At 63.1% G+C, this 56,384-nt stretch carries 53 protein-coding genes, 1 pseudogene and 1 riboswitch (2 of these 55 only partly in view); of the genes and pseudogenes, 37 read left to right on the top strand and 17 right to left on the bottom strand.

All coding sequences use genetic code 11. From position 1 onward, the window contains the following. The 14 genes from HS968_RS26210 to HS968_RS26145 form a co-directional block, all read left to right on the top strand. Positions 1-285, top strand: partial view of a F0F1 ATP synthase subunit I gene (locus HS968_RS26210; protein WP_119692609.1) — the 3' portion only. The gene continues 120 nt to the left of window position 1, outside the view; only the last 285 of its 405 coding nucleotides appear in the window; the start codon falls outside the window, past its left edge; it ends in the stop codon at positions 283-285. A 17-nt stretch (positions 286-302) separates the two neighbouring features. Continuing rightward, positions 303-1,169, top strand: a complete 867-nt coding sequence (gene atpB, locus HS968_RS26205; protein ID WP_182369509.1) for a F0F1 ATP synthase subunit A — start codon at positions 303-305, stop codon at positions 1,167-1,169. A 134-nt stretch (positions 1,170-1,303) separates the two neighbouring features. After that, positions 1,304-1,561 (top strand): F0F1 ATP synthase subunit C, encoded by a 258-nt coding sequence (gene atpE, locus HS968_RS26200; RefSeq protein WP_003097235.1) that lies wholly within the window; start codon positions 1,304-1,306, stop codon positions 1,559-1,561. Positions 1,562-1,617: 56 nt separating this feature from the next. After that, a complete protein-coding gene (locus HS968_RS26195; RefSeq protein WP_106737960.1) occupies positions 1,618-2,088 on the top strand; it encodes a F0F1 ATP synthase subunit B in 471 nt (156 codons plus the stop codon). A 14-nt stretch (positions 2,089-2,102) separates the two neighbouring features. Next, the gene (locus tag HS968_RS26190; RefSeq protein ID WP_119692611.1) at positions 2,103-2,639 is read left to right on the top strand and encodes a F0F1 ATP synthase subunit delta; all 537 of its coding nucleotides are present in this window, start codon (positions 2,103-2,105) and stop codon (positions 2,637-2,639) included. A 21-nt stretch (positions 2,640-2,660) separates the two neighbouring features. Next, positions 2,661-4,205, top strand: a complete 1,545-nt coding sequence (atpA, locus tag HS968_RS26185) for a F0F1 ATP synthase subunit alpha (protein WP_119692612.1) — start codon at positions 2,661-2,663, stop codon at positions 4,203-4,205. Positions 4,206-4,255: 50 nt separating this feature from the next. Then, positions 4,256-5,116 carry a F0F1 ATP synthase subunit gamma gene (atpG, locus tag HS968_RS26180; RefSeq protein WP_119692613.1) on the top strand — a complete coding sequence of 287 codons (861 nt, stop codon included), beginning with the start codon at positions 4,256-4,258 and terminating at the stop codon, positions 5,114-5,116. Between the two features lie 30 nt (positions 5,117-5,146). Then, entirely contained in the window at positions 5,147-6,523 is a 1,377-nt protein-coding gene (gene atpD / locus HS968_RS26175; RefSeq protein ID WP_119692614.1) for a F0F1 ATP synthase subunit beta, read from the top strand. A 78-nt stretch (positions 6,524-6,601) separates the two neighbouring features. After that, positions 6,602-7,027, top strand: coding sequence for a F0F1 ATP synthase subunit epsilon (locus tag HS968_RS26170; protein WP_182369506.1), 426 nt, complete (start codon positions 6,602-6,604; stop codon positions 7,025-7,027). Positions 7,028-7,140: 113 nt separating this feature from the next. After that, positions 7,141-8,499 carry a bifunctional UDP-N-acetylglucosamine diphosphorylase/glucosamine-1-phosphate N-acetyltransferase GlmU gene (gene glmU, locus HS968_RS26165; protein ID WP_182369504.1) on the top strand — a complete coding sequence of 453 codons (1,359 nt, stop codon included), beginning with the start codon at positions 7,141-7,143 and terminating at the stop codon, positions 8,497-8,499. A gap of 72 nt (positions 8,500-8,571) precedes the next feature. Beyond that, complete coding sequence (locus HS968_RS26160; RefSeq protein ID WP_182369502.1) at positions 8,572-9,183, top strand: LysE family transporter; 612 nt, start codon at positions 8,572-8,574, stop codon at positions 9,181-9,183. Between the two features lie 73 nt (positions 9,184-9,256). Continuing rightward, positions 9,257-10,027, top strand: coding sequence for a DeoR/GlpR family DNA-binding transcription regulator (locus HS968_RS26155; RefSeq protein WP_182369500.1), 771 nt, complete (start codon positions 9,257-9,259; stop codon positions 10,025-10,027). 11 nt (positions 10,028-10,038) lie between these two features. Further along, the gene (gene glmS, locus HS968_RS26150; protein ID WP_182369498.1) at positions 10,039-11,889 is read left to right on the top strand and encodes a glutamine--fructose-6-phosphate transaminase (isomerizing); all 1,851 of its coding nucleotides are present in this window, start codon (positions 10,039-10,041) and stop codon (positions 11,887-11,889) included. A 66-nt stretch (positions 11,890-11,955) separates the two neighbouring features. Then, complete coding sequence (locus HS968_RS26145; protein WP_182369496.1) at positions 11,956-12,423, top strand: hypothetical protein; 468 nt, start codon at positions 11,956-11,958, stop codon at positions 12,421-12,423. Positions 12,424-12,486: 63 nt separating this feature from the next. Here the strand turns inward: HS968_RS26145 and map are convergent, their stop codons facing one another. Both map and HS968_RS26135 read right to left on the bottom strand, forming a co-directional pair. After that, positions 12,487-13,248, bottom strand: coding sequence for a type I methionyl aminopeptidase (gene map, locus HS968_RS26140; protein ID WP_182369495.1), 762 nt, complete (start codon positions 13,246-13,248; stop codon positions 12,487-12,489). Beyond that, on the bottom strand, positions 13,248-13,457 hold the full coding sequence (locus HS968_RS26135) for a ParD-like family protein (RefSeq protein WP_182369493.1): 210 nt from the start codon (positions 13,455-13,457) through the stop codon (positions 13,248-13,250). Before HS968_RS26135 ends, map begins: the two co-directional genes overlap by 1 nt. Positions 13,458-13,649: 192 nt before the next feature. On the opposite strand from HS968_RS26135, the gene HS968_RS26130 reads away from it, so the two are divergent. Next, entirely contained in the window at positions 13,650-13,880 is a 231-nt protein-coding gene (locus tag HS968_RS26130; protein WP_182369491.1) for a hypothetical protein, read from the top strand. A 222-nt stretch (positions 13,881-14,102) separates the two neighbouring features. Here the strand turns inward: HS968_RS26130 and cobM are convergent, their stop codons facing one another. Together cobM and HS968_RS26120 are read right to left on the bottom strand one after the other, a co-directional pair. Then, a complete protein-coding gene (gene cobM / locus HS968_RS26125; RefSeq protein WP_182369489.1) occupies positions 14,103-14,858 on the bottom strand; it encodes a precorrin-4 C(11)-methyltransferase in 756 nt (251 codons plus the stop codon). Then, a complete protein-coding gene (locus HS968_RS26120; RefSeq protein ID WP_182369487.1) occupies positions 14,855-15,292 on the bottom strand; it encodes a cobalamin biosynthesis protein in 438 nt (145 codons plus the stop codon). The genes cobM and HS968_RS26120 overlap by 4 nt, the downstream gene beginning before the upstream one ends. An 86-nt stretch (positions 15,293-15,378) precedes the next feature. Next, a riboswitch (cobalamin riboswitch) is annotated at positions 15,379-15,573 on the top strand. A gap of 95 nt (positions 15,574-15,668) precedes the next feature. Here HS968_RS26120 and cobW point away from each other — a divergent pair. From cobW to HS968_RS26100, 4 genes are all read left to right on the top strand, one after another. Next, positions 15,669-16,718, top strand: coding sequence for a cobalamin biosynthesis protein CobW (gene cobW / locus HS968_RS26115; protein ID WP_182369485.1), 1,050 nt, complete (start codon positions 15,669-15,671; stop codon positions 16,716-16,718). Positions 16,719-16,854: 136 nt separating this feature from the next. Next, positions 16,855-20,604, top strand: a complete 3,750-nt coding sequence (gene cobN / locus HS968_RS26110; RefSeq protein WP_182369484.1) for a cobaltochelatase subunit CobN — start codon at positions 16,855-16,857, stop codon at positions 20,602-20,604. Beyond that, positions 20,601-20,870 carry a hypothetical protein gene (locus HS968_RS26105; protein ID WP_182369482.1) on the top strand — a complete coding sequence of 90 codons (270 nt, stop codon included), beginning with the start codon at positions 20,601-20,603 and terminating at the stop codon, positions 20,868-20,870. Before cobN ends, HS968_RS26105 begins: the two co-directional genes overlap by 4 nt. A 370-nt stretch (positions 20,871-21,240) precedes the next feature. Continuing rightward, complete coding sequence (locus HS968_RS26100; protein ID WP_182369480.1) at positions 21,241-22,854, top strand: ATP-binding cassette domain-containing protein; 1,614 nt, start codon at positions 21,241-21,243, stop codon at positions 22,852-22,854. An 8-nt stretch (positions 22,855-22,862) separates the two neighbouring features. Here HS968_RS26100 and HS968_RS26095 read toward each other — a convergent pair whose 3' ends face one another. After that, the gene (locus HS968_RS26095) at positions 22,863-23,774 is read right to left on the bottom strand and encodes a LysR family transcriptional regulator (RefSeq protein ID WP_182371694.1); all 912 of its coding nucleotides are present in this window, start codon (positions 23,772-23,774) and stop codon (positions 22,863-22,865) included. A gap of 115 nt (positions 23,775-23,889) precedes the next feature. Between HS968_RS26095 and HS968_RS26090 the strand changes: the two genes are divergently transcribed. The 4 genes from HS968_RS26090 (at position 23,890) to cobF (ending at position 27,976) form a co-directional block, all read left to right on the top strand. Continuing rightward, a complete protein-coding gene (locus HS968_RS26090) occupies positions 23,890-25,431 on the top strand; it encodes an MFS transporter (RefSeq protein WP_182369478.1) in 1,542 nt (513 codons plus the stop codon). A gap of 87 nt (positions 25,432-25,518) precedes the next feature. After that, on the top strand, positions 25,519-26,520 hold the full coding sequence (locus tag HS968_RS26085; RefSeq protein WP_182369476.1) for an ATP-binding protein: 1,002 nt from the start codon (positions 25,519-25,521) through the stop codon (positions 26,518-26,520). Then, the gene (locus HS968_RS26080) at positions 26,502-27,212 is read left to right on the top strand and encodes a vWA domain-containing protein (protein WP_238338892.1); all 711 of its coding nucleotides are present in this window, start codon (positions 26,502-26,504) and stop codon (positions 27,210-27,212) included. Before HS968_RS26085 ends, HS968_RS26080 begins: the two co-directional genes overlap by 19 nt. After that, positions 27,209-27,976, top strand: coding sequence for a precorrin-6A synthase (deacetylating) (cobF, locus tag HS968_RS26075; RefSeq protein WP_182369472.1), 768 nt, complete (start codon positions 27,209-27,211; stop codon positions 27,974-27,976). The genes HS968_RS26080 and cobF overlap by 4 nt, the downstream gene beginning before the upstream one ends. 20 nt (positions 27,977-27,996) lie before the next feature. Here cobF and HS968_RS26070 read toward each other — a convergent pair whose 3' ends face one another. From HS968_RS26070 to HS968_RS26055, 4 genes are all read right to left on the bottom strand, one after another. Beyond that, on the bottom strand, positions 27,997-29,814 hold the full coding sequence (locus HS968_RS26070) for an AAA family ATPase (RefSeq protein WP_182369470.1): 1,818 nt from the start codon (positions 29,812-29,814) through the stop codon (positions 27,997-27,999). A gap of 305 nt (positions 29,815-30,119) precedes the next feature. After that, positions 30,120-32,261 (bottom strand): TonB-dependent receptor family protein, encoded by a 2,142-nt coding sequence (locus HS968_RS26065; RefSeq protein ID WP_182369468.1) that lies wholly within the window; start codon positions 32,259-32,261, stop codon positions 30,120-30,122. A gap of 178 nt (positions 32,262-32,439) precedes the next feature. Then, entirely contained in the window at positions 32,440-32,928 is a 489-nt protein-coding gene (locus HS968_RS26060; protein ID WP_202884198.1) for a carboxymuconolactone decarboxylase family protein, read from the bottom strand. A gap of 118 nt (positions 32,929-33,046) precedes the next feature. Continuing rightward, positions 33,047-34,000 (bottom strand): helix-turn-helix transcriptional regulator, encoded by a 954-nt coding sequence (locus HS968_RS26055; protein WP_182369464.1) that lies wholly within the window; start codon positions 33,998-34,000, stop codon positions 33,047-33,049. Between the two features lie 147 nt (positions 34,001-34,147). On the opposite strand from HS968_RS26055, the gene HS968_RS26050 reads away from it, so the two are divergent. Genes HS968_RS26050 through HS968_RS26040 form a run of 3 tightly spaced genes read left to right on the top strand, consistent with a single transcriptional unit; the run spans position 34,148 to position 38,031 of the window. Further along, positions 34,148-34,537, top strand: coding sequence for a hypothetical protein (locus HS968_RS26050; RefSeq protein ID WP_182369463.1), 390 nt, complete (start codon positions 34,148-34,150; stop codon positions 34,535-34,537). Beyond that, on the top strand, positions 34,521-35,750 hold the full coding sequence (locus HS968_RS26045) for an MFS transporter (protein ID WP_182369462.1): 1,230 nt from the start codon (positions 34,521-34,523) through the stop codon (positions 35,748-35,750). Before HS968_RS26050 ends, HS968_RS26045 begins: the two co-directional genes overlap by 17 nt. Before the next feature lie 22 nt (positions 35,751-35,772). Continuing rightward, positions 35,773-38,031 carry a TonB-dependent receptor gene (locus HS968_RS26040; protein ID WP_182369461.1) on the top strand — a complete coding sequence of 753 codons (2,259 nt, stop codon included), beginning with the start codon at positions 35,773-35,775 and terminating at the stop codon, positions 38,029-38,031. A gap of 4 nt (positions 38,032-38,035) precedes the next feature. Here HS968_RS26040 and HS968_RS26035 read toward each other — a convergent pair whose 3' ends face one another. Continuing rightward, positions 38,036-39,340 (bottom strand): MFS transporter, encoded by a 1,305-nt coding sequence (locus HS968_RS26035; RefSeq protein ID WP_182369460.1) that lies wholly within the window; start codon positions 39,338-39,340, stop codon positions 38,036-38,038. Between the two features lie 111 nt (positions 39,341-39,451). After that, positions 39,452-40,363, bottom strand: coding sequence for a LysR family transcriptional regulator (locus HS968_RS26030; RefSeq protein WP_182369459.1), 912 nt, complete (start codon positions 40,361-40,363; stop codon positions 39,452-39,454). Between the two features lie 141 nt (positions 40,364-40,504). Here HS968_RS26030 and HS968_RS26025 point away from each other — a divergent pair, with 141 nt between their 5' ends. Beyond that, positions 40,505-41,248 (top strand): SDR family oxidoreductase, encoded by a 744-nt coding sequence (locus tag HS968_RS26025; protein WP_182369458.1) that lies wholly within the window; start codon positions 40,505-40,507, stop codon positions 41,246-41,248. Between the two features lie 83 nt (positions 41,249-41,331). Further along, positions 41,332-41,901: a flavin reductase family protein gene (locus HS968_RS26020; protein WP_182369457.1), complete on the top strand. Its 570-nt coding sequence runs from the start codon at positions 41,332-41,334 to the stop codon at positions 41,899-41,901. Positions 41,902-41,952: 51 nt separating this feature from the next. Here HS968_RS26020 and HS968_RS26015 read toward each other — a convergent pair whose 3' ends face one another. From HS968_RS26015 to HS968_RS25990, 6 genes are all read right to left on the bottom strand, one after another. Next, positions 41,953-43,191 (bottom strand): OprD family outer membrane porin, encoded by a 1,239-nt coding sequence (locus tag HS968_RS26015; protein WP_106737990.1) that lies wholly within the window; start codon positions 43,189-43,191, stop codon positions 41,953-41,955. A gap of 59 nt (positions 43,192-43,250) precedes the next feature. Continuing rightward, entirely contained in the window at positions 43,251-44,387 is a 1,137-nt protein-coding gene (locus tag HS968_RS26010) for an ABC transporter substrate-binding protein (RefSeq protein ID WP_182369456.1), read from the bottom strand. 57 nt (positions 44,388-44,444) lie between these two features. Further along, the gene (locus HS968_RS26005; RefSeq protein ID WP_182369455.1) at positions 44,445-45,212 is read right to left on the bottom strand and encodes an ABC transporter ATP-binding protein; all 768 of its coding nucleotides are present in this window, start codon (positions 45,210-45,212) and stop codon (positions 44,445-44,447) included. After that, positions 45,209-46,984: a branched-chain amino acid ABC transporter ATP-binding protein/permease gene (locus tag HS968_RS26000; protein ID WP_182369454.1), complete on the bottom strand. Its 1,776-nt coding sequence runs from the start codon at positions 46,982-46,984 to the stop codon at positions 45,209-45,211. Before HS968_RS26000 ends, HS968_RS26005 begins: the two co-directional genes overlap by 4 nt. Then, the gene (locus HS968_RS25995) at positions 46,984-48,021 is read right to left on the bottom strand and encodes a branched-chain amino acid ABC transporter permease (protein ID WP_182369453.1); all 1,038 of its coding nucleotides are present in this window, start codon (positions 48,019-48,021) and stop codon (positions 46,984-46,986) included. Before HS968_RS25995 ends, HS968_RS26000 begins: the two co-directional genes overlap by 1 nt. A 396-nt stretch (positions 48,022-48,417) precedes the next feature. Further along, positions 48,418-48,993 carry a TetR/AcrR family transcriptional regulator gene (locus HS968_RS25990; RefSeq protein WP_182369452.1) on the bottom strand — a complete coding sequence of 192 codons (576 nt, stop codon included), beginning with the start codon at positions 48,991-48,993 and terminating at the stop codon, positions 48,418-48,420. Positions 48,994-49,443: 450 nt separating this feature from the next. Here HS968_RS25990 and HS968_RS25985 point away from each other — a divergent pair, with 450 nt between their 5' ends. The 9 genes and pseudogenes from HS968_RS25985 to HS968_RS25945 all read left to right on the top strand — a co-directional run. Then, positions 49,444-50,259 carry an alpha/beta fold hydrolase gene (locus HS968_RS25985; protein WP_182369451.1) on the top strand — a complete coding sequence of 272 codons (816 nt, stop codon included), beginning with the start codon at positions 49,444-49,446 and terminating at the stop codon, positions 50,257-50,259. 6 nt (positions 50,260-50,265) lie between these two features. Then, a pseudogene (locus tag HS968_RS26880) lies at positions 50,266-50,394 on the top strand (extradiol ring-cleavage dioxygenase); the annotation flags it as partial. 172 nt (positions 50,395-50,566) lie between these two features. Further along, the gene (locus tag HS968_RS25975; RefSeq protein WP_182369449.1) at positions 50,567-51,421 is read left to right on the top strand and encodes a DODA-type extradiol aromatic ring-opening family dioxygenase; all 855 of its coding nucleotides are present in this window, start codon (positions 50,567-50,569) and stop codon (positions 51,419-51,421) included. After that, on the top strand, positions 51,418-51,771 hold the full coding sequence (locus HS968_RS25970) for a non-heme iron oxygenase ferredoxin subunit (protein WP_182369448.1): 354 nt from the start codon (positions 51,418-51,420) through the stop codon (positions 51,769-51,771). The genes HS968_RS25975 and HS968_RS25970 overlap by 4 nt, the downstream gene beginning before the upstream one ends. A 35-nt stretch (positions 51,772-51,806) precedes the next feature. Beyond that, positions 51,807-53,150: an aromatic ring-hydroxylating oxygenase subunit alpha gene (locus HS968_RS25965; RefSeq protein WP_182369445.1), complete on the top strand. Its 1,344-nt coding sequence runs from the start codon at positions 51,807-51,809 to the stop codon at positions 53,148-53,150. A gap of 10 nt (positions 53,151-53,160) precedes the next feature. Continuing rightward, positions 53,161-53,691 (top strand): 3-phenylpropionate/cinnamic acid dioxygenase subunit beta, encoded by a 531-nt coding sequence (locus HS968_RS25960; RefSeq protein ID WP_182369443.1) that lies wholly within the window; start codon positions 53,161-53,163, stop codon positions 53,689-53,691. 11 nt (positions 53,692-53,702) lie between these two features. Continuing rightward, positions 53,703-54,500, top strand: coding sequence for a 3-(cis-5,6-dihydroxycyclohexa-1,3-dien-1-yl)propanoate dehydrogenase (hcaB, locus tag HS968_RS25955; RefSeq protein ID WP_182369441.1), 798 nt, complete (start codon positions 53,703-53,705; stop codon positions 54,498-54,500). A gap of 128 nt (positions 54,501-54,628) precedes the next feature. Next, on the top strand, positions 54,629-55,609 hold the full coding sequence (locus HS968_RS25950; RefSeq protein WP_182369439.1) for an NAD(P)H-dependent flavin oxidoreductase: 981 nt from the start codon (positions 54,629-54,631) through the stop codon (positions 55,607-55,609). Positions 55,610-55,626: 17 nt separating this feature from the next. After that, positions 55,627-56,384, top strand: the 5' portion of a protein-coding gene (locus HS968_RS25945) for a 2-keto-4-pentenoate hydratase (protein ID WP_182369437.1). The gene runs 25 nt beyond the window's last position; 758 of the gene's 783 nt are visible here — the first part of the coding sequence; its start codon is at positions 55,627-55,629; the stop codon falls past the right edge of the window.

Here is a 56,384-nt window from a genome sequence, read left to right as displayed (position 1 = left end):
GTAGCGGGTTACTCAGCGCTGATTGGCGGACTGATCGCCTGGTTGCCCAACCTGTATTTCGCCCACAAAGCGTTCCGATTTAGCGGAGCGCGGGCAGCGCGGGAAATCGTCCGTTCTTTTTATGCGGGCGAAGCAGGAAAACTGATTTTGACGTTCGTGCTCTTTGCACTGGCGTTTGCGGGCGTGAAACCCATGGAGGCACCGATGCTGTTCGGCGCCTACCTGCTGACCCTGATGGTCAGCTGGTTTTCCCCGCTGCTGATAACGAAATTTTCAAGACCTTAAAGCGTTCGGGGCAAATAATGGCAGCAGATACCGCTTCGGGTTACATCCAGCACCACCTGACGAACCTGACCTACGGTCAGCATCCGGTGAATGGCTGGAGTTTCGCCCACACAGCACAAGAAGCCAAAGAAATGGGCTTCTGGGCCTTCCACGTAGACACCCTGGCGGTGTCGGTGGTTCTCGGCCTGATCTTCATCCTTCTGTTCCGCCTGGCGGCACGCAAGGCGACTTCCGATCAGCCTGGCGGCCTGCAGAACTTCGTCGAAGTGCTGGTCGAGTTCGTCGATGGCAGCGTGAAGGACACCTTCCACGGCCGTAATGCACTGATCGCTCCGCTGGCCCTGACCATCTTCGTCTGGGTCTTCCTGATGAACTTCATGGATCTGATCCCGGTCGACTGGCTGCCGATGCTGGCTGCCACCATTGCGGGCGATCCGCACTTGTACTTCCGCGTGGTTCCGACCACCGACCCGAACGCCACCCTGGGCCTGGCTCTGTCGGTGTTCGCTCTGATCCTGTTCTACAGCGTCAAGGTCAAGGGCATCGGCGGCTTCCTTGGCGAGCTGACCATGCACCCGTTCAGCTCGAACAACATCGCCCTGAAGATCCTGCTGATCCCGGTGAACTTCCTGCTCGAATTCGTCACCCTGATCGCCAAGCCGGTATCCCTGGCCCTGCGACTGTTCGGCAACCTGTATGCCGGTGAACTGATCTTCATCCTGATCGCCATCATGTACAGCGGCGGCCTGCTGCTGGGCGGTCTGGGCGGTGTGCTGCAGCTGGCCTGGGCCATCTTCCACATCCTGATCATCGTGCTGCAGGCGTTCATCTTCATGATGCTGACCATCGTCTATCTGTCGATGGCGCATGAAGATAACCACTAAGGTGCATGACGTTCCGCGGTGTCACCCGTGACGCCGCCGGGACAATCCCTGTAACGGGGACGCAGTAAAAAACGATTTCGCTTTACCGCTTCATCAAAAACCTTAACCAATACGACTGTAAGTCGGGAGGAAAAATGGAAACTGTAGTTGGTTTGACCGCTATCGCCGTTGCACTGCTGATCGGCCTGGGTGCCCTGGGTACCGCCATCGGTTTCGGTCTGCTGGGTGGTAAGTTCCTGGAAGGCGCTGCGCGTCAGCCGGAAATGGTTCCGATGCTGCAAGTTAAAATGTTCATCGTCGCCGGTCTGCTGGACGCCGTGACCATGATCGGTGTTGGTATCGCACTGTTCTTCACCTTCGCGAACCCCTTCGTTGGTCAAATCGCAGGCTAATTCACTCGCTTTCGAGTGAATTGGTGTGACGGACAACGAACGAGCGAGGTGTTGGCGTGAACATTAATGCAACCCTGATTGGCCAGTCCGTTGCCTTCTTCATCTTCGTGCTGTTCTGCATGAAGTTCGTATGGCCTCCGGTCATTACGGCTTTGCAGGAACGTCAGAAGAAGATCGCAGACGGCTTGGACGCTGCCAACCGCGCGGCTCGTGATCTGGAGCTGGCCCACGAAAAAGTGGCCCAGCAACTTCGCGAAGCCAAAGGTCAGGCCGCCGAAATCATTGAGCAAGCCAAAAAACGCGCGACTCAGATCGTCGACGAAGCCCGTGATCAGGCTCGTGGCGAAGCGGATCGTGTGAAGGCTCAGGCTCAGGCCGAGATCGAACAGGAAATCAACGGCATCAAAGACGCCCTGCGCGCCCAAGTGGGCAGCCTGGCAGTCAGCGGCGCCGAGAAGATCCTGGGCGCATCCATCGACCAAAACGCGCATGCGGAGCTGGTTAACAAACTGGCAGCCGAAATTTAAGCGAGGGCGCGATCATGGCAGAACTGACCACGCTGGCCCGACCTTACGCTAAGGCTGCTTTCGAGCACGCACAGGCTCACCAGCAGCTGGCCAATTGGTCAGCCATGCTCGGCCTGGCTGCGGCGGTGTCGCTCGACGACACCATGCAGCGCGTGCTCAAGGCCCCGCGTCTGACGAGTACAGAAAAGGCCACCGCCTTCATTGAGGTGTGTGGTGACAAGTTCGATGCCAAGGTGCAGAACTTCATCCATGTCGTCGCCGAGAACGACCGTCTGGCCCTGTTGCCGGACATCTTCGCCCTGTTCGAGCTGTACAAGGCCGAGCAGGAGAAGTCGATCGACGTGGATGTAACAAGCGCCTTCGCATTGAGCGACGAACAGCAAGACAAACTCGCCAAGGTTCTCAGTGCACGGCTCGGCCGAGAAGTGCGTCTGCACGCCGCGGAAGATGCCACCTTGATTGGTGGTGTACTGATTCGCGCCGGCGACCTGGTTATCGATGGCTCAGTTCGCGGCAAACTCGCGAAGCTGGCCGAAGCATTGAAATCTTGAGTTTGAAGGGGCAGCAGAGCTATGCAGCAACTCAATCCTTCCGAAATTAGTGAAATCATCAAGGGGCGCATCGAGAAACTCGACGTCGCCTCCCAAGCCCGTAACGAAGGCACTATCGTCTCCGTTTCCGACGGCATCGTGCGCATTCATGGTCTGGCCGACGTTATGTACGGCGAGATGATCGAATTCCCGGACGGCGTCTACGGTATGGCACTGAACCTGGAGCAAGACTCCGTTGGTGCCGTAGTACTGGGTGCTTACACCAGCCTTGCAGAAGGCATGAGCGCCAAGTGCACCGGCCGCATCCTGGAAGTCCCGGTTGGTCCGGAACTGCTGGGTCGCGTCGTCGACGCACTGGGTAACCCGATCGATGGCAAAGGCCCGATCAACGCTCAGGCTACCGACGCTGTCGAGAAAGTGGCACCGGGCGTGATCTGGCGTAAGTCGGTCGACCAACCGGTACAGACCGGTTACAAGTCGGTCGATGCCATGATCCCGGTAGGCCGTGGCCAGCGCGAGCTGATCATCGGTGACCGTCAGATCGGTAAGACTGCCCTGGCAGTCGACGCCATCATCAACCAGAAGAACAGCGGCATCCGCTGCGTCTACGTTGCCATCGGTCAGAAGCAATCGACCATCGCCAACGTCGTGCGCAAGCTGGAAGAAGCCGGCGCCCTGGCCAACACCATCGTTGTTGCCGCCTCGGCTTCGGAATCCGCCGCACTGCAATTCCTGGCTCCGTACGCCGGTTGCACCATGGGCGAATACTTCCGCGACCGCGGTGAAGACGCCCTGATCGTGTACGACGACCTGTCCAAGCAGGCCGTGGCTTACCGTCAGATCTCCCTGCTGCTGCGCCGTCCGCCAGGCCGTGAAGCCTACCCGGGCGACGTGTTCTATCTCCACAGCCGTCTGCTGGAGCGCGCTTCGCGCGTTTCCGAAGAGTATGTCGAGAAGTTCACCAATGGCGCCGTGACTGGCAAGACCGGTTCCCTGACCGCTCTGCCGATCATCGAAACCCAGGCTGGCGACGTTTCCGCGTTCGTTCCGACCAACGTGATTTCCATCACCGACGGTCAGATCTTCCTGGAGTCTGCCATGTTCAACTCGGGTATCCGTCCGGCCGTCAACGCCGGTATCTCGGTATCCCGTGTGGGTGGTGCAGCTCAGACCAAGATCATCAAGAAGCTCTCCGGTGGTATCCGTACCGCTCTGGCTCAGTACCGTGAACTGGCAGCATTCGCCCAGTTCGCTTCTGACCTGGACGAAGCCACCCGCAAGCAGCTCGAGCACGGTCAACGTGTTACCGAACTGATGAAGCAGAAGCAGTACGCGCCCATGTCGATCGCCGACATGTCCGTGTCTCTGTACGCTGCCGAGCGCGGCTTCCTGACCGACGTGGAAGTGAACAAAGTTGGCGCCTTCGAAGCGGCTCTGCTGAGCTACTTCAACCGTGATCTGGCCGATCTGATGGCCAAGATCAATGTGAAAGGTGACTTCAACGACGAAATCGACGCTGGCATCAAAGCCGGTATCGAGAAGTTCAAAGCCACCCAAACCTGGTAAGCCGCAGCGGGCGTCGCAAGACGCCCGCCTGCTAACCCGATAGGTGTGAAATGGCAGGCGCAAAAGAGATTCGCAGCAAGATTGCGAGCATCAAAAGCACGCAGAAGATCACCAGCGCCATGGAAAAAGTGGCGGTCAGCAAAATGCGCAAGGCTCAACAGCGCATGGCTGCTAGCCGTCCCTATGCGGAGCGTATCCGCCAGGTGATTGGTCATCTGGCCAACGCCAACCCGGAATACCGCCATCCCTTCATGATCGAGCGCGAAGTAAAGCGTGCCGGTTATGTGGTGGTGAGCAGTGACCGTGGTCTGTGCGGTGGTCTGAATACCAACCTGTTCAAGGCCCTGGTCAGGGACATGGCGAAAGATCGCGAGCAAGGCGTGGAGATCGATCTCTGCGTGATTGGCTCCAAGGGCGCGGCATTCTTCCGCAACTTTGGTGGCAATGTTGTCGCTGCGATCAGCAACCTCGGTGAAGAGCCATCGATCAACGACCTGATCGGTAGTGTCAAGGTCATGCTCGACGCTTACCTCGAAGGTCGCATCGACCGTCTGTCCGTGGTCTCGAACAAGTTCATCAATACCATGACGCAGAAGCCTACAGTGGAGCAGTTGGTTCCGCTGGTGGCCGATCCGGATCAACAGCTCAAGCATCACTGGGACTATCTGTACGAGCCCGATGCCAAGGAGCTGCTCGACGGCCTGATGGTTCGCTACGTCGAATCGCAGGTGTACCAGGCGGTGGTCGAGAACAACGCGGCTGAACAGGCTGCGCGGATGATTGCGATGAAGAACGCCACCGACAACGCCGGTGAACTGATCAGCGATTTGCAGCTGATCTACAACAAGGCGCGTCAGGCAGCGATCACCCAAGAGATTTCGGAAATCGTCGGCGGCGCTGCCGCGGTTTAAGAACGGTTCAAATATTCAGAGGAACCAAAGATGAGTAGCGGACGTATCGTTCAAATCATCGGCGCCGTTATCGACGTGGAATTTCCGCGTGATCAGGTGCCAGCCGTATACGAGGCGCTGAAAGTAGTCGGCGCTGAAACCACTCTGGAAGTTCAGCAGCAGCTGGGCGACGGCGTGGTACGTACCATTGCGATGGGTTCGACCGAAGGCCTCAAGCGTGGCCTGGACATCACCCGTACCCACAAGGCCATCTCCGTACCGGTCGGTAAAGCGACCCTGGGCCGGATCATGGACGTGCTGGGCAACCCCATCGACGAAGCCGGTCCGATCGGTGAAGAAGAGCAGTGGGAAATCCACCGCGCTGCGCCGAGCTATGCCGAACAAGCAGGCGGTAACGACCTGCTGGAAACCGGCATCAAGGTTATCGACCTGGTCTGCCCGTTCGCCAAGGGCGGTAAAGTCGGTCTGTTCGGTGGTGCCGGTGTCGGCAAGACCGTAAACATGATGGAACTGATCCGTAACATCGCCATCGAGCACAGCGGTTATTCCGTGTTCGCCGGTGTGGGTGAGCGTACTCGTGAGGGTAACGACTTCTACCACGAGATGAAGGACTCCAACGTTCTCGACAAGGTAGCCCTGGTCTACGGTCAGATGAACGAGCCACCAGGCAACCGTCTGCGCGTTGCGCTGACTGGCCTGACCATGGCTGAGAAGTTCCGTGACGAAGGCCGTGACGTACTGTTGTTCGTCGACAACATCTACCGTTACACCCTCGCCGGTACCGAAGTATCCGCACTGCTCGGCCGTATGCCTTCTGCAGTAGGTTACCAGCCGACCCTGGCCGAAGAGATGGGCGTTCTGCAAGAGCGCATCACCTCCACCAAGAAAGGCTCGATCACCTCGATCCAGGCCGTATACGTACCTGCGGACGACCTGACCGACCCGAGCCCGGCGACCACCTTCGCCCACTTGGACGCCACCGTCGTACTGTCCCGTGACATCGCTTCCCTGGGTATCTACCCGGCCGTTGACCCGCTGGACTCCACCAGCCGTCAGCTGGATCCGAACGTCATCGGCACCGAACACTACGAGACCGCTCGTGGCGTTCAGTACGTGCTGCAGCGTTACAAGGAACTGAAGGACATCATCGCGATCCTGGGTATGGACGAACTGTCCGAATCCGACAAGCAGCTGGTATCCCGTGCTCGTAAGATTCAGCGCTTCCTGTCCCAGCCGTTCTTCGTGGCCGAAGTCTTCACCGGTTCGCCAGGTAAGTACGTGTCCCTGAAAGACACTATCGCTGGCTTCAGCGGCATCCTCAAAGGCGACTATGACCACCTGCCGGAACAAGCGTTCTACATGGTTGGCGGTATCGAAGAAGCCATCGAGAAAGCGAAGAAACTGTAATCACCCATGCGCCCGGCAACGGGCGCATCAGATTGTGGATAACAGCGTTGTCCACAGCCTGTAATGCGAGGCAAGCGTATGGCTATGACAGTCCATTGCGATATCGTCAGCGCAGAATCGGAGATCTTCTCCGGCCTGGTCGAGATGGTGATTGCGCACGGCAACCTGGGTGATCTGGGTATCGCTCCGGGCCACGCGCCGCTGATCACCGACCTGAAGCCGGGTCCGATCCGCCTGATCAAGCAGGGTGGCGAAGCCGAGGTGTTCTACATCTCCGGTGGTTTCCTCGAAGTTCAGCCGAACATGGTCAAGGTTCTCGCCGACACCGTGCAACGCGCTTCCGACATCGACGAAGCTGCTGCTCAGGAGGCCCTCAAGGCCGCCGAGAAAGCGCTGAGCGAGCAGGGTTCTGAGTTCAACTACAGTTCCGCCGCCGCTCACCTGGCCGAGGTTGCAGCCCAGCTGCGCACCGTCCAGCAACTGCGCAAGAAGTTCGGCGGCTAACGCCACCAGCTTCAACCGTTGTTCGAGAAAGGGTAGCCTAGGCTACCCTTTTTCATTTCTGCCGTTTCATACTCCGGCGCCCTATGCCGGAGGCTGCCAAGGAATTGCCGTTCATGTCGCTCGATATCGTCATTCTCGCTGCCGGCCAGGGCACGCGCATGCGTTCCGCCTTGCCCAAGGTTCTTCATCCGGTTGCCGACAAACCCATGCTTGGTCACGTCGTCGACACGGCGCGCAGCCTGCAGCCGCAGAGCATCCAGGTGGTGATCGGCCATGGTGCGGAGAAAGTGCGCGAGCGACTGGCGGCCGATGATCTGAATTTCGTGATCCAGACCGAGCAGCTTGGTACCGGCCATGCCGTGGCTCAGGCGTTGCCACACCTTGCCGCTGACACCGTGCTGATTCTGTATGGCGACGTGCCGCTGATCGAGACCGCGACCTTGCAGCGTCTACTGGGCCTGGTTCGCGACGACCAGCTTGGTTTGCTCACCGTCGAACTGGCCGACCCGACCGGTTACGGTCGTATCGTCCGTGACGGTAATGGCGTGGTACAGGCCATCGTCGAGCACAAGGATGCCAGTGAAGCGCAGCGTCAGATCCGTGAAGGCAACACCGGCATTCTCGCGGTACCGGGCAAGCGTCTGGCCGACTGGCTGGGGCGCTTGTCCAACAGCAACGCCCAGGGTGAGTACTACCTGACCGACGTGATCGCCATGGCGGTCGCCGATGGCCTGACCGTGGCCACCGAGCGCGCTGCCGACGAGATGGAAGTGCTGGGGGCCAACGACCGCATCCAGCTTTCGCAGCTCGAATGTCATTACCAGCAGCGCATGGCGCGCCGCTTGATGGCTCAGGGCGTGACCTTGCGCGATCCACATCGTTTCGATGTGCGTGGTGAAGTAACCGTCGGCCGCGACGTGACCATCGATATCAACGTGATTCTCGAAGGCAAGGTAGTGATCGAGGATGATGTGCAGATCGGCCCGAACTGCGTGATCAAGGACTCCATCCTGCGCAAGGGTGCCATCGTCAAAGCCAGCAGCCATCTGGAAGGTGCTGAGGTGGGTGAGGGCGCGGATTGCGGCCCGTTCGCCCGTCTGCGTCCCGGCACCAAGCTGGGCGCCAAGGCCCATGTGGGTAACTTCGTCGAGCTGAAGAATGCCGTGCTGGGTGAAGGCGCCAAGGCTGGTCATCTGAGCTACCTGGGCGATGCCGAGATCGGTGCGCGCAGCAATATTGGCGCCGGCACCATTACCTGCAACTACGACGGTGCCAACAAGTCCCGAACCGTCATGGGCGAAGACGTGTTCATCGGCTCCAACAGCGCGCTGGTTGCGCCGGTGAAGTTGGGCGACCGCGCCACCACGGGCGCCGGTTCGGTGGTAACTAGCGACGTTCCAGCCGATACGTTGGCTGTGGGGCGTGCCAAGCAGCGCAATATCGAAGGCTGGAAGCGGCCGACCAAGAAGTGATTGCGCAGGTGCCTGAGTTGAGCAAGCAATACTCAGGGCTGTTGATAACTTCTCTGTGGGAGGGATTGTTGGATGTTCGGTGTGACGGATTACGCCGCCTTCGTGGTGGCCTTCATCATTCTTCTGGCCATTCCCGGGCCGGGTAACCTGGCCTTGATTCTCTCCACGGGCAAGGGTGGCATCCGCGGTGGTCTGGCCTCGACTTTCGGCATCATCTTCGGTGATCAGGTGTTGCTGTGGTTGGCGGTAGCCGGCGTTGCCGCGTTGCTCAAGGCCTATCCGGCGGCTTTCCATGTCGTGCAGTGGCTTGGCGCGGGCTACCTCGTCTATCTCGGCCTGCGCATGATCCTGGCCAAGCCAGGGGCCGCGCCGACGTTGGAGATCAAACCGCGGCAGTACCTGTGGCAGACCCTGGTAATCACCGTCTTCAATCCCAAGGCCATCATCTTCTACATGGCCTTCTTCCCGCTGTTCATCGACCCGCAGCGGCATCAGGGGTTGGTTACTTTCGGTTTCATGGCCGTGACCATCATGGTGTTGACCTTCCTCTACGGCTTGCTCGTGGTACTGCTGACGCATTTTCTCGCGGAGCGCATGCGCGCCAACCCGCGTATCTCGCGCGGTCTGGAGAAACTGGCAGGGCTGTGCCTGGTGGGTTTCGGGGTCAAGTTGACGTTGAACTGATCGACGGCGGCTTGCAGAGTAATAAACCTTATGTTTTGATTCGCGCCATTATCTTTCGAATCGAAACTTAAGTATGTCGAAGCGCAACACGCCGCAACGTCGCCACACCATCCTCGCCTTGCTCAACGAGCAGGGCGAGGTGAGCGTGGATGCCCTGGCGCAGCACTTCGCAACGAGCGAAGTGACGATCCGCAAGGATCTGGCCGCCCTGGAAAAGAACGGCCTGTTGCTGCGCCGCTATGGCGGTGCGGTACCGGTACCCCAGGAGCTGATCGGCGAGCCGACGCAGCCTATTTCCCCCTACAAACAGGCGATTGCCCGCGTGGGTGTAGCGCGCATTCGCGAGCATGCGCGGATCATCATCGACAGCGGCACCACCACGGCAGCGATGATCCCGCTGCTTGGGCACAGGCCAGGCCTGGTGGTGATGACCAATTCGCTGAACGTGGCCAACGCCCTGCGTGAGCTGGAGCACGAACCGGTTCTGCTGATGACCGGTGGTACCTGGGATCCGCATTCGGAGTCCTTCCAGGGTCAGGTCGCCGAGCAGGTGCTGCGTTCCTACGACTTCGACCAGCTGTTCATCGGGGCCGACGGCATCGATCTGGAGCGTGGCACCACCACCTTCAATGAGCTGCTCGGTCTGTCACGGGTGATGGCGGAAGTTGCCCGTGAAGTCATCGTCATGGTCGAGAGCGACAAGATCGGCCGCCGCATTCCCAACCTGGAACTGCCCTGGAGCAGTGTCCATACCTTGATTACCGACGAGCGCCTGGATGTCCGGGCTGCCGAACAGATACGCGCGCGTGGCATCCAGTTGATCCTCGCGCCGCTGGAAAAATAAGGAGAGTACCCATGTGTGGAATCGTAGGCGCCATCGCCGAGCGCAACATCACCCCTGTTCTGGTTGAAGGCCTCAAGCGTCTGGAATACCGCGGCTACGACAGTGCCGGTGTGGCGCTGCTGACCGAGGCGGGTGTGCTCGATCGTCGCCGTCGGGTCGGCAAGGTCAGCGAACTGCAGGCTGCTCTGCAGGCCGAGCCGCTGGCTGGTCGTCTAGGGATCGCTCACACACGCTGGGCCACTCATGGCGCGCCCACCGAGAACAACGCCCACCCACACTTCTCCGGCCATGAACTGGCGGTGGTGCATAACGGCATCATCGAGAATCATGAGGAACTGCGTGAGCGCCTCAAGGGCCTGGGCTACGTTTTCAGCTCCGATACCGATACCGAAACCATCGTCCACTTGCTCGACCACAAACTGCAGCAGTTCGGTGATCTCAGCGCTGCGCTCAAGGCCACGATTCCCGAGCTGCATGGTGCCTATGGTCTGGCGGTGATCAGCGCCAAACAGCCGGATCGCTTGCTCGCCGCACGCAGTGGCAGCCCACTGGTGATCGGTCTGGGCCTTGGTGAGAACTTCCTCGCCTCCGATCAGTTGGCCCTGCGTCAGGTCACCGACCGCTTCATGTACCTAGAAGAAGGCGATATCGCCGAGATCCGCCGTGACGGCGTGCAGATCTGGGACGCCGCCGGCCAGCCGGTGCAGCGCGAGGCCGTGCAATACCACGAGGGCGCCGAGGCAGCCGACAAAGGCGAGTATCGCCACTTCATGCTCAAGGAAATCCACGAGCAGCCCAAGGTCGTGCAACGCACCCTGGAGAGTCGACTGGGCAGCGATCACGTGCTGGTTCAGGCCTTCGGCCCACAGGCGGCCGAGCTGTTCGCCAAGGTGAAGAACGTGCAGATCGTCGCCTGCGGTACCAGCTACCACGCCGGCATGGTCGCCCGTTACTGGCTGGAAGAGCTGGCCGGCATCCCCTGCCAGGTCGAGGTAGCCAGCGAATTCCGCTACCGCAAGGTGGTGGTGCAGCCGGATACCCTGTTCGTCAGTGTCTCGCAGTCCGGTGAGACCGCCGACACCCTGGCTGCCCTGCGCAATGCCAAGGAGAAGGCGCCAGGGCAGGGTGGCTACCTGGCCAGCCTGGTGATCTGTAACGTCGGCACCAGCTCGCTGGTGCGCGAATCCGACCTGTGCCTGCTGACCCAGGCCGGCCCGGAAATCGGCGTGGCCTCGACCAAGGCCTTCACCACCCAACTGGTCGGTCTGATGCTGCTGACCCTGGCTCTCGGCCAGGTACAGGGCAGCCTGGACAAGACGCTGGAAGCCGAGCTGGTGGAAGAACTGCGCCGCCTGCCGACTCGCCTGGGCGAGGCGCTGGCGATGGACAAGACCGTCGAGAAGATCTCCGAACTGTTCGCCGAGAAGCACCACAGCCTGTTCCTCGGTCGTGGTGCGCAGTATCCGGTGGCGATGGAAGGTGCGCTCAAGCTCAAGGAAATCTCCTACATCCACGCCGAGGCCTACCCGGCGGGCGAGCTCAAGCACGGCCCGCTGGCTCTGGTCGACGCCGATATGCCGGTGGTTACCGTGGCGCCGAACAACGAGCTGCTGGAAAAGCTCAAATCCAACCTGCAGGAAGTGCGTGCACGGGGTGGCGAACTAATCGTCTTCGCCGACCAGCAGGCCGGCATGCGCAATGGTGAGGGCACCCATGTGGTGGCCATGCCGCATATCCACGACCTGCTCGCACCGATCCTCTACACCGTGCCGCTGCAGTTGCTGTCGTATTACGTCGCCGTGCTTAAGGGCACCGACGTCGATCAGCCGCGTAATCTCGCGAAAAGCGTAACGGTGGAGTGAGTCAGCTCATTCGCTGCCACCCCTGATTCCTCCAGGGGTGTTTCTCGATAGCAAAGGTAGACAGGGATGTTGATGAAGCTGGCGCCGAAGAAACGGCGCAATCCGCGTAACTTTTACCTGAGTATCGCGGCCGTGATTGTCATTGCCGGCACGGGTCGTTACTTCGCTCACAGGGCCGAGCAGGAGAGGGTTGCCCAGCAGGCGGAGCTGGTCGAGCGTTTGGCGAGCTTGAACGTTGCGCTGCCCAGGAAGGTCGATGCACTGACCACACTCGAGTACATCGGACTGATGGGTGATGACACGATCTTCTACCGATATCGGATCGACCGCCCCGCACGTATGTTCTCCGAGGAGCTCCTGGCCAGTATGCAAGTACGGGCCCGTAGCGGCCTTGAGCGCCTGGCCTGCAAGGAACCGCAACTGATGGCTGCGATGAGCAAGTTCAAGCTCCATCAGGAACATTCCTACCTCGGCCGAAATGGCGTGCTGTTTTCCGTCGAGATTCATCCTGAGCAGTTGAACTGCCCAGGTTGACGGCAAGGTAACCGTTGGTGCCGAAGGCGCTTATCCACAGAGCGTTTCGCGATTTCGATGTGATCAATGAAGCTCGTCGGGCCGCAACGTCAGCACCTGAACGCCATCGCGAGTTACCGCCACGGTGTGTTCGAATTGCGCGGAGAGTAGGCCGTCGCAGGTCACCACCGTCCAGCCGTCTCGCAAGGTGCGAACGTCCGCTGTTCCCTGATTGAGCATGGGCTCGATGGTGAAGGTCATACCTTCGCGCAGCGTCAGGCCGGTTCCGGGTTTGCCCCAGTGCAGGACTTCGGGTGCTTCGTGCATTTCTCGGCCGATGCCGTGACCGCAGTAGTCGCGAACGACCGAATAGCCATGAGCACGCGCGTGGCTTTCGATTGCGTGGCCGATGTCTCCCAGGCGAGCGCCTGGGCGCACAGCAGCGATACCTTTCCACAGCGCTTCATAGGTAGCGTGCACCAGTCGCTGCACCTGCGGCGACACGTCACCGATCAGGTACACCTTGCTCGAGTCGGCGATGTAGCCGTTCTTTTCCAGGGTGATATCGAAGTTCACCAGGTCGCCGCTGCGCAGAATCTCACTGGCACTGGGTACGCCATGGCAGACCACCTCGTTGCGCGAGGTGTTCATTGAATAGGCGAAGCCATATTGCCCCTTGCTCGCTGGGCGCGCCTTGAGCTCATCCACGATGTAGTTATCCACAAGGTCGTTGACCTGTAGAGTCGACAAGCCGAGCAGGTCTATTCGATCCAGATAGCCGAACACGGACGCCAGCAACCTGCCGGCTTCGGCCATCAGGGCGATTTCCTCCGGTGTTTTGCTCATCAGGCATCCGTCATGCGCGGAGGCACCGTGACACCGGCTGCACGCAGTTCGGCAGCCATCACCTCGTTGAAACTCAGGGTCGGGTTCATCTCGCAGAGCATGCCGATGCGAATCCAGAAACCCGCCTGGGCATTGATCGAGCGGCCCGACACGCTGCTCGCCCGGCGAATCTGGTCGTGCAGCTCATCATCGATGTTGACGATGCCCATGGGGGCCTCCGTATATATGTTACGCATATGAATCATATAATGGTTGCCCGGTAATTTCATCTGCGTGCTCGCTAAGTCTGATGGTGGTCAGCGCCGGTGAGTGCTCCGATCCCTTAAAATGGTCGGCGAATCCGCTGACTGGCCCAGGTCAGGCCAGTGGATCGTTGGAGTCGTGCTGGTAGAGGAGAGAGGATGAAGCGCGCAGATGTGAAACAGAGAACGGACGAAGGAGTGCTGTTCGACACCCAGGTCATGGTCAATCCGGCCAATACGGCGGAGTGGATCGTGTTCTTCAAGAAAGACGCCGGGCGCAGCTTCTTTCTGGTGGACGAGGCTGAACAGGTGGAGACCTTCTCCGACCTGAACGAGCTGATGGTGGAGTTGCGGGCATTAGGTATCAAGCGGGTCGAGGTACAGCTCTGATCCTCAGTTGCTCACAATTGGCGTGGATCATCTTGTGGATATCCTCGTGATACCTAGCTAAAGCCCTTTACTAGCGGGCCTTGTAGTCAGTTGTACAAAAACTGACCCACGGCAAATAGCTATCCACAGTGGCCTGGGATAACTTCATTACTTTCTTGTTGATAAGTCGTCGAAAGTCAATGGATACGAGCCTTTCAGCGATTTGTGCAGAATATCGCCAGATCAGTCGTGGCCAGGGCGGTAGAGGTGCCGATGCGCAGCGTCGTACAGCGCCGACTCGGTGAAGCCCCCCGGATCGAGCACACGGCCGACCAGGATCAGCGTCGTGCGGCGAAAATCCTTGGCTGCGACCCTTTCCTGGATATCGGCCAGGGTGCCCAGCACCCAGTCCTGATCCGGCCAGCTCGCTCTGTGGATAACCGCGACGGGGCAGTCGCTGCCGTAGTGCGGTAGCAGCTCGGCAACTATCGCCGGCAACTGGCGTACGCCGAGGTGGATGGCCATGGTCGCGCGGTGCCGGGCCAGGTCATGCAACTGCTCACCCTCGGGCATCGGCGAGGTGGTGCCGTAACGCGTGAGGATCACCGTCTGGGCGATACCGGGCAGGGTCAGTTCACTTTCCAAAAGGGCCGCGCAGGCGGCTGTGGCGGTGACGCCGGGAATGATCTCGAAAGGGATGTCGAGCGCTCGCAGCTCGCGGATCTGCTCGCCGATGGCGCCGTATAGCGACGGGTCGCCCGAGTGCACGCGGGCCACGTCCAGGCCGCGTTCATGGGCCTCCTGCAGCAGCGTGATGATCTCGCCCAGGTTCAGCTCGGCGGTGTTCACCACCTGTTCGGCGCTGTGGCCCTGCAGCACCGGCTCGGGCACCAGCGAGCCGGCGTAGAGAATCACGGGGCATGAGCGGATCAGGCGTTGCCCCTTGACGGTGATCAGTTCGGGGTCGCCGGGGCCGGCACCGATAAAGTAGACGGTCATGCAGGTTCTCTATCGAAGGTGGCCAGCGCACAGGTGGCGCTGGCACTACGGTTTTTCTCGCCGAGTAGGCAGGGCGATGCGCCCATGCGCGCCGCCAGTGCGAGGGCGCAAGGCTCGGCGACGGCAGGGCTACCGGTGGCTGCCTGGGTCAATGCACTGCCGGCGGTCATGGCTTGATAGATGCTCAGTTGCTCGGGTGCGAAGAACACCAACTCCAGAGCCAGGTGCTCGGCCAGGCCATGCAGGCTGGCTTCGTTGCGCTTGTGGGCGATGCTGGCCAGGCCCACGAGGTTTTCCACTGTCAGGCCATGTTGCCTCAGGCTGTGGATAAGCAGATCGAGCAACTCGTCCTGGCTGCAGCCACGGCGACACCCCAGCCCGGCGACGACCTGTATCGTTGAGGCGGATGGGTGATTGGAGGTGGTTGGCAACATGAGTGGCATTCGGGCTGAGCGGTGGCGTAGCTCATCATGGCACCTGCCAGCGGTCAACCGCGATTGACCGGCCGCCGTGGCCTGCGTAGCCTTCTCGCTTTCGAGGTTCTTCCCGGCAAGGCGCCGGGGGGCTAAGAGGGAACAGGGTCGATGCCCTGGCTGCCCCCGCAACTGTGAACGGTCTAAACCCTTCGATACACCACTGCCGCCAGGCGGGAAGGTGAAGGATGCGCAACGCGCACACCGTGAGCCAGGAGACCTGCCTCGACAGACCAGCCATTTGCTCGGACGGGGTGATCCGACGCGGCCAGCACGCCCTTGCGTGCCCGCCTGCGCGTACCCGTCCGCCGAACCTACCGACGCCACGGGGCCCTTGATGAAAACCCTCGCCAAACTGCCTGTCACCATCGTCACCGGTTTCCTCGGTGCCGGCAAAACCACCCTGCTGCGCCATCTGCTGGCCAATGCCGGCGGCCGCCGTATCGCGGTGATCGTCAACGAGTTCGGCGAGCTGGGCATCGATGGCGAGATCCTCAAGCAATGCTCCATCGGCTGCAGCGAGGAGGAGGCCAATGGCCGTGTCTTCGAACTGGCCAACGGCTGCCTGTGCTGTACCGTGCAGGAGGAGTTCTTCCCGGTGATGCGCGAGCTGGTGGCGCGCCGTGGCGACCTCGACCATATCCTCATCGAGACCAGTGGTCTGGCGCTGCCCAAGCCGCTGGTGCAGGCTTTCAACTGGCCGGAAATCCGCAACGCCTGCACCGTCGACGCGGTAATCACCGTGGTCGACAGCCCGGCGGTGATCGCCGGCACCTTCGCCGCCTTCCCGGATCAGGTGGACGAGCAGCGCAAGCTCGACCCGAACCTCGACCACGAATCGCCGCTGCACGAGCTGTTCGCCGACCAGCTGGCCAGCGCCGACCTGGTGATCCTCAACAAGGCCGACCTGCTCGACGCCGAGGCGCTGGCTGCGGTGCGCGCCGAAGTGGCTGAAGAACTGCCGCCAGCGGTCAAGGTGATCGAGGCGCACGGCGGCGAGCTGCCGCTGGACGTGCTGCTGGGCCTGAACAGCGAAACGGAGCTGCATATCGACAGCCGCCGCACTCACCATGACGATGAGGACGAGGATCACGATCACGAGGAATTCGACTCGTTCCACGTGGAACTACCCGAAGCTGAGGAGGCGCGTCTGCTGGCTGCGCTGAAGGATGCTGTGGCCAAGTACGACATCCTGCGGGTGAAAGGCTTCGCGGCGATCCCTGGCAAGCCGATGCGCCTGCTGGTGCAGGGCGTGGGCCAGCGCTTCGACCGTCACTTCGACCGCGCCTGGCAGGTCGACGAGCCGCGCCTGAGCCGCCTGGTGGTGATCGGCCAGCAGCTAAACCGCGTGGCTATCGAGGCCGAGCTGAAGGCGGCGCTGGCCTGATACAGAGCGTAGGGCGTACTCGCGTAGCAGTACGCCATGTGGACGTGCGCGCTGGCGGTGGACTGTTCGCTTCGCTCCTGAGTCCACCCTACGGCGCTACCACCAGTCGCGGCTAACGCCCCTCCACGGAACGAACATGCACCTTCTGCGCACTCAGCCCGGCGCTCAACTGCCGGCCGACAGCATCGCCGACCTTGGTCAGACGCCTGCCGAGCTGGTGATCCTGTGTACGGGGGATTCGCACCTGTCGCTGTTGGCCGAGGCCGCCCGGCAACTGCCGGACGACTATCCCAGCCTACGCCTGGCCAGCCCGGCACAGCTGAGCAACAACGCCTCGGTGGACTATTACGTCGAGCAGGTGCTGCAGCATGCCAAGGTCATCCTGATCTCGGTGCATGGCGGGGTCAGCTATTGGCGCTACGGGGTCGAGCGCTTGGTAGAGCTGGGCGCGCGTGGCGCCACGGTGATCATGGTGCCGGGTGACGACAAGCCCGACCCGGAGCTGATTGCGCTTAGCAACGTCGCCGAGGAGGATAGCCAGCGCCTCTGGCAATACCTGCGCCAGGGCGGCTTGGATAACGCCCGCCAGTTGTTCCGCTGCATCGGCAGCCGCTGGCTGGGCCGTGATGACAGCTGGCAGGAGCCGCAACCGCTGCCGCGTGTCGTCCTCTATCACCCGCAGCGTAGCCCTGCCCAACTGGCCGATTGGCAGACGCAGTGGCAACCGGATGCGCCTGTGGCGGCATTGCTGTTCTACCGCAACCATGTGCAATCGGCGAACACCGCCTTCGTCGATACCTTCTGTGAGCACCTCGTTCGTCAGGGTCTCAACCCGCTGCCGATAGCCGTGGCCAGCCTCAAGGAACCCGCCTGTCTGGATCAGGTGCAGGCCTGGCTGGATGAAACGCACACGGCGCTGATCATCAATACCACCGGCTTTGCCCTGTCCAATCCCGAGGCGCCGCAGGCGCGGGTGTTCCGCCGCGATATCCCGGTGCTGCAGGCCATCTGCTCGCTGGACAACCACGCGCAATGGCAGGCCAGCGCCCAGGGCCTGGGCTCGCGTGACCTGGCCATGCACGTGGTGCTGCCCGAGCTGGATGGCCGGCTGATCGGCACTGCCATCAGCTTCAAGGGCCTGGCCTGGCGCAGCGAGCGCAGCCAGAGCGACGTGGTGTGCTACCAGGCGCATGAGCCGGGCATGGCCTACGTCGCCGAACTGGCGCGTAATTGGTGCCAGTTGGCGATCAAAAGCAACGATCAGAAGCGAGTCGGCCTGATCCTGGCCAACTACCCGACCCGCGATGGTCGCATCGGCAACGGCGTGGGGCTGGATACGCCGGCTGCTGCGCTGAATATCCTCCGCGCGCTGCAGGCGCAAGGCTATCCAGTGGATAACCTGCCCGATAGCGGCACCGAACTTGTCCACAGCCTGCTCGGCGGCGTCACCAACGATCTGGATGGCTTGGATACAAGGCCTTGCGCGCAGAGCCTGGCGCTGGACGACTACCTGGGGTTTTTCCACAGCCTGCCGGCGGCCAACCAGCAGGCCGTGCGCGAGCGCTGGGGCGAGCCGCAGGACGATCCCATGTTCCGCAGCGGGCGGATGATGGTGGCCGGTCTGCGCTTCGGCCTGACCTTCGTCGGCATCCAGCCGGCGCGTGGCTACCAGCTCGACGCCGCTGCGGTGTACCACGACCCGGATCTGGTGCCGCCGCACGGCTATATCGCCTTCTACGCCTGGCTGCGCACGGCGTTCTCCGCCGATGCGCTGATCCACGTCGGCAAGCACGGCAATCTGGAATGGCTGCCGGGCAAGAGCGTCGGCCTCTCCGAGGGCTGCTGGCCGCAGGCGCTGATTGGCCCGTTGCCGAATATCTATCCCTTCATCGTCAATGACCCGGGCGAGGGTGCGCAGGCCAAACGGCGTACCCAGGCGGTGATCATCGATCACCTGATGCCGCCGCTGACCCGCGCCGAAAGCTACGGCCCGCTGCGTGACCTGGAACGCCTGGCCGACGAATACTACGACGCCAGCCAGCTCGACCTGCGCCGCGCCGTGGAGCTGCGTGGCGAGATCCTGGTCAAGGTGCGTGAGGCCAGCCTCGACCGCGAGCTAGGCCTGCAGCTCAACGACGACGGCGACAGCTGGTTGCCGCAGCTCGATGCCTACCTCTGCGACCTCAAGGAATCGCAGATCCGCGATGGTCTGCATGTGTTCGGTGAGTCGCCGGCTGGGCAACTGCGGCGTGACACCTTGCTGGCGCTGCTGCGTATCCCCCGGGGTGATGGCCTGGGCGCCAATGCCAGCCTGCTGCGCGCGCTGGCTCGTGCTCTTGAGCTGGGCCTCGATCCGCTTGATTGCGATATGGGCCAGCCCTGGGAGGGCCTGCGTCCACAGGCGTTGCAGGCTGTGGATAACAGCCTGTGGCGCACTGTCGGCGATACCCGCGAGCGTCTGGAACTGCTGGCACTGAGGCTGATCGAGCAGCGCCTGGTAGGGGAGCGCAGCGAAGCGTTTGGTGCTGAGGTGGAGCTGATTCTCGATGGTCTGGCTGGGCATATCGCGCCGTTGCTGGATGCATGCGGCGACGCCGAGATGGGCGGCCTGCTGGCGGCTCTGGAGGGACGTTTCGTACCCGCTGGGCCGAGTGGTGCGCCGAGCCGTGGGCGCCTCGACGTACTGCCCACCGGGCGCAACTTCTTTACCGTCGACGTGCGCCACCTGCCCACGCCCACCGCCTGGCGCCTTGGCGTGCAGGCGGCGGATCGCCTGCTGGAGCGCCACCTGCAGGACGAGGGCGATCACCTGCGCCAGCTCGGCCTGTCGGTGTGGGGCACGGCGACCATGCGCACTGGTGGCGACGATATCGCCCAGGCGCTGGCGCTGATGGGCGTGCGCCCGGTATGGCAGCCGGGCAGCCAGCGCGTCGAGCGCTTCGAGGTGTTGCCGCTGGAGCAGCTTGGTCGACCCCGGGTGGACGTGACCCTGCGCGTTTCCGGCTTCTTCCGCGATGCCTTCAGCAACCTGATCCGCCTGTTCGACGAGGCCGTGCAGGCGGTGATCGAGCTGGACGAGCCGGAAGGCATGAACCCGCTGTCGGCGCGGGTCTGGTGCGAATCGCTGGCGCTCAAGGACAGCGGCCTGGATGAAGCCGAAGCACGGCGCCAGGCTGGCTGGCGGGTGTTCGGCGCCAAGCCGGGCGCCTATGGCGCCGGGGTGCAGAACGCCATCGAGGAGCGCCTGTGGCAGAGTCGTGCCGACCTGGCCGAGGTTTACCTCAACTGGGGCGGTTACGCCTACGGCAGCGGCGCCGAGGGCGCGCCCGCGCGGCAGCGCTTCGTCGAGCGCCTGGAGCAGATGCAGGCGGTGCTGCACAACCAGGACAACCGCGAACACGACATCCTCGATTCCAACGACTACTACCAGTTCCAGGGCGGCATGCTGGCGGCAGTTGAGACCCTGCGCGGGCTCAAGGTGGCCAGCTATCACGGCGACAACAGCCAGCCGGATACGCCGCGCATTCGCACCTTGAAGGAAGAGCTCAATCGCGTGGTGCGTGCCCGCGCTGCCAACCCCAAGTGGATCGAGGGGATGAAGCGCCACGGCTACAAGGGCGCCTTCGAGCTGGCCGCGACCATCGACTACCTGTTCGCCTTCGACGCCACCAGCGAACTGGTCGATGACCACCAGTACGCGCTGCTGACCGATGCCTATCTGCTCGACAAAGACACCCGCGACTTTATCCAGCAGCACAACCCCGGAGCGCTCAACGATATCCTCGAACGCCTGCTGGAAGCCCAGCAGCGCGGCCTGTGGGAGAATCCTGGCGAATACCGAGAGGCGCTGGAGAATCTGCTGCTCGATAGCGAGGAGGGCGCGTGAAAGAAACACTGGCCCGAATAGGCGTATGGTGGCGCCGACCGATTACCCGACGCGAACGACTTCGCTCGGCCTGTGTCGGTGCCATGGCTGGTATATGGATCGGTTTGTTTTCATTCATTTTGATCGACAGCGGCCCCACCAGCCTTGCCGGAATCGGCATCTGGATTCTGTCTGGTGTAATAGGCAGTGGCGGATTGGCCGCTCTGTTTCCGCGAGTTCTCGGGATCGTGCTTTTCTCTCTGAGCATATGCGGTATCGGTAATTGAGCATGATTTCCCAAGAACCGTAGGGTGGGTTAGCCGCCTGGCACCGAATTGGAGTTATCCACAGGCGCAATGGCGGCGTAACCCACCATTGGTGCAACACGGAACATCGCCTGGTGGGTTACGCGGCGCGCGACGGTCTGGCGTGGCTGCAAGATCTGCGCTTTGCGCCGCTAACCCACCCTACGGTTTGCCCCTCCCACAGATCCGGGTGAACCCCATTGCACTTGTCTTCACCTTCCCTGACTTTTACCCTGGCCACTCATGCCTTTTCCGGAGTCTCGTCCAATGCGTCAGTAATGCCGTCGTGTTCGCACGACCAGTGATCGATCGCGGCTTCAGTCCGCGCGTATTCACGGCATTGCCTGGAGGCATGGATGACCGGTTCCCCCTTGTCGCGCTCGAGCGCGTTTCTTTCCGCTTTGCCGACGGCGCCACGCTGTTCGAGGCGCTCAGCGAAGTTTTCGATAACCGTCACACCGGTCTGGTGGGGCGCAATGGTGTTGGTAAAAGCATCCTCGGCCGTTTGCTGGCCGGTGAGCTGCAGCCCAGTGATGGGCGCGTCCTGCGCCAGGGGCGTATCGCCTATCTGCCCCAGCGCATCGTTGCCGCGCCTGGCGCCCGGGTCGTCGATCTGATGGGATGTGCGCCGTGGTTCGATGCCTTGCAGCGGGTCATGGGCGGTGAGCCGCATGCCGATGACATCGAGACCCTCGATGGCCGCTGGGATGTGATCGAGCGGCTGCAGCGTGCGTTGCAGGACGAAGGCCTTGGTCATCTCGACCCGCAGACACCTGCGATGCAATTGAGTGGTGGCGAGTGCAGTCGCGTTGCCTTGCTCGGCGCATTGCTGGCGGAGGCTGATCTGCTGATTCTCGACGAACCCGGCAACCACCTCGATCTGCCCAGCCGCCGGCGTCTTGGTCAGCGTCTGGCGAGCTGGCGCGGCGGCCTGGTGTTGATCAGCCATGACCGCGAACTGCTGGCTGGCATGCAGCGCATCGTCGAGCTGTCCGCAGCCGGCTTACGCAGCTATGGCGGTGGCTATGCCTTCTACCAGGCCAGCCGCCAGCGGGAGCGCGAGGCCGCTCGGCAGACGTTGGACAGCGCCCGTGTCGAGCGCAAGCGTGGCGAGCGTGAGCTGCGCCAGCAGCAGGAACGCCAGCAACAGCGCAGTGCCAGTGGGCTTCGCCAGGGCAAGGACAGCAACCAGGCGAAAATCCTGCTCGGTATGCAGAAAAACCGCAGCGAGAGTAGCGCCGGGCGCACTGCCAAGCGCCTGGATTCGCGCCGTCAGCAGCTCGATGAGCAGGTACGCGAGGCCGTTGCGGCATTGGTAGAGGAGCCTCCAGTGACCCTGCATGGACAGACCGAGTCCCTGCCGCCAGGCCGCCGGGTGTTGTACTGGCGTGATCTGCGCCTGCCGTTCGGTGCGGCGTCGTTGCCGGATTTCGAGCTGTTCGGCTCGCGTCGGGTTGCCGTGCTCGGGCCCAATGGCTGTGGCAAGTCCAGCCTGCTGGCGGTGCTCTCCGGCCGCCTGGCGCCGCTGTCGGGGGAGTGCCGCGTCGAGGTGCCCTGGGCCTTGCTCGACCAGCATCTGCACGGGCTGGATGCGCAGGAGTCGGCCCTGGAGCATCTGCAGCGATTGGCGCCGGGCAGCGCCGAGAGCCTGCTGCGTACACGTCTGGTGCATCTGGGTGTGGATGCCGAGGCGGCGCTGCTGCCCAGCGCCAGGCTCAGCGGCGGTCAGCGCCTGAAAGTAGCGCTGGCGGGTGTGCTGGCGCGTGACCCGACGCCGCAACTGCTGTTGCTGGACGAGCCGGACAACCATATCGACCTCGACTCGCGCCTGGCCGTGGAGGCACTGCTCCGGGACTACCGTGGTGCGCTGCTGGTGGTCTCCCATGACGCCGCGTTCGTCGATGCGCTGATGCCGAGCGAGCGGTTGCTATGGACTGCCGACGGTTGGCGGCATGAACGCTGCTGAGGTGCCACTCAGGTGCCGGCCAGGCAGCTTGGTGTCGCGGTCACCAGAGCGTCGATGGCGCAGCGGGTCTTGGCCGGCATATGGGGTGCGGTCGGCCAGATGACATGGATCGGCAGGGGCTGGCAGCGATAGGCCGCCAGCACCGGTTGCAGTTGCCCGCGCAGGACGTAGTGCGCCAGCAGCCAGCTCGGCAACCAGGCCAGGCCCATGCCGGCGATGGCGGCATCGGCCACGGATTGCAGGTCATCCAGCCACAGTGCGGAGGCGATCCGCGCATGGTGCATGCGCCCCTGCTCGTCGGCCAGTTGCCAGCCTGGCGAGGGTGCCGCGCTGCCGTAGCCGATGAGGCGGTGCCGGGCTAGGTCTTCGATCCGTTCGATCGGCTCGTGCCGCTGCAGGTAGGCAGGTGCGGCGCCCAGGCTCATCACCTGCTCGCCCAGGCGGCGGGCGCTCAGGCGGTCGCCGTCCGGCAAGGCGCCGATGCGCACCGCCAGGTCGAAACCTTCCTGCAGCATGTCCACCCGGCGGTCGGAGAAGGAAATCTCCACCTCCAGCTCGGGGTGGCTGTCCAGCAGGCGCCACAGGGCTGGCGCGGCGTAGTGGTGACCGAAGGCCAGCGGCACGCTGGCTTTCAGCCGCCCGCGTGGCTGCTGGCGGCCGCTTTCCAGCACGGCTTCGGCGGCTTCCAGTTCGGCTCGGGCGCGCAGACAGTGCTCGTAGTAGGCCTGGCCGTCCTCGGTCAGCCACTGGCGCCGGGTCGAGCGTTGCAACAGGCGTGTGCCCAGGCGTGCCTCCAGCCGCGCCAGGCCCTTGCCCACGGCGGAGCGGGTGAGGTTCAGGCGCTCTGCGGCCTCGGTCAGGCTGCCGCTCTCGACGATCTGCAGAAAGAGTTCGACGCCATCGAAACGTGGAATGGCCATGCTGTGATTGTTGCCTGCTATTCCCTTGTTGGAGGAAAAACTATCACGAATGAAGAAGTAAATTCCCTTGAGAATGCTCCACAGCCACTGTGGCAGCCTCGAAAGGAGTTTTCTCATGCCTGGTTCCAACACGTCTTCGGCCGTGGCGCTCGACCCACCGCGTGCCGGCCGGGATGGTCTGGCCCTGACCGCCATCTGCCTGGTGGCGCTGATGTTCGGCCTGGAGATTTCCAGCGTACCGGTGATCCTGCCGACCCTCGAGCAGCAACTCGGGACGCGCTTTCAGGATGCCCAATGGATCATGAACGCCTACACCCTGGCCTGTACCAGCGTGCTGATGGCGGCGGGTACGCTGGCGGATCGTTTCGGCCGGCGGCGAGTGCTGGTGCTGTGCCTGTGGCTGTTCGGCCTGGCCTCGCTGGCCTGCGGCCTGGCGAGCGATGCGAGCACGCTGATCGTGGCGCGCTTCGTCCAGGGCATTGGCGCCGGGGCGATGATGATCTGCCAGTTCGCCATTCTTTCGCACCAGTTCCGCGAACCCGCCGCCCGTGCCCGCGCATTCGCCCTGTGGGGCGTGATCGCCGGTGTCGGCCTGGGCTTCGGGCCGATGGTGGGTGCGCTGATCCTGCAATTGACGGACTGGCGCTGGGTGTTTCTCGTCCATGTGCCACTGAGTGTGCTGACGCTGGTGCTGCTGCACCTGAGCGTGGAGGAATCACGTGACCCCGCCGCGCAGCGCCTGGATATCGCCGGCATGGCGAGCCTGACCCTGAGTGTTTTCGCCCTGGTCTACTTCATCACCCAGGGCACCGAGAGCGGCTTTGCCAGCCCGGGCATGCTCGGCTGGGCCGGCCTGGCGCTGCTGGGCTTGGTGTCGTTCGTGGTCATCGAGCGGCGCAGCGCGCATCCGATGTTCGATTTCTCGGTATTTCGCATCGCGCGCTTCAATGGCGCCCTGATGGGCTCGGTGGGGATGAACCTGGGCTTCTGGCCCTTCATCATCTTTCTGCCGATCTATTTCCAGGTAGGCCTGGGTTACAGCACCCTCGCCACCGGGCTCGCCCTGCTGGCCTATACCCTGCCGGCGTTGCTGGTGCCGCCGCTGGCCGAGCGCCTGGCCCTGCGCCATGGTGCCGAGCGCATTATTCCGCTGGGTCTGGGCATGATCGGTGTGGGGTTCATGCTGATGGCCGGTGCCAACCTGGCCAGCCAGCCCGATGCCGTGCTGATCCTCGCCGGCTGCGTGCTCGCCGGTATCGGCCTGGGGTTGACCAACTCGCCCACCACCAACACCACCACGGGGGCGGTATCGCCTGATCGTTCAGGCATGGCCTCGGGCATCGACTTCAGCGCGCGGCTAATCACCCTGGCCCTGAATATCGCCTTGATGGGGCTGGTACTGGTGCTGGGTATCGGGCAGCACCTGGCCGAGGCGTTGCCGCCGAGCACGGCCGCATTGTGGTCTGGTTTCAGCCAGGATATCGCGGCCGGCAAACTGACTACCCTGAGCTGGCCGGGGCAGGTTGCAGAGGAGGGTGCGGCCATCGCCCAGGCGGCGCTGCGCCAGGGTACTGGTTGGGCCATGTTCTACGCAGGCCTGGGTTCTTGTGGGTTGAGTCTGCTGAGTTGGTTGTTCTTCCGTCGAGGCCGCAGCTAGCCTGCGACTTATCCACATGCTCTCTGGGGCGCCAGTGACGGCCCGTGCTTGCTACCATGCACGCCTTGTCACTGCTGGAACCTCCCCATGACCGACCTCCACTTCCCGCTCGCCGCCGTGGTGGGCGCCGATGCGCTCAAGCTGGCGCTGTGCCTGGCGGCCATCGATCCGGCCATTGGCGGTGTACTGATCGAGGGGCCGCGCGGCATGGCCAAGTCCACACTGGCCCGCGGCCTGGCCGACCTGCTCGATGGCGGGCGCTTCGTCACCCTGCCGCTGGGCGCGAGCGAGGAGCGCATCGTAGGCACCCTGGATCTGGACGCCGCGCTGGGCGAAGGCCGTGCGCAGTTTTCCCCCGGCCTGCTGGCCCGTGCCGACGGCGGTGTGCTGTATGTCGACGAGGTCAACCTGCTGCCGGATCATCTGGTCGATCTGCTGCTCGACGCCGCTGCCAGCGGGGTCAACCATGTCGAGCGTGACGGCATCTCCCATCGGCACGCCGCGCGCTTCGTGCTGATCGGCACCATGAACGTCGAGGAGGGCGAGCTACGCCCGCAACTGCTCGACCGCTTCGGGCTCAACCTGGCCCTCGATGGCCAGCCGCAGCCGGCCGAGCGCGCCGAGATCGTCCGCCGCCGCCTGGCCTTCGATGCAGGCCCCGAAGCCTTCCTGCAACGCTGGCAAACCGAGCAGGCTGCCCTCGCTGCCCGCTGCCAAAATGCTCGCCAGCGCCTGGCCGATATCCCGTTGGATGACGCCGCTTTGGGTGAGATCAGCCAGCGCTGCTTCGCCGCGGGTGTCGATGGCTTGCGTGCCGATCTGGTTTGGCTGCGTGCCGCCCGTGCCCATGCCGCCTGGCGTGGCGCGGCGGGCATCGAGCCTGTGGATATCGAGGCGGTAGAGGACTTCGTCCTGCGCCATCGCCGTCGTCAGCAACAACCGACGGCTGCCACGCCGCCCGAGCGGCGCCAGGCGCCGCAGCAGGCGCAGGAACAGAGCCAGGGTGAAGGGCAGTGGGGCGAGCTGCCGGCGCAGCCGCAGGCCATGGGCGAACGACGCGTACCGCCGCGTTGGCCAAAAAAGCCCTGAGCATCCGCCCGCGCACAGCCACAGGCGCGGATGCCCGCAACCGGCCCGGACGACTCGGCGGCGGCCTGCGTGGCGCCGCCCGCAGCGGTGCGGACGGGCGAATCGATTGGCCGGCGTCCCTGCGCCAGGGACGACCACAACGTCGCGAGCAGCTGGTGTTGCGCCCGCGTAGCCAGAGGGCCGACGAGTTGTGGCTGGTGCTGGTGGATGCCTCCGCCTCGACCCGTCGCCACGGCGCCCTGAGCCTGGCCAAGGGCGTGCTCGCCGAGCTGTTCGACAGCGCCTATCGCCAACGTGTGCGCCTGGCCGTGCTACAGGCCGGCGGCCTTGAAGCGCAATGGCTGTGGCAGGGGCGCAAGGCCAGCGCCGAGCTGCACCGCTGGCTGCACGAGCTGGGCGCTGGTGGTGGTACGCCGTTGCTCGATGCACTGAATCAGGCGGGTGACTGGCTGTTGCGGCGGCAACGAGCGAAACCGAGCGAACGCCAGCGCCTGCTGATCCTCACCGACGGCCGCTTGCGTGATCTGCCTACGCTGACGCCCTTGCCGTGCCCAACCCTGTTGCTCGATACCGAGCGCGCGCCCATCCGCCTGGGCCGCGCGCGCCAGCTGGCGCAGGCGCTACAGGCCGACTACCAACATATCGACGACCTGGCGCCCGGCGTGCCGGGGCGCACCTGGAGAACCCCATGAAAACCCTGCTGCTGGTCGGCATCGGCGCCGGCGACCCGGACTACATCACCTACCAGGCGATCAAGGCGCTGCGTCGCAGCGACGTGATCTTCCTGATGGACAAGGGGGCGGCCAAGCACAAGCTCAACGCCCTGCGCCGCGAGATTTGCGCACGTTTCCTTGAGGGGCACACACCGCGTTTCGCCGAAGGCCTGCAACCGGAGCGCGAACGCGAGGCGGTGGACTATCGCGCCAGCGTCGACGAGCTCAACCGTGACAAGCAGGCGGTGTTCGAGCAGCTTATCGACGAGCAGATGGCCGATGGCGAAACGGCGGCATTCATGGTCTGGGGCGACCCGTCGCTGTACGACAGCAGCATCCGTATCATCGAGGCCATCGCCGCGCGGCGCAGCGACTTCGTCTATGACGTGATTCCTGGTATCACCAGCCTGCAGGCGCTGACCGCACGCCACCGCATTCCGCTTAACAGCATCGGCCGCGCCGTGGAGATCACCACCGGCCGCCTGCTCGCCGAAGGCTGGCCACAGGGCGTGGACAGCGTGGCGGTGATGCTCGACGCCAAGGACACCTATCGCCGCTTCGTCGGCCAGGGCCTGCATATCTACTGGGGCGCCTACGTCGGTACAGCCGATGAAATCCTGATCGCCGGCCCGCTGGATGAGGTGGCCGAACGCATCGCCACCACCCGCGCCGAAGCGCGGGAGCGTAATGGGTGGATCATGGATAGTTATTTGTTGCGCAAGGAAAGTCGGCGGATATTCTAATGTTGGGATGCATAAGGAAATTACTCATCTAGCTCTTTATCATGTTCTTCGTGGCCAAGAGAATTCTTAAACAATTGATAAAGTAAGTCTAATTTGGCGCTTACTTCTGCAGCAGCACTGCTTGAAAGCTCCGCTTGAGGCATTAATCGATGTAGCTCCCCTTTTTTGAGTAGCATGCTACCGCCAAGTTTTCGCGATAGAGTACGGAAAAAATCTTCTGCGATTGTGCTCAGCTTACGCCGTTCTGTCTTGGCCTCCCAAATCAAGCGAGCTGCCTCAGGAGGTGAGTTTGTCCATGCCTCATAATCAGTTCTGCTGTCATCGAAGACAGAAGCTTTTATTATCTCTGCTAGAGATTCTTCAATTGTCGTAAGAATCTGGGTGGAGAATAAATCATCGGTGGGGTATTGGCTGATTGCATAGCGCTTTAGAAGTTCGGGAGTTATAAAGTAGTTTTCAGTTTCGTAGCGCCGCCAATAACGAATAGATAAAGAGCCAAGGTCTCGGTCTTGTCGATTTTGACCGTCATTATCTAATATCGCTAGCCCTTTTAGGTCAGGTAGCAAATTGCGTAAGCCATTGAAGTGATCAATAGGTGTTATGCCAAAACCACCCTCAACTCGCTCTAGTTCTGCATTAACATCTTGAAGTGGATAGTTATTTTGAACGTAAAAAGTATTAATTCGCTCATCCCAGATTGATATAGCAGGATGCTCAAGTCGTTCGGCTAATGCTCGAAGCATATCAATGTCTGTGCCTCCTTCTACGTAGAGAACATAACCCCGCTCTCTAGCTTTGACATAATGCTCGGCACCAAAATGCTTCAAGCTGTTCCGAATATCCTGCCTCTTCGCTAGATCATCTGCTCGACCTTCTAGTAATAAAGTCAAATTTCTATCTAGGGCCTCGTCAAGGATTACTTCTGAGTGAGTTACTAAAACAACTTGTGAGCCATTTTCACTAGCTATGTCGCGTAAAAGAACATAAACCTGTTTCTGACGGAGTATTTCCAAATGTGCATCTGGCTCATCAACTAATAATACACCACCTTTGTGAGAGTATAGGTATGCAAAAACAAGAAGCATTTGTAGCATCCCGCGTCCTGCTGAGGAAATGTCTAATGCTTCTTTAACTCCGTGCTGGCGATAATTTAGAGTTATACTTCCGCGAGTAGTCTCTTCTGGTTTCCCTAACTCAATATTGAAGAGTCGGCGCATTAATTGCGTGACACGATTCCAATCATTAGTTGATGATTTGTATACAGTTAGGCAAAGATTTCTTAAAACGTCAGCAGTACGACCTTGTCCTAACAGGACGTCGACTCTTCCTGGCTGTAGAACAGGTTCTTCTGTATCTAAGCCTGACATTGGATAAAGAAGTTCAACTTTTAGGTTGGCGGCGTATGAAATAAACTCAAGATCGCTTATGACGGATTCATCTGGTGAACAATATACTAACTCATCACCTTGGCTGCGAAATCGCATAGGTAAAGAGCATATTTTTCCTTTAAACTCTACGCCGACTGTGATTATTAAAGGAATGTCTTTATTGGCCTTGCGGACTTGGGTGTTGTGCCAAAAAAAACGTGTTCGTGTAACTGGTACAGCAACAATATTTAATCTGTTAAGTGATGTTGCAGTGCGCTCTTTAGCCGATGATTCCTTGCGTACGTCATACCAGGTTCTTACTGCTTGTGACCATAGGGCTAGAGCTTGTATGGCGCTTGTTTTTCCGCAATTATTAGGGCCGATTAGAACTGCTGGATGATCAAGCTCAATACGTTGGCATTCTCCGAAACGTTTAAAGTTTTCGATTTCCATATAGTGCAATAAACGCATTGAAAGGCCCTCATTTTTTACTTGCACTCCTACTGGTTTTTAAAGTCGGAGAGGTGCTGAATTTTATATGGAGTTTTTGTTTCTTACACAGTTTTTTGGATGTAAACCAAAAATAGCAAATGAGAGACTGGTCTGGCTGCAGCAGGCATAATCAGTAACCCTATCGTTTTCCCATCTGCGATGGTGTTGCAGCCTAGACGGAAAAGTGCAGGGCCCGCAATGGCCGGCTATTAATTGAAACGCAAGTAAGGAAAACAGCCAAAGCGTTTTCGATCAGTTTCCAGCCAGTCGCAAAAGCCCTCGGCTTACAACCAACTCCAAGAAACCCCCGTATACACCCCAAACCCTTCTCCAGGCGTGGAGCGCGCTACATCCGCGCCGTTGTCGTTATAGCCCGGCGTCACGGTAGCGGCATAGCGCTTGTCGGTCAGGTTGCGCAGGTCGAGCCAGGCTTGCCAGTCGTCCTTTGGCGAGGCGTAGCCCAGGGTGGCGCCGAAGGTGGCGTAGGCGTCGGCGTAGTAAGAGTTGGCGTAGTCCACGGCGACCTTGGAGGCGTACTGGGTGTTGAGGCCGGCGTAAAAGCCGCTCGGGTGGTCGTAGCGCAGCTCGGCCTGGTAGTAGTGACGCGGTAGGCCCGGCAGGCGTTTGTCGCCGAATTCATCGTCGTCGCGGTAGTGGAAGTCGCTGAAGGTGTAGGCCTGGCGCAGAGCCAGGGCGCCGGCCGCGCCGCCTTGCCACAGCGGGCTGGTCAGGCCGGCTTCGATGCCCTGGTGCACGGTGGGGCTGGCGTTGGATTCGGCGAAGACGTTGTTCTCGATCTCGACGGTGAGCAGCTCGTGGCGCACCTGCGAGTAGTAGTAGGCCAGATCCCATTCACCAATGACCGAGTCGCCGCGGGCGCCAAGCTCGAAGGTGGTGGCGGTCTGGTTGTCCAGCGAGACCGGTGCCCGTTGCCGCGCGTTGTACGGCTGGTCCGGTGCGTTGAAGCGTCGTGGTGAGCCCCAGATCATCGACCAGGCATGTGGCGGTTCCACCGAGCGGCTGATATTGCCGTACAGCTGCACCTCGGGGTTGAGCTGGTAACGCAGGCCGATGCGCGGCGCGTAGTCCCAGGTGCTTTCGTCGAGTTTGTCGTCATTGGCCGGCCAGGTCACCTGCACTTCACGACGGGTATGGATCAACGCCAGGCCACTGGTCAGCCACAGATCGGGGGCCAGCTGCAGCTCGTTGCTGAAATGCAGCACGCTGTCCGAGCCCAGGTGCTCGTAGGCCCGCATCAGGGTGCCTGCGGGGTAGACAGTGCCATCCACGGTCATCGGCAGGGTAGCGTTTTCCCTGGACTTGCTACTGGGCAGGCTGGTGGTGTTGCGAAAGCCGATGGTGGTCGTGCTATCCAGGCCGAACAGGGTGTGTCGGCGGGTATAGTTCAGCGTCGCGCTAACATCGCTGTAGTCCACGCGAATGCGATAGGCGCTGTCGCGGTAGGCGGTTTCGGCGAAGTCCATCGGGTAGTGGTGGTAGGCAAGGCCTGCCACCAGGGTGGAGTCGTCATCGATCTGCCAGGTGGTCTTGTTGGTGATCCAGGTGCTGCCGGGTTGGTCGCGGTAGGCGTCGATGCGCAGGTTGTTGGCGGCTGCGGCGCGCGGGTCATGCTCGATCTGCGCTTTGGTCAGACGGCCAGGAATATCATGCTCGGTCTCGCGGTAGCGCAGGTAAAAGCGCGTCTCCAGATTCTCGTTGATCCGGTAGCCGAAGTTGCCGGCGATGCCTTTGCCTTTGCCCGAGGAGTGATCCTGATAGCCGTCGGTTTCGCTGTCGGTGAGGGCGAGGTAATAGTCGAAATCGCCCAGCACCTGGCCGGAGGCGATGCTGCGCTTCTGGTAGCCGCGGCTGCCCGCTTCGTAGCGCAGTTGCAGCTTGGGCGCGGTGTAGCCGGTGTGGGTGATGTAGTCGATGGCGCCGCCCAGGGCCAGCGAACCACGGTCGAAGCCGTTGGCGCCACGCAGCACCTCGGCGCGACTTATCCACAGCGGTTCCAGCAGTTCGTAGGGTGTGCCGCCGGGGCCGGTCAGTGGCAGGCCGTCGAGCATGATATGGGTGCCGGAAGCATGCGAGCCGGGGCCGCGGTTGATGCCTGAGCCGCGCACGCTGATCTTCACCCCTTCGTTGCCGGGCGACTGGGCGTAGACGCCGGGCTGGTAGGCCAGCACATCGGCGACGCCGGCCACGCGGCCCTGCTCGACCTTGGCCATATCTACCACATTGGTCGCGCCCGGCACGCGCTTGAGCTCTTCGCGCGCGGCCTCCACTTCGCTCATCTGCACGCCGCTGACCTGCAGCGAATCGAGCTGCACGGGCTCTTCGGCAAAGGCGCTGTGGCTACTCAGGCAGGCGAGTGCGAGCAAGGTGAGGCGGGCAGGTTGGCGGGAAAGCGGCAGGGGCAGCATGCAGGGGCTCCGTTGAGCGGGCGGCGAGTGTTTCTGATGGATGCCGACGAGGATTCGTCACGCCAGCTCGGTGCTGGCGCGGGGCACATCATGCCGGTTTTGCCCGTGCTGTGCAGCGGGCCGCTCAGGGAGAAGAAGGGCGGTCGCATCACAGGCCGACCGCGGCCTGTGGATAAACTCAGGCCAGGCCCGCCTTGTCCAGACCGAACTGCTTGTCGGCAGAACCTGGCACGGTGCGGAACGCTACGTTGAGGCGGTTCCAGCCGTTGATGGCTATCACCAGAAAGCTCAGCTCCGACAGTTCCTGCTCGGAGAACTGTTCACGCACGCTGGCGTAGATGGCATCGGAGACGCCGTGCGCTGACAGCTGGGTCAGGGCTTCCGTCCATTCCAGCGCGGCGCGCTCCTGTGCGGAGAACAGCGGCGATTCACGCCACACGGCGACATGGTGCAAGCGCAGCTCACGATCGCCATGGATCTTCGCTTCTTTCACATGCATGTCGACGCAGAAGGCGCAGCCGTTGATCTGCGAGGCGCGCAACATGACCAGGTGGGCCAGCGGCGCAAGAAAGGGGCTGCGGGTCAGCAGCATGGAAAACTCGGCGTATTTGCCGGAAGCCTTGGGGGAGAGTGCGAAGTAATCGAGGCGCTGGCTCATGGTGTTCATCCGTATCCGCATTGAGGGGCGCGATGGCGTGATGGCCTGCCCCGGTAGCGGTGAATCTACGCAGCAGTGGCCCAGTCACATAGATCCAATTGTGTAGATTCGGATTGATCCACTTCGCTCAGCGCCGTGCCTGCGACGGTGGAAAACCATACTCGCGCTTGAAGGCGGCGCTGAAGCTGCTGAGGTGCTCGTAACCGGCCAGGCTGGCGGCTTCTTCCACCGACAGACCCTGTTGGCGCATGGCCTGGTAGGCACGTGCCAGGCGCTGGCGGCGCAGGTAGGCGGCGATGGTGGTGCCGTTGCGGCTGCGAAAGGCGTTCTGCAGGTCGACCGGGTTGGTGCCGAGCCGGCGGGCCATGTCGGCGATGCTCAGGGCGTCTGCCTCGCCGCTGTCGAGCCACTCCTCGAGGCGCGCCAGGCAGCGTTCGAGGTGGCTGCCGAGGCGTTTCTCCTGGGGCGTGTCGATGCCGCGCAGGATGTCGCAGGCCAGATCCAGGGCAAAGCTCTCGCGTTGCAGGCGCTGCAGCAGCGGCGGCAGGGTCGCGTCACGTTCGAGCAACTGGTGGGCGCGCTGGAGGATGTCCGCCGAGGGTTGCCAGGGCAAGCTGTGCCAGTGGTTGCGGCTGAAGCGCAGCAGGGTGTCGCTGCGCAATTGGCTGCCGAGGGCGAACTGCTGCAGCCAGTCCGGGGTGATGCTCAGGCACACCTTGGTTTCTTCGCGGCCGCTGCGCCAGTGGCGCTGGAACTGATCGCTATCGGTCAGGTTGACCAGCATGGCGCGCTGGCCACCTGGGCGCGCGTCGAAGTGCAGGCGCTGGCGCGGCAGGCTGACTTCGGCTTCGCCTTGCAGCAGGAAGGCGGCGGTGATGCCTGGTGCCAGGCGGTTGTAGCTGCTGGCGTCGACCAGGTCGCGGCTGTGGCTGAAGTACAGCACCAGCCCCTCGCTCAGTACCTGCACCTGTTGCTCGCCATCGAGCACCGGCTGTTCGCCCGGCAGCTCGCGCTGGAAATGCAGGTTACCGCCCAGGGTGTGGGCGACATCGCTGAGCTGGCCGCAGGTGAAGAGGGTCATGACACGATTCCAGGTTGGAAGTTTCGTTGCGGCTAATTTTTCCTTCTTTTCGCCTAAGCGCGCAACATTGTTCAGAATTATTCTCATGTGCAATGAGGTCGCAATCGTTTTGGTTGCGTCACCAACGATCATGGGAATCACACAGCGATGGGTTTGCTCCTCACGCAAACGGCGGTGGTCGAGGCGGTCTTTCACGAGCATGTCGACGCGGCGCAGATAAGCCAGTGGCTGGACGGCATCGAGCGTTTGATCGAGGGCCGTCAGCCGTTCTTCTTCATTTCCAGTACCCGCGAGGGCAGCACCTTCGCCGAGGATTACCGGGCCATTCAGGGCGTCTGGTACAAGCAGCACAAGGCGGCGTTCCGCGAGGTCTGCCAGGGGCTGGTGCGCATCGCTGGAGATGCCGACGAGCAGGCCCGGCTCGACACCCCGGCGCTGCATGCCGCCTGGGGCGTGCCCTATTTCGTCACGCTGGACAGGACGCACGGCTATCGCTGGATCTCCGAGCGCATGGTGAATCATGCAGCGTCCGTCTGAGCAGGTGCCGGTGACCCGGCTGGCGCTGGCGGTGATCGTGGTGCTGTACTTGGCCCACGCGCTGCCGCTGTATTTCTTCAACGTGGCGATGCCGGCCATCCTGCGTAGCCAGGGTGTCGACCTGCGCTGGATCGGCATGCTCTCGCTGCTCTACATCCCCTGGGCATTCAAGTTTCTCTGGGCACCGCTGGTCGACCGGCATTATCTGCACAGCCTCGGCCGGCGTCGCACCTGGCTGTGGCTGACCCAGGCGGCGCTGGTGGCCGGCATTCTGCTGCTGGCGATGACCGGGCTGGAGCACGGCCTGCTGCTGTTCGTGCTGGTGAGCCTGTGGATATCCACCTTCGCTGCCACCCAGGACATCGCTATCGACGGTTACACCGTGGAATCGCTGGCCAGTGAGGATCATCGTCTGGGCAGCATGGCGCAGAGCATTGGCGTGGCCCTGGGCAGTATGTTCGGTGGCGCCGGCGTGCTGTGGCTGTACCAGGTGCTTGGCTGGCAGAGCGCGCTGTTGACGTTGGCCGGCCTGAGTGCCCTGACCATGCTGGCAGTCGCGCGGGTCGATGACCGCCTGCCGGCGCAGGCCGAGGCGGCCAAGCCGGGCTTCATCGCCACCTTCAAGCGCCCGGAGATCCGCTGGGCACTGCTGCTGATCCTGGTCTATCGCCTGGTCGAGGCGCCGGCCATGGCCATGCTCACGCCGATGCTGGTGGATCGCCAGTGGTCACTGACGCAGATCGGCCTGCTGATGTCGGTGGCCGGCGCCAGCGTCGGGCTGCTCGCCGCCGTGGCGGCTGCACGCCTGTTGCAGGGCCAGCGCGCGGCGACCCTGCTGCTGCGCGCCGGCTGGCTGCGCAGCCTGGCCTACCTGGCGGTCGCCGGGCTGCTGCTCAGCGGCCTGGCCGACGGCTCGCCCTTGTGGCTCGGCGCCATGGTGCTGGTGCTCCTGGCCATCCGCTACCTGGCGATGACCAGCCTCTACGCCCTGTTCATGCAGCTCTGTTCGCGGCAGCAGGCCGGCACCGATTTCACCGTGCTGGTGTGCTTCGAGTTGCTGGTGTTCTTCGTCGGTGGCTCGCTGTCGGGCTTTCTCGCCAAGGGCCTGGGTTACGAAACCTATTACCTGCTGCTGGGTGCGCTTTCAGTGCTCAGCGTCCTGCTTTGCAAACCTATCGTCCGGCGCATCCAGGCCGGCACAGACAATCATTGACGCGCTTTCTCTGGGGGAAACCATGAGGCATCTTTCGGCATCCATGCAGGTCACCTTGCTCAGCCTGGCGGTGAGCGGCGCGCTCCACGCGCAGGCCGACGACACCACGAGCAGCCAGGTCAAGGAGCTCGGCCCGATGGTGGTCACCGCCACCCGTTCGGCCAAGAGCATCGCCGAGATCGCCGGCACGGTGTACAACATCGACCGCGAGCAGGTTGCCGAGCAGGCTGCGGCCGGCCGTTCCACCTCCGATATCCTTGGCCAGCTTGTACCTTCTTTGGCGCCAAGCAGCGGCACCACCAGCAACTACGGCATGACCATGCGCGGGCGCACCGTGCAGGTGATGATCGACGGCGTGCCGCTGACCGGCTCGCGTGACGGTTCGCGCCAGCTCAACAGCATCAGCCCGGCGATGATCGAGCGCATCGAGGTGATCTCCGGCGCTACCAGCATCTACGGCGCCGGCGCCACCGGCGGCCTGATCAACATCATCACCCGCAATGCCGACGATGAAACCAGCGACTTCAGCAGCCGCATCGGCCTGCGTACTCCTGGCAAGGCGGCGCGTGACGCCATGGCCTACGAGGCCTCGCAGACCGCTGCCTTCCACCAGGGCGCGGTCAGCGGTTTCGCCGGCCTGAGCTTCACCAAGCAGGGCGAGATTCGCGATGCTGACGGTGATCGTATCGGCCCGGAAATCTCCCAGACCGACCGTCAGGACACCACCAGCTTCGACTTCAACGGTCGCCTGACCTGGCACCTGGACGACGTCCAGCAACTGAGCGCTGGCGTGCGCTATTACAACGACGAGCAGGACAGCGACTACGGCCCGGATTACGGCCCCAATCTCAATGTTCTGTTTAGCAGCGCCGACCCAAGTCACAAGGCCGTCGATGGCCTGCAACTCGACGACCAGCCGCGCACCCGCCACTACGGCGCCAATGCGCAGTACCTCAACCGCGACTTGCTGGGTGGCCAGCAACTGACCGCCGAAGCCTACTACCGCAAGGAAAAATCGCGCTGGTTCCCCTTCGCCAGTCGTGTGGCGAATGCAGCAACACCCGGTGCTATCGATGTTGTGATGCAGTCGAGCACTGACATCGACGTCTGGAGCGTACGCACCGCCTTGCAGAAAGGCTTCGAGCTGGCCGGGCGCGACCTGCAACTCACCTATGGCCTGGATCATGAGCGCGAGCAGGACAGCCAGAACGCTCAGTTCTACGATTTATGGGGTGCTTTCGTTCCCAGTAATGGCCTTAACTACCGCGAGACCTACAGCGCTGCGATGGGCCCGGACGTGGAAGTGAGCAAGACCGGCGCGTTCCTGCAGGGCGACTACCAGCTCACTGAGCGCCTCAGCCTGCAGGCCGGGGTGCGCCGCGAAACCATCCGCAACGAGGTGGACGATTCCATCCCCTATGGCGAGGCAGTGACCGCCGCGACCGTTGCCGGTTACCAGGCGCGCACCCTGGAAGGCGGCAACGTGCGCCACAGTGAGACCCTGTTCAACTTAGGCGCGGTGTATGCGCTGACCGACAGCCAGCAACTGTTCGCCAATTTCTCCCAGGGTTTCAGCCTGCCCGACACCCAGCGCATGCTGCGCGACGTGCCGGCCAGCTTCGTCATCGATAGCAGCAGCATCGATTCGATCAAGGTCAACAACTACGAACTGGGCTGGCGCCTGGGCGATGCCAGCGGCCTCAACGCCGGGGTGACCGCGTTCTACAACACCTCCGACAAGGTGGTGCAGTTCAACCGCGATTTCAGCGTCTCGGTGGCCGACACCGATGAGCGCGTGTGGGGCGCCGAAGGCAACTTGCAGGTGCCGGTGGTCGAGGGCTGGACGCTGGGCGGTACCCTGGCCTACACCCGTGGCCAGTACAAGGACGCCGCCGGTAACTGGCGCGAGCTGAATGCCTTCCGCGTCTCGCCGCTGAAGGCCACCGTCTACAGTGACTGGCGCTTCCTCGATGGCTATGGCGTGCGCCTGCAGGCGCTCACCGTGGGCGGCAGTGACCGCGCCTATGACGACGCTCAGTCCGCCGCGATCAGCCCGACCATCCGCGCCACTCCGGCGACCAAGATCCAGGGCTATACCGTGCTCGACCTGATCGCTCACGCGCCCTGGCTGGGCGGCGAGGTCGGTTTCGGCGTCTACAACCTGGCCAACCGCGACTACAAGACCGTCTACGGTCAGCAGGCCGAGGCCACCTACGGTGCCATCTCCAGCCTGCCGGCAGCCGGCCGCACCTTTGGCCTCAGCTACTCGGTGCAGTACTGATCGTTCAGCGCTGGTAGCTCAGCGGCCGCTTCGAGGACTCCGGCAGCGCCAGACCACCGGCCAGGGCCAGCAGGGCGATGGCGATCAGGTAGTAGGCCGGCGACATGCGGTTGCCGGTCACCTCGATCAGCCAGGTGGCGATCAGCGGCGCGGTGCCGCCGAAGATGGTGTAGGCCAGGTTGTAGGTGAAGGCCGAGGCGGTGTAGCGCACCCGGGTGGGGAACTGCTCGGACAGCAGCACCGCCGTTACCACCCCACAGATCACCGCACCCACTGCCAGCAGCATGGCGCCCAGGGCTGAAGCCAACAGGGTGCCCGAGGCAGCCAGGGTGAAGGCCGGATACACCGCGACGATCAACGCCACTCCGGCGGTGAGGATGGTGCGGCGGCGCCCGACGCGATCCGAATAGCGCCCGACGAAGGGGCACAACAGGGCGGCGAAGAACAGCGCGATCAGGCTGGCCAGCAAGGCGGTCGGCCGCGCCGCGCCGCCGACCACCTGCATGTAGGTGGTGAGATACGTGGTGAACATATAGAACGACAGCGCCGTCGCCGAGATGAACGCCGACAGGCACAGCACGGTGCCGCCATGCTCGCGCAGGGTTTCGCGCAGCGGCGAATGTTCAGGGTGAGGTTGCGCAGCCAGGGCCTGGAAGGCCGGTGACTCGTCCAGGCGCAGGCGCATGTACAGGCCGACCAGGCCCAGCGGCGCGGCGATCAGGAAGGGTACGCGCCACCCCCAGGCCTGCATCTGTACCTCATCCAGCCAGACGCCCATGCCGAACACCAGCCCGGCGGCGCAGGCGAATGCCATGAAGGTCGAGACCGGCACGAAGCTGCCATAGCGCGCCTTCTGCTCGGTGGGCGCATGCTCCATGACGAAGGCGCAGGCGCCGGCATACTCGCCACCGGCGGAGAAGCCTTGCAGGCAGCGCGCCAGGGCCAGCAGCAGCGGGGCGAACAGGCCGATGCTGGCGTAGGTCGGCAGCAGGCCGATCAGCGTGGTGGCGCCGGCCATCAGCAGCACGGTGATCGACAGCACGCGCTTGCGCCCGATGCGGTCGCCGAGGATACCGAAGACGATGCCACCCAACGGCCGCAGGGCGAACGACACGGCGAACACCGCAAAGGTCTGCAGCAGTGCCAGGGTCGGGTTGCCCGGCGGGAAGAACAGCGAGGCGATGGTCACGGCGAGGAAACCGTAGACGGCGAAGTCGAACCACTCGACGAAGTTACCGATGGCCGAGGCGGCGATCACCTTGTGCAAGGTGGCCGGGCTGACCTGTTGACCGTGGGCTGCGGCGTTCATACGTCATCTCCTGATGCTCGGGCCAGACGGTCTGGCGATCAGGTTGGACGTTATCGGCTGCGCCCTGTGCGAAGCGCTTCGCAGGCGACAGCGGCGTTGCCGTGAGCGACCTCAGCCCTGGGGAAACTGTGCCGGGTTGGAAAAGCAGGCGCGCAGGTGATCGAACACCAGGCGCACCCTTGGCGGCACGGGGCCTTGCTGCGGGCGGTAGATGAACAACTGCCAGGGATCGGGTGCCTGCTCGGTCAGCACCGCCTGCAGGCGGCCGTTCTCCAGGTACGGTTGCGCCAGGTAGGCGGGCAACTGGCCGTAGGCCAGGCCGGCGAGCACGGCTTCCAGCTCGGCTTCGGGGTCGTCACACACCAGCGCTGGCGTGGGGGGATGCAGGCTGGGGCCGTGGGCGAATGTCCACGGCCAGGGGCGGCCGTTCTTGCGGTCGATCAGCACCGACAGCGGCCGCTGCTGCAACTCGTCGAGGTCACGCGGCGCGCCGCTGGCGGCGATCAGTTCCGGCGTGGCCACCACCTGCAACGGCACCGGCGCCAGGGCGCGGGCGACGTAGCGGCTATCACGCAGGAAGCCGACGCGGATGCCGATATCGATCTGCGCTTCCACCGCGTCGGTGATCTCGTCTTCCAGGCGCAGGTTCAGCACCAGTTGTGGGTGCTGCTTGAGCAAGGGTTGCAGGAAGCCCACCAGAAAGCGCTTGCCGATGGCCTGCGGCGCGGTGATGCCGATGCGCCCGGCGATGGCCGATTCGGCCTCGGCGCGATGGCCGCGAAACAGCGCATCGAAATCCTCCAGCATCTGCCGGGCGCGCACCGCATAAGCCTCGCCGAAGGCAGTGATGTGCACCTGGCGGGTGTTGCGGTGAAACAGAATCTCGCCCAGCTCCTCTTCCAGCGCCTTGATCGCGCGGGTCACCGCCTGCGGCGAAACACCCAGGCGAGTCGCTGCTTCGCGGAAATTGCTGCAGTCGGCTGCGCTGCAGAAGATGCGGATCATCTCCATGCGATTGAGCATGTCGGGGCACCTTTTTGTTCCAGAATATGGAATAGCCTAATCCAAACTCTTCCATTCATTGAAACGGAAATCGCCTCTAACGTGAGCCCATGTCCAGCGAGTGACGCCGGACACTCCAACGAATCGAGAGAGGGCATCACCATGAGCAACAACATTTCCGGCAAGGTCGTGGTCATCACTGGCGCCAGCAGCGGTCTGGGCGAAGCGACTGCGCGTCATCTGAGCAAGCTGGGCGCCAAGGTGGTGCTGGCTGCACGGCGCAAGGAGCGTCTCGAGCAACTGGTCGACGAACTGGCTGCCGCTGGCGGTGAGGCCGTGGCCTACACCACCGACGTGGCTCGCGCCGACGAGGTCAAGGCACTGATCCAGGGCGCACTGGACAGCTTCGGCCGCGTCGATGTGCTGGTCAATAATGCCGGCTATATGGCCATCGCGCCGCTGGGCGACGTGCGTGTCGAGGAGTGGGAGCGCATGATCGACATCAACATCAAGGGCGTGCTGTACGGCATCGCCGCGGCGCTGCCGGTGTTCCAGCAGCAGAACGCCGGGCACTTCATCAACATCGCCTCGGTGGCCGGGATCAAGGTGTTCAGCCCGGGCGGCACCGTCTACAGCGGCACCAAGTTCGCCGTACGGGCCATCTCCGAAGGGCTGCGTCATGAGGTCGGCGGCAGCATCCGCACCACCACCATCGAACCGGGCGCGGTGGACTCCGAGTTGAAGTTCGGCAGCTCGCACCAGCAAAGCCGCGACTTCGTCGTCGACTTCTACAAACAGGCGATACCGGCGGAATCGGTGGCACGCGCCATCGCCTTCGCCATCGAGCAGCCGGCCGACGTCGACATCAACGAGATCGTCCTGCGCCCGACCGTGCAGGAGTTCTGATCCACAACCGCTGTTGCAGGCGCTTGCGATGCGGGCCTTCACGGGCCAGCATGCGAGCGCCTTTTTCGCTTTCAGGAGTCTGCATGAACGCGTCGATCCGTCCCGTCGACCTGGCCAAGGCCTACCGTCTGCTCAATCACGGCCCCACCGTGCTGGTGTCGGCTCGCTACCAGGCTGTGGATAACGTCATGGCGGCGGCCTGGTGCTGTGTGCTGGACTTCGACCCGCCGAAGCTCACCGTGGTGCTGGACAAGGCCACCCGCACCCGCGCGCTGATCGAAGGCAGTGGCCTGTTCGCCATCCAGGTGCCGACCGTGGCGCAACTGCAACTGACCCAGGCGGTGGGTAACGCCAGCCTGGCCGACGATCCGGCGAAGCTGGCCCATGCCGGCGTGCAGTTGTTCGAGATGGAAGGCCACGACCTGCCGCTGGTAGCGGGCTGTTCGGCCTGGTTGGTCTGCCGGCTGATCGATGAGTCGCACAACCAGCAGGCTTACGACCTGTTCATCGGCGAGGTGATCGCGGCCTGGGCCGACGAGCGCGTGTTCCGCGACGGTCGCTGGCATTTCGAAACGGCCGACCCGAGCCTGCGCAGCCTGCATCACGTGGCGGGCGGGCACTACTACGCGATTGGCGAGGCGCTGAAGGCCTGAAACGAAAAAGCCCACGGCATGCCGTGGGCTGTACTGGAGAGCGTGCTGCGGTTACCAGAGTGCCAGGGTGTAGTCGATGTTGACGCGGGTCTGCTCGACATCACGGCTGAAGTTGTTCTGGTAGTGGCCGTGGCGCAGACGCAGGCCGAGACCGGCCAGGCTGCCGCTCTGCACCACGTAGGACACCTCCAGATCGCGTTCCCACTCTTCGCCGTTGCCGTCGGCCACCGGCTCGTGGATGTTGCGGCCCTGAATGAAGCGGATCTGCGTCTTCAGGCCCGGCAAGCCGTGCCTGGCGAAGTCATAGTCGTGCTTGAACTGCCACACGCGCTCCTTGGGGTTCAGGTACTCGGTGGCCAGGGCGCCGCCGACCATCACGTAGGGGTCGATGCTGGCCAGGTACGGCATGCCGGTATCGCCGCTCAGGTGCATGTAGCCCAGGCTGAAGGTGTTGGCGCCCAGGGTGTAGGCAGCGTTCAGGTTGAGGTTGCCGTTGTCGACGCGGCCGGCCTTGGCCGCACCGTCCTCACTGCTGTCGAAGTAATAGGCCTCGCTCTTCAGCGCGCCCGGGCCGAGCGGTGTGGTGTGGGTCAGGCCGACGTAGTGCTGCTTGTAGATGTCGTTCAGTTGCGCGTAGTAGTACGAGCCGGTGAGGTTATCGAGCAGCTTGTAGTCGCCACCGCCAAACATGAAGCCGCTGGACTCCGCAGTGCCGTTGAAGCGACCGTTGAGGCCGCTGACGCGCAGCTTGGCGTCTTCGGTGGAGTCGCGGTATTTCTGCCGGTCGAAGTAACCGCCGCGCAAGGTCAGCCCATCGATCTCGCCGGAGGTCACCATGCCACCGCGGAACAGTGGCGGGAACAGGCGCGCGGTCACCGGGAACATGATCGGCAGTAGCGGCGTCATGTGGCCGACTTGCAGTTCGGTGTTGGAGACCTTGAAGCGTGCCGAGATACCGGCCTTGGAATAGTTGTCGTTGACCTCACGGGTGCGCGGGTTGAACGACAGCAGGCCGGTGCCGGTGCGATCCGGGCTGGAATCGAGCTGAAAGCCGGTCATGCCGATGAAGCTCAGGCCGAACTGCACCGGCCCTTCGGTGTAGCCCGAGTCGGCCTTGAGAATGAAGCCCTGGGCCCATTCACGCATTTCGTCCAGGCCTGGACCGCCCTGGAAATCATGGTCGAAGTAGTAGTTGCGAATCTGCAGCGAACCTTTGCTGTCCTTGATGAAGTCGGCCTGGGCGACCTGTGTGGCAACCAGCAGAGGAAGCAGTGCGTATAGCGGTTTCATTGAACGTACCTTTGTTTTTGTTGTGGTTCGGGTAACGCGATGGCAAGGCGTGGTGAGGGTTATTGCGGGGCCTCGAGCAGCTGCCACTGACCGTCCTTGATGGTGATCAGCGCGCGGGCACGCTGGTCGTGGCCGAAGTGGTCGTCAGCCGAGAGGCTGTACACGCCATGGCTGCCGGCGACACCGCTCGATTGCTCGAGGGCGTCACGCAGCTTCTGGCGGAATTCGACGGTGCCGGCTTCGCTGCCTTGCAGCGCACTCGGGATGGCGGCTTCGACCAGTTGCATGGCGTCGTACAGGTAGGCACCGAACGGCGACAGGCTGCCGGCGCCGTACTTGGCCTCGTAGGCTTCGGCGTAGTGCTTGCCGGGGGCTTTGGATGGGTGGCTGTCCGGCAGTTGATCCCAGACCACCACCGGGCCGACGGCGAGAATCGAGCCCTCCAGATCCTTGCCACCGATGCGCAGGAAGGCGCTGTTGGCGGCGCCATGGGTGTGATAGATCGGGCCCTTGTAACCAAGGCGACGCAGTTCGGTGTGTGGCAGAGCGGCCGGTGTGCCGGTGGCGCCGATCAGCACGGCGTCCGGGTTGGCCGCCTTGATCTTCAGGGCCTGGCCGCTGACGCTGGAGTCGGTGCGGTTGAAGCGTTCATTGCGCACCAGCTTGATGCCGGCTTTCGGTAGCAGCTCTTCCAGGGCCTTGTGCCAGTCCTCGCCCCAGACGTCGTTGTAGCCGATGTAGCCGACGGTCTTCACGCCGTTCTCCTGCATGTGTTTGACCAGGGCGTCGGCCATCAGCAGGTTGGTTTGCGCCACGGTGAAGATCCAGTGCCTGGCGTCGCCACTGGGGGCGAAGGGGGCCAGGGCGATCTGCGGTGTGTTGGTCTCGCGGGCGACCTGAGCCACGGCGGCGGAGGTCGGCACGGTGGACGAGCCGATCAGCAGGTCGACCTTGTTCTCGCTGACCAGCTTGCGCGCCGCGCGGGTGGCGGCGGTGCTGTCGGTAGCATCGTCGAGCACGGTGTAGTTGATGCGCTGGCCGGCGATTTCCTGAGGCAGCAGGGCCACGGTGTTCTGCTCGGGAATGCCGAGCGAGGCGCCGGGGCCGGTGGTGGATAGCACCAGGCCGATGTTGATGTCGGCGTGCACGGCAGTGCTCACCGCCGCGCTGAGCAGCAGAGGGATCAGTTTCTTCATGGGTGACGCTCCAGTGGGGTTGTTGTTGTTCTGAAACGTTGCAGGCCGTGGGTGTGGTTAGTGCGCCGCCACGGCCTGACTGGCCGCAGGTGCGGCCTTGGCAGACTTGCGACCGAGGTAGGTCTCGATCACACGCTGGTCTTCGGCCAGCTCGGCGGCCGGGCCTTGCAGTACCTTTTCGCCGACCTCCAGTACGTAGCCGTAGTCGGAAATCTTCAGTGCGGCGCGGGCGTTCTGTTCCACCAGCAGGATGGAAACACCGCTGGCACGCAGGTTCTGGATGATCTCGAAGATTTCGCCGATGACCCGTGGCGCCAGGCCCAGGCTCGGTTCGTCGAGCAGCAGCAGGCGTGGCTTGCCCATCAGCGCGCGGCCGATGGCGAGCATCTGCCGCTCACCGCCGGACAGCGTGCCGGAGGCCTGCTGGCGGCGCTCGCGCAGGCGCGGGAACAGGCCGTAGACCTCCTCCAGGGTCTGCGCATGATCTCGATGGCCCTGGCGGCGTCGGCTGAAGGCGCCGAGCTGGAGGTTGTCCTCGACGCTCATCTCGCTGAACAGCTCGCGACTTTCCGGCACCAGCAGCATGCCCTGGCCGACGCGGTGCGCCACATCGTGGTGGGGCAGCAGTGGCTGGCCGTCGAAGAGGATGTCCCCGGCGGACGGCAGCAAACCGATCAGCGCCGACATCAACGTGGTCTTGCCGGCGCCGTTGGGGCCGATCAGGCTGACGATGCTGCCTTGCGCCACCTCAAGGTCGAGGTTGCGTACCGCTGCCACCTTGCCGTAGCTGATCGACAGGCCTTTGACCTGCAGCAGGCTGCTCATTCCACACCTCCGAGGTAGGCGGCCAGTACCGCCGGGTTGTCCTGGATTTCCATGGGGCTGCCGGTCGCCAGGCGCTGGCCGAATTCCATCACCACGATGTGGTCGGCCAGGCCCATGACGAAGTCCATGTCGTGCTCGACCAGCAGCACGCCAAGACCTTCCTCGCGCAGTTGTTCGAGCAGGCAGGCGAGGGTCTGCTTCTCGTTGTAACGCAGGCCGGCGGCTGGCTCGTCGAGCAGCAGCATCTGCGGGTCGCTGCACAGCGCGCGGGCGATCTCGACGATGCGCTGTTGACCCAGGGCCAGGCTGCCGGCTGGGGTGTGCATGTACTCGGCGAGGCCGACGCGCTCGATCTGTCGGGCGGCTTCGGCGAGCAGGCGGCGCTCCTCTGCACGGTCGAAGCGCAGCAGCGCGCGCAGCACACCGGCGTTGCCACGGCGATGGGCGCCGAGGGCGACATTTTCCAGCACGCTCATGCCGGGCAGCAGGCGCACATGCTGGAAGGTGCGGCTGACGCCAAGTTTGGCGATAGCACGCGGCGACAGGCCGTCGATGCGCTGACCCTTGAAGAACACCTGGCCGGATGTTGGTGGCAGTACGCCGGTAAGCAGGTTGAACAGGGTCGACTTGCCGGCACCGTTGGGGCCGATCAGCGCGACGACCTGACCAGCGTGTACCGCCAGGCTCATGTCGTTGTTGGCCACCAGCCCACCGAAGCGCTTGACCAGGCGGTCGGCGGCCAGCAGCGGCTGGTTGCTGCGCAAGGGTTCCGGCTCACGCCGGGGCAACGGTTCGGCATCGTGCAGATCGAGCACGCGTGGCTTCGGGCTGGGTAGGTATTTCTGCAGCAGCGGCAGCAGGCCGTCCTTGGCGTATTGCAGAACGAGGATGATCAGCGCGCCGAAAACGATCAGCTCCAGGGTGCCGCCACCGCCGCCCAGCAACTGCGGCAGCACATCTTCCAGCACCTGCTTGAACAGCGTCAGCAGCGCGGCGCCGACCAGTGCGCCCCACAGGCTGGCGGCGCCGCCGAGGACGATCATGAACAGGTATTCGATGCCCATGGTCACCGAGAACGGTGTCGGATTGACGATGCGCTGCATGTGCGCGTAGATCCAGCCCGACAGCGCCGCCAGCAGAGCAGCGAGGACGAAGGCCAGCAGCTTGCTGCGCATGGTGTTCACGCCCATCGCCTCGGCCATGCCACTGGCTTCCTTGAGCGAGCGGATGGCGCGGCCCTGGCGGCTGTCGAGGAGGTTGCCGAGCATCCACAGCACAGCCACCAGCAACACGCCGATGATCAGGGTGAAGTCGCTGGCGCTGTCAATCGTCCAGCCACCGAGCTGGATGTAGGGCAGGTCGGCGATCCCGGCGAAGCCGCCGAGCATCGGCAGATTGCCGAACAGGTAGTACAGCGCCAGGCCCCAGGCCAGAGTGCCCAACGGCAGGTAATGGCCGGCCAGACGCAGGGTCAGCAGGCCGAGCAGCAGTGCCACCACCAGGGTGATACCGAGGCCGGCGAGCAGGCCCAGCCAGGGCGACAGACCGAGATTGGCGCTGACTACGGCAGTGGCGTAGGCGCCAATGCCGACGAATGCGGCCTGGCCGAACGAGGTCAGCCCACCGACGCCGGTGAGCACCACCAGGCCCAGCGCCACCAGGCTGTACAGCCCGACATAGTTGAGCAGGGTGACATGGAAGGGTTGCAGCACCTGGGGCGCCAGGACGATGCCGACCAGCAACAGAAGCAACGCAAGCAAACGGCGGTTCATCAGTGTTCCTCCCCACTGTGCGAGTGTTTCAGGGAGAGGATCAGCAGCACCGGAATCACCAGGGTGAAGACGATCACTTCCTTGTAGGCCGAGGCCCAGAACATCGAGAAACTTTCCAGCGTGCCGACCAGGAAGGCGCCGGCAGCGGCCATCGGGTAGCTGGCCAGGCCGCCGATGATGGCGGCGACGAAGCCCTTGAGGCTGATCAGAAAGCCCGAGTCGTAATACAGCGTGGTTAGCGGGCCGATGAGGATGCCCGAGCAGGTGCCGACCAGTGCCGCCAGGGCGAATGCGGCCTGCCCGGCCAGACGCGTGGGAATGCCCACCAGTTGCGCACCGTTGCGGTTGAACGCGGTGGCACGTAGCGCCTTGCCGTACAGCGTGTGGCCGAACAGGAGATAGAGCATGATGATCAGGCTCAGGGCGCAACCGATCACCATCAGGCTCTGCAGGCTGACCTGCATTTCGCCGACGGTCAGCGCGACATCGCTCAATGCTTCGGTGCGGAAGCCCTCGGCGCCGAACATCAGCAGGCTCAAGCCCAGCAGCACGATGTGCAGCGCCACCGAGACGATCAGCAACATCAGCACCGAGGTTTCCGCCAGGCGCTGGTAGACCAGGCGATAGAGCAGCGGGCCGAGTGGGGTGACCACCAGCAGGGTCAGCGCGACTTGCGCCAGGCCTGGCAGGTTCCTCAGGTCGAAGGCGCTCAGCGCGGCCCAGACCAGGGTGCTGGGCAGCAGGTAATTGAGCAGGATGCGTGGCAGGCGCCACAGGTGCTGATGACGGATGGCGATGGCGCAGTCCAGCACGCAACCGGCGACGGCGCAGCCGAGCAACAACCAGAAGGTCGGTGGCAGCATGCCGGCCTGCAGCGAGGCCAGGGTCAGTGCGCCGAACACGACGAAGTCGCCCTGGCCGACGAAGATCACCCGGGTCACGGCGAATACCAGCACCAGGGCCAGGGCGATCAGTGCGTAGATCGCACCGGTGGTCAGACCATCCTGGAGAAGAAAGGCGGCAATGGTCGCATCCATGTCAGCTTCTCTCCAGACAGTTGTGCAGGTTCGCGGCACGAAGCGCAATGCTCGGGCCGTCCGGTCGGAATAGGGGGCGGGACTGGGCTGGGTGCATGTATCGGCCTTGCAGGCCAGATATTGCGCACCCTGGAGGAGCATGCAGGCGCATAGCGGCTATCCGGGTTGTTGTTCTTGTAATTGATTTTCTGCAGACGATGACGATTTCGTCCTTCAGAGATACACATGTGAATGTGTATGTTGAAAGGCTAGCCGGAACCCTTCGAGGCTGTCAACAGCCGCCGAGTGCTCAGGTATTTCCGGGCTTGTTCTGGTGCTGCCTGGGCAGCGCTCTACGAGGTCTACGCCCTACAAGGCTGTAGGGCGTGCGGCCGCCACTGCTGGCCGCTGCAGGTTTCAGGCGCGCTGTGCGGTGGGTACCAGCAGCTCGGCCAGGCGGGTATTGCGGGACAGGCGCTCGCCTGCGGGTTCGTTGTTGTTCAGCAACGACAGGCTGATCTGGTAGGCGTAGATCAGGTAGGCGCGGTCGCTGGCGTCCTGTGCCTCGACGCCGGCCTGCAGCAGCAAGCCCTTGATGTAGCTGAGGCGATAGCGGTCGACCTCGTCGATGGCCTGACGGGCGTGCTCGTCACGGCGTGCCCAGGCGCGAATGGCCAGCTCGATGGCGGCAGCTTCCTTGGCGGTCTGGCCGTGCAGGGGCAGTTCCATCAGGCGCTGGAGTTGCTGCTGTGGTGTGGTCTGGGCGTCGCTGAGGTGGAGAATGACGTCTTCCGTGGCGCGCGTGCGCCAGCCACCGAGGATGCCTTCGAGCAGCTCGTTACGGCTCTTGAAGTGGTAGTAGAAGCTGCCGCGGGTGATGTTCAGTTCCTTGGCCAGCGTGTCGACCCGGACGGCATCGACGCCGCCCTTGACCAGTACCTGCTGGGCGGCATGGATCCAATCTTCCCGGGTCAGATTAGGGCGTACAGACATTGTCGGAGCCTTGTTCTGAGAAGGTGAGGGGCTGACCGTGCATGGCTGTCGGTCGGTAGCGAGGTTGCGATTCTAGCTCATGTTTCCGCCATGGGGCGTGGCATGCGTGCTACGAACCTGGCCATTGTCGTTATCGCTCATCTCACATGCATTGATGCATGTCATCTTCCTGAAAATCTCCAGCGTCCTGGCGACACCTCGATGAGCGGTTTTTGTGCGCGTGAATTGCCATGAAAATACAAGTCTGTAGGTTTGTTTTGACGATCACTCGACGGTTGGCGAACAGCCGTGTAGCCCGCATATTTCCTGATTATACCCTGTATGCAAGCATTTATGCGGGCTACGGAGACTTGCTGCAGTGCATCGAAGAGTGTTGACGGAATTATTTTGCCTCCCTAACATGCACATACACATCTGTATTCTAACAATCACAAGAATCGTGGAGGCAGGATGGACGGTATCGGCAGGAGTCTGGTTGCGGCTGGGCACAAGACCAACTATCACGAGGCTGGGCAGGGTGAGGCGCTGTTTCTGCTGCACGGCTCGGGTCCCGGGGTTTCCGGGTGGAGCAACTGGGCGCGGAGCATGCCGGCCTTCTCCGACAAGTGGCGGGTGATCGTTCCGGACATCGCCGGTTTCGGCTTCACTGAACTCAAGGACGACGTCAAATACGACATCAAGCTGTGGGTCGCCCATCTCGTCGACATCATGGATGCGCTCGACATCGACAAGGCCTCCTTCGTCGGCAATTCCTTCGGTGGCGCTTTGGCCATCGGCCTGGCGGTGTTCGCCCCTGAGCGGGTCAAGCGCCTGGTGCTGCTCGGCACTCCGGCCGGTGAGTTCGTGCAGACCGCCGGCCTGCGCGGCGCCTGGGAATACGAACCGTCGCTGGACAACATGCGCGAGCTGATGGCTCTGTTCCCCTACGACCAGGCGCTGATTACCCCCGAGCTGGTGCAGAGCCGCTACGAGGCCTCGGCCCGGCCGGGCGCGCAGGCGGCGCTGCGCAAGCTGATCCCACAGCCGAACCCGGATGGCGAAACCATCGTCAAGGGGTTCCCGGCTGCCGCGTTGGCCAAGATCACCGCGCCAACCCTGGTGGTGCATGGTCGCGAAGACCGTGTGGTGCCGCCGCAATGCGGGCTGCTGATCGCCAACAGCGTGCCGGACGCCGACCTGCATCTGTTCGGTCGTTGCGGCCACTGGGTGCAGGCCGAGCAGCCGCGTCGTTTCGTTGCGCTGGTGCGCGACTTCCTCTCGGAGTGATGGGTCATGAGCCGCAATACGCTGGAACGCGTGCTCTGGCAGTTGTCCGTCGAGCGCGCCGCCAAGGACAGGTTTCGTGAAGACCCGCGCCAGTTCCTTGCCCGCTTCGCCCTGAGCGAGGACGAGGTGGAAATGGTCGCCGGTTTCGACGTTGCCGCTCTGCAGCGCATCGGGGTCAACCCGATGCTGACCATGGGGTTCTGGCAGGAGTTGTCGCCCACTCGCAGCATGAAGCAATACAAGGCTTTGCTCGGGGCGACCGATGAACACAGCGCGGGTTTCTCCGCGGCATTGAAGGGGTAGGGCCATGGGCAAGATCGTTGGTGGTTTCTGGGTGCCACACGACCCGGTGATGTTCGTCGCCCCCGAAGCACCGCCGCAGGCGCAGCGCGACATCGTCTGGGATGCCTATCGTCAGTGCGGTGAGCGCCTGGCTGAGCTGGATGCCACCTCGGTGATCATCGTCGGCTGCGACCACTACATCCTGTTCGGCACCCATTGCCTGCCGCGCTACCTGATCGGTACCGGCGACGTCGACGGGCCGATCGATCGCCTGCCGGGCCTGCCGCGGCGGGTAGTGAAGAATCAGGAGCAACTGGCCAATCACATCGTCGAGCAGGGTGAACAGCAGGACGTCGACTGGACGGTGGCGCGCAGCTTCACCATGGATCACTCCTTCGCCATCCCGCATCAGTTGATCGTCCAGGTCGCCGAACAGCGCCTGGGCCGCGAGCTGCCGAGCATTCCGGTGTACCTGGCCTGCGGTGTCGACCCTTACATCAGTTTCCGTCGCGCCGCCGACCTCGGTCGGCAGATCCGCGCCGCCGTCGAGAGCTTCGCCGAAGACGAGCGCGTGGTGGTGATCGGCAGTGGCGGCATCAGCCATCGCGTCGGCACCCACGACATGGGCCGGGTCAGCGAGGACTTCGACCGCGAAGTGCTGGCGCTGGGCATCGAGGGTGATCTGGAAGCGCTGTGCGCCTACCGCGACGAGGACATTCTCGAGCGTGGCGGCAATGGCGCCATGGAAATCCGCAACTTCGCCCTGGCCATGGCGGCCGTGCCCAATGCCCGTGGCGAAGTGATCGCCTACGAGCCGGTGCCAGCTTGGGTGACCGGCCTCGGCTTCCTGCAACTGCATGCCCAGGAGATAGCCCGATGAGCCAGGTATTCCTTTGCAATCGTGACGAGCTCGAACCGGGCACCTTGAAGAAGGTCGCCGGTGGCGATGCCGGCGACATCTGCGTGTACAACCTCGACGGCAAGTTCTACGCCACCGCCGACATGTGCACCCATGCCACCGCCTCGCTGGCCGAAGGCGATATGGAAGGTGACCTGATCACCTGCCCGGTGCACTGGGGGCAGTTCCATATTCCCAGCGGCCAGGCGGTGACCTTCCCCTGCGAGCGGGCGGTACGCACCTACCGGATCATCACCACCGACAAGGAGGTATTCGCCGATACCTCGGCCGAGTCGGAAGAGGCCGAGCTGGCCGCCGCCAGCCCCATTTGAGTTCCCCCTAAAACAAGAACAATCGTGTGAGCGCCATGAACGAGATCATCAAACTCCGGCCGATCGAAACCAGCGAGCCGCTGAAGAACCTCGACCGTATCTGCGACATGGAGTCGGGCCGGATGTCCGGCAAGATCTTCTGGGACAAGGACATCTACGAGCAGGAGCTGGAGAAAGTCTTCGCCCGCTGCTGGCTGTTCGTCGCCCATGAGTCGCAACTGCCCAAGGCCGGTGACTACCTGACCACCACCATGGGCGAGGACGAGGTGCTGGTGGTGCGGCAGAAGGATGCCTCGATCCGCGTCATGCTCAATGCCTGCCCGCACCGTGGCAACAAGGTGTGCTTCGCCGAGGCGGGTAACGCGCGCGGTTTCATCTGTAACTACCACGGTTGGTCGTTCGGCGCCGATGGCGGCCGGTTGATGGGCATGCACGAATCCAAGTGCTACGAGGAAAGCGGTTTCGACAAGTCCCAGCATGGCCTGCGTCAGGCACGTGTGGCCAGTTACAAGGGCCTGGTGTTCGCCACCTTTGCCGAGGATGCGCCGACACTGGAGGAATACCTGGGGCCGATGACCTGGTACCTGGACGTGATGCTCGACATGGACGAGGGCGGCAGCGAGTTCTTCGGCGGCTGCATTCGTTCGACCATCGAGTGCAACTGGAAGATCGCCGCCGAGAACTTCGTCGGTGACATCCTCCACGGCGGCTGGACGCACGATTCGGCAGCCAAGGCCATGCTCGGCGGGCCGGTGACCAATGTCGGCGAGCTGCCGGAATCCTATTCGGTGAACTGGAACGGCCACGGCTACGAGTTCGCCACCGATGTGGTGGGCAACGCCGCGACCCTCGGCGAGCGCGAGATCAACAAGTACCTGCATACCCTGCGGCCGAAGGTGGCCGAGCGTTTGGGCGAGTTCCGCTCCAAGCTGATCGGGGCGATTTCCTCGTTCACCGTGTTCCCCAACTTCTCCTTCCTGCCGGGGCAGAACACCGTGCGCGTCTGGCAGCCACGCGGGCCGGACAAGATTGACCTGTACACCTGGGTGATCGTCAACAAGAACGCCCCGCAGGAGATCAAGGACAAGTGGCGTCGCGGCGCGATGATGACCTTCTCGCCCACCGGCGTATTCGAGATGGACGACGGCGAGAACTGGGAATACTGCACCAAGACCAGCCGCGGCATGGTCACGCGCTACCAGGACCTGTACGTCGGCCTGGGCATGCACACGCGCATCGACGACAGCGAGCTGCCCGGCAACGTGTTCCGTGGCCAGCTCAACGAATGCAACGCCCGCGCCTTCTATCAGCGCTGGAAGGATCTGCTGCAGTCGCCGACCTGGGCGGATGTGCCGGATCGCAACGGCAAGATGCGCTGAGGTGAATGCCATGACCGATATCGATCGTGAACTGCCGGTGCCGTTCGAACAGGCCCGCGAAGTCGAGGCGTTCCTCCTGCGTGAAGCACGCCTGCTCGATGACGAGCGCTGGGATGACTGGCTGGCGGGCCTTTCCGAGGCCATCCACTACTGGATGCCGGGCATCGAGAACCGTCGCCGCGAGGATCGCTCCGGGCCATACCGCCTTGAGCACATGGCCTATTTCGACGACGGCCTGCGCGAGTTGCAGCGGCGTGTGGCGCGTTTCAAGCAGCCGTCGGCCTGGGCCGAGAATCCGCCGACGCGCAACGTGCATCTGGTTACCAATATCGAGGTCTTCGCTGGCGCCGAGGCGGACGAATATATCGTCCACTCCTGCTTCATCAACGTGCGCAGCCGTGGCCTGGACGAACAGCACCAGATCAGCGGGCGGCGCGAGGACGTCATCCGCCGTGAGGCGGACGGGCTGAAGCTGCTCAAGCGCAAGATCCTCATCCCCAATGCGATGTTGCTGTGCAAGAACATCAACACCTTTCTCTGAAGGAGCGCGTCATGGGTTGGCTAGAAGGGCAGGTGGCCCTGATCACCGGCGGTACCGGTGGCATCGGCAGCGCCATCGTGCGCCGCTACGTGCAGGAAGGGGCGCGCGTCGGGGTGATGGCGCGCAACCGTGAGCAGCTCGATGCGCTGCAGACTGAGCTGGGCGATGCCGTCGTGGTGATCCAGGGGGACGTCTCCAGCCTGGCCGATAACCAGCGCGCCGTGGCGCAGACGCTGGAGGCTTTCGGCAAGCTGGATACCTTCGTCGGCAACGCGGCGGTATTCGACTATTTCACCCGTCTCGACCGCATCGCCCCGGAGGAGCTGGAGCAGGCCTTCCAGCGCCTGTTCGCGATCAACGTGCAGGGCTATCTGCTCGGCGCGCGCTGCGCCACCGACGCTTTGCGTGAGACGCGCGGCAGCATGATCTTCACCCTGTCCAACAGCGCCTTCTACGCCGGTGGCGGCGGCATTCTCTACGTCACCGCCAAGCACGCACTGGTCGGCATGATCCGCCAGTTGGCCTACGAGCTGGCGCCGGATATTCGCGTCAACGGCGTCGCGCCGGGCGCCACCAATACGCCGATGAAGAGCCTCGAAGGGCTGAACAAGCGCAGTCAGCCACTCAATGCCATTCCCGGTTTCGAGGAGGCCGCCGCGCGTGCGGTGCCGCTGCAGCGCATCGCCGAGCCGGAGGATCACACCGGCCATTACGTGCTGCTGGCTTCGCGCAAGGATTCGTCGTTGACCACCGCGCACATCATTCACAGTGATGGTGGCTGGGAAATCCGCAGCGCAGGTGGCCGCTAGACAGGGAAAGGCCTTATGTAGGAGCGGCTTCAGCCGCGAAAAGGCTTCGCGGATAAATCCGCTCCTACAGATGTGGAAAACCTAACAACGCGTTACCGATAACAACAAACATAAAAGAGTCATTGCCGATGAGTGCGCATACTCCTTCCCAGCACAAGGTGCTGGAGCTGTTCGCTGCGTTGCCCGTACCTGTGCTGGCGGCGCCGATGTTCCTGGTCTCCGGCCCGCAACTGCTGAGCGCCTGCTGCCACGCCGGCATCATCGGCAGCATGCCGGCGCCCAACGCCCGTACGGTGGAAATCCTCGAGCAGTGGCTGGAGCAGATCAGCGCCGAGCGTGAGCAGGCCCAGGCGGCTGGTACAACGCTGGCGCCGTGGATGCTGAACATGATCGTGCACAGCACCTATGACCGCTTCGCCGCCGAGCTGGAACTGGTGAAACGCTTCCAGCCACCGATCGTTTCCACCGCCCTGGGCAGCCCCAAGCGGGTGCTTGAAGACGTGCACGCCTATGGCGGTGTGGTGATGGCCGACGTGATCACCCCGGCCATGGCGCGCAAGGCTGCCGATGCCGGTGTCGATGCGCTGATCCTGGTGTGCAACGGCGCTGGCGGGCATACCGGCACCAATAACCCGTTCGCCTTCGTCGATGAAGTTCGACGCTTCTGGGACGGTCCACTGGGTGTTGCCGGGGCCATTTCCAATGGTCGCGACGTGCATGCCGCCCAGGTGCTCGGTTACGACTTCGCGGTGGTCGGCACGCGTCTGGTTGTCACCCGCGAAAGCCTGGTCGAGGACGACTACCGACAGATGCTGGTCGATTGCAGCATGGACGACGTGGTCGTGACCAAGGCGGTCAGCGGTGTGCTGGCCAACTGGATGCGTCCGTCGCTCGAGAAGGCCGGCATCGACCCCTCTGGCGAGAGCAAGGCCGGTGTCGATTTCTCCGGCAACATCGCCAGCGCCAACAAGGCCTGGAAGCACGTCTGGTCTGCTGGCCAGGGCGTGGGCCAGATCACCCACCCGTGCAGTGTCGGCGAACTCGTCAGCGAGCTGGTCGATGGTTATCGCGCCAGCCTCGACCGCCCGCTGGGCCACAACCGTCGTTGAACAGGAGTGCACCGATCATGAGCCAACCCCATCTGCAATCCGCCGCCGCCGCACTGGCCCAGGCGCGCCAGAACCGACAACCCTGCGGGCGTGTGTCCGAGCGTTTCGACATCGTCAGCCTGCAGGACGCCTATGCCGTGCAGGCCATCAACACCCGCGCGGCGCTGGATGCCGGGCGCCGCCTCAGCGGCTGCAAGATCGGCCTCACCTCGCTGGCCGTGCAGCAGCAATTGGGCGTCGACCAGCCGGACTTCGGCATGCTGTTCGCCGACATGGAATACCGCCACGGTCAGGATGTGCCGACCGCACGGCTGATCCAGCCGAAGGCCGAGGGCGAGATCGCCTTCGTCCTTGGTCGTGACCTGCCGCATGCCGACACCACCCTGGGCGAGCTGATCAGCGCGGTCGACTACCTGCTGCCGGCGCTGGAGATCGTCGACTCGGCCATCGAGGACTGGAAGATCACCCTGGTCGACACCGTCGCCGACAACGCCTCCTCGGGCCTCTACGTGCTCGGCGATCAGCCGGTGAAGCTGGACGGCCTCGATCTGACCCTCGAAGGCATGCTGCTGGAGAAGAACGGCGTGCAGGCCTCGGTCGGTCTCGGTGCGGCCTGCCTGGGCAACCCGCTGAATGCCTGCCTGTGGCTGGCGCGCACCATGGCCGAACTGGGCCAGCCGTTGCGCGCCGGCGATGTGCTGCTGTCCGGCGCGCTGGGGCCGATGACGCCGGTGGTGGCCGGCGACAGCCTGCGCCTGCGTTTGACTCGACTGGG

The organism is Pseudomonas berkeleyensis, assembly GCF_014109765.1.
In the GTDB taxonomy this organism is placed as follows: domain Bacteria; phylum Pseudomonadota; class Gammaproteobacteria; order Pseudomonadales; family Pseudomonadaceae; genus Aquipseudomonas; species Aquipseudomonas berkeleyensis.
The sequence above is the reverse complement of the archived record's forward strand: the minus strand, read 5'-3'. Positions and strand labels throughout refer to the sequence as shown.

Coding starts and splice junctions, on each gene's coding strand:
- atpB (WP_182369509.1), top strand. CDS start 303: ATGGCAGCAGATACCGCTTCGGGTTACATCCAGCACCACCTGACGAAC.
- atpE (WP_003097235.1), top strand. CDS start 1,304: ATGGAAACTGTAGTTGGTTTGACCGCTATCGCCGTTGCACTGCTGATC.
- HS968_RS26190 (WP_119692611.1), top strand. CDS start 2,103: ATGGCAGAACTGACCACGCTGGCCCGACCTTACGCTAAGGCTGCTTTC.
- atpA (WP_119692612.1), top strand. CDS start 2,661: ATGCAGCAACTCAATCCTTCCGAAATTAGTGAAATCATCAAGGGGCGC.
- atpG (WP_119692613.1), top strand. CDS start 4,256: ATGGCAGGCGCAAAAGAGATTCGCAGCAAGATTGCGAGCATCAAAAGC.
- atpD (WP_119692614.1), top strand. CDS start 5,147: ATGAGTAGCGGACGTATCGTTCAAATCATCGGCGCCGTTATCGACGTG.
- HS968_RS26170 (WP_182369506.1), top strand. CDS start 6,602: ATGGCTATGACAGTCCATTGCGATATCGTCAGCGCAGAATCGGAGATC.
- glmU (WP_182369504.1), top strand. CDS start 7,141: ATGTCGCTCGATATCGTCATTCTCGCTGCCGGCCAGGGCACGCGCATG.
- HS968_RS26160 (WP_182369502.1), top strand. CDS start 8,572: ATGTTCGGTGTGACGGATTACGCCGCCTTCGTGGTGGCCTTCATCATT.
- HS968_RS26155 (WP_182369500.1), top strand. CDS start 9,257: ATGTCGAAGCGCAACACGCCGCAACGTCGCCACACCATCCTCGCCTTG.
- glmS (WP_182369498.1), top strand. CDS start 10,039: ATGTGTGGAATCGTAGGCGCCATCGCCGAGCGCAACATCACCCCTGTT.
- HS968_RS26145 (WP_182369496.1), top strand. CDS start 11,956: ATGTTGATGAAGCTGGCGCCGAAGAAACGGCGCAATCCGCGTAACTTT.
- map (WP_182369495.1), bottom strand. CDS start 13,248: ATGAGCAAAACACCGGAGGAAATCGCCCTGATGGCCGAAGCCGGCAGG.
- HS968_RS26135 (WP_182369493.1), bottom strand. CDS start 13,457: ATGGGCATCGTCAACATCGATGATGAGCTGCACGACCAGATTCGCCGG.
- HS968_RS26130 (WP_182369491.1), top strand. CDS start 13,650: ATGAAGCGCGCAGATGTGAAACAGAGAACGGACGAAGGAGTGCTGTTC.
- cobM (WP_182369489.1), bottom strand. CDS start 14,858: ATGACCGTCTACTTTATCGGTGCCGGCCCCGGCGACCCCGAACTGATC.
- HS968_RS26120 (WP_182369487.1), bottom strand. CDS start 15,292: ATGTTGCCAACCACCTCCAATCACCCATCCGCCTCAACGATACAGGTC.
- cobW (WP_182369485.1), top strand. CDS start 15,669: ATGAAAACCCTCGCCAAACTGCCTGTCACCATCGTCACCGGTTTCCTC.
- cobN (WP_182369484.1), top strand. CDS start 16,855: ATGCACCTTCTGCGCACTCAGCCCGGCGCTCAACTGCCGGCCGACAGC.
- HS968_RS26100 (WP_182369480.1), top strand. CDS start 21,241: ATGGATGACCGGTTCCCCCTTGTCGCGCTCGAGCGCGTTTCTTTCCGC.
- HS968_RS26095 (WP_182371694.1), bottom strand. CDS start 23,774: ATGGCCATTCCACGTTTCGATGGCGTCGAACTCTTTCTGCAGATCGTC.
- HS968_RS26090 (WP_182369478.1), top strand. CDS start 23,890: ATGCCTGGTTCCAACACGTCTTCGGCCGTGGCGCTCGACCCACCGCGT.
- HS968_RS26085 (WP_182369476.1), top strand. CDS start 25,519: ATGACCGACCTCCACTTCCCGCTCGCCGCCGTGGTGGGCGCCGATGCG.
- cobF (WP_182369472.1), top strand. CDS start 27,209: ATGAAAACCCTGCTGCTGGTCGGCATCGGCGCCGGCGACCCGGACTAC.
- HS968_RS26070 (WP_182369470.1), bottom strand. CDS start 29,814: ATGCGTTTATTGCACTATATGGAAATCGAAAACTTTAAACGTTTCGGA.
- HS968_RS26065 (WP_182369468.1), bottom strand. CDS start 32,261: ATGCTGCCCCTGCCGCTTTCCCGCCAACCTGCCCGCCTCACCTTGCTC.
- HS968_RS26060 (WP_202884198.1), bottom strand. CDS start 32,928: ATGAACACCATGAGCCAGCGCCTCGATTACTTCGCACTCTCCCCCAAG.
- HS968_RS26055 (WP_182369464.1), bottom strand. CDS start 34,000: ATGACCCTCTTCACCTGCGGCCAGCTCAGCGATGTCGCCCACACCCTG.
- HS968_RS26050 (WP_182369463.1), top strand. CDS start 34,148: ATGGGTTTGCTCCTCACGCAAACGGCGGTGGTCGAGGCGGTCTTTCAC.
- HS968_RS26045 (WP_182369462.1), top strand. CDS start 34,521: ATGCAGCGTCCGTCTGAGCAGGTGCCGGTGACCCGGCTGGCGCTGGCG.
- HS968_RS26040 (WP_182369461.1), top strand. CDS start 35,773: ATGAGGCATCTTTCGGCATCCATGCAGGTCACCTTGCTCAGCCTGGCG.
- HS968_RS26035 (WP_182369460.1), bottom strand. CDS start 39,340: ATGAACGCCGCAGCCCACGGTCAACAGGTCAGCCCGGCCACCTTGCAC.
- HS968_RS26030 (WP_182369459.1), bottom strand. CDS start 40,363: ATGCTCAATCGCATGGAGATGATCCGCATCTTCTGCAGCGCAGCCGAC.
- HS968_RS26025 (WP_182369458.1), top strand. CDS start 40,505: ATGAGCAACAACATTTCCGGCAAGGTCGTGGTCATCACTGGCGCCAGC.
- HS968_RS26020 (WP_182369457.1), top strand. CDS start 41,332: ATGAACGCGTCGATCCGTCCCGTCGACCTGGCCAAGGCCTACCGTCTG.
- HS968_RS26015 (WP_106737990.1), bottom strand. CDS start 43,191: ATGAAACCGCTATACGCACTGCTTCCTCTGCTGGTTGCCACACAGGTC.
- HS968_RS26010 (WP_182369456.1), bottom strand. CDS start 44,387: ATGAAGAAACTGATCCCTCTGCTGCTCAGCGCGGCGGTGAGCACTGCC.
- HS968_RS26005 (WP_182369455.1), bottom strand. CDS start 45,212: ATGAGCAGCCTGCTGCAGGTCAAAGGCCTGTCGATCAGCTACGGCAAG.
- HS968_RS26000 (WP_182369454.1), bottom strand. CDS start 46,984: ATGAACCGCCGTTTGCTTGCGTTGCTTCTGTTGCTGGTCGGCATCGTC.
- HS968_RS25995 (WP_182369453.1), bottom strand. CDS start 48,021: ATGGATGCGACCATTGCCGCCTTTCTTCTCCAGGATGGTCTGACCACC.
- HS968_RS25990 (WP_182369452.1), bottom strand. CDS start 48,993: ATGTCTGTACGCCCTAATCTGACCCGGGAAGATTGGATCCATGCCGCC.
- HS968_RS25985 (WP_182369451.1), top strand. CDS start 49,444: ATGGACGGTATCGGCAGGAGTCTGGTTGCGGCTGGGCACAAGACCAAC.
- HS968_RS25975 (WP_182369449.1), top strand. CDS start 50,567: ATGGGCAAGATCGTTGGTGGTTTCTGGGTGCCACACGACCCGGTGATG.
- HS968_RS25970 (WP_182369448.1), top strand. CDS start 51,418: ATGAGCCAGGTATTCCTTTGCAATCGTGACGAGCTCGAACCGGGCACC.
- HS968_RS25965 (WP_182369445.1), top strand. CDS start 51,807: ATGAACGAGATCATCAAACTCCGGCCGATCGAAACCAGCGAGCCGCTG.
- HS968_RS25960 (WP_182369443.1), top strand. CDS start 53,161: ATGACCGATATCGATCGTGAACTGCCGGTGCCGTTCGAACAGGCCCGC.
- hcaB (WP_182369441.1), top strand. CDS start 53,703: ATGGGTTGGCTAGAAGGGCAGGTGGCCCTGATCACCGGCGGTACCGGT.
- HS968_RS25950 (WP_182369439.1), top strand. CDS start 54,629: ATGAGTGCGCATACTCCTTCCCAGCACAAGGTGCTGGAGCTGTTCGCT.